The following is a 57,410-nucleotide window of genomic DNA, read 5'->3' on the forward strand; positions in this document are numbered from 1 at the left end:
GCCCGCGCCGGGGCGAAGCAGACCACCGCGACGGCGGCCGACGCGGGGGAGCTGACCCGGCGGGTCAGGTGGGAGGCGAGGAACTGCCGCCCGGTACCGCCGGCGCGGATCGGCCCGGACGCGGCCACGGCAGGCGTGCTGTTCGACTGCGGCGTCACTCCGTGACCTCAACGGGTGCCACGAAGGGACCAGCCCCGCGTGCGCGGGGACGACGGCTCGTGCCCGCCGCACCAGGCCGCTATGACCGGACCAGCCCCGCGTGCGCGAGGACAACATCGAGACATACTGGACATACGTCAAGGCGATGGGACCAGCCCCGCGTGCGCGGGGACAACTTGCCCTTGCCGACGTCGCCGATGACCGCCGCGGGACCAGCCCCGCGTGCGCCGGGACAACCGGATGCCCACGCCGACGCCCGCCGAGTGCGAGGGACCGGCCCCGCGTGCGCGGGGATAGCGGCGGCTGTGGACCACACACCCCGCCTCACGAGGGACGAGCCCCGCATGCGCGGGGACGACTCTTGCTGACCTGGGAATTTACCACCTGAAACGGTGTTTCCTGTTCACTTGTGGCTCGCGCCGTCAGGAGCCTCGCTCAGAGAACCCGCCAACACCTCAGCCTGTTGCTCTACCCAGGATGTCGCAGTTAGCGACATCATTGCGGACATCGCCGATGCTAGGTTGTTCAGTCATCGCCCGGAGAGCCGGGCTCAGACCGCCTTCGCGCACCACGCGGCGCTTCCGGCGTTCCGCGCTCGCCGTCGCGCTCTTGACTGCAAGCTCCTCCCCGCGGTGATCTCAACGGGCGTCGTCTTGTGTGGCCACGACAGTGGCCGGGGCGCTTCCCAGCCGCTCTGCGATCCCCGTCTGGAGGCGAACGATCGTGGCCGGGATGCGGGACCAGCGCCGCGCGCGCGGGGATGACACGATCCACATCTGCACGTTCGCAATGGCAGTGGGCCCAGCCCCGCTTGCGCGGGGACGACCCGATGTTCCTCACCGGCGCTTACGCCGGCGCCGGATCAGCCCCGCGTGCGCGGGGACAACCAGCGGCCGGGGGATGCCGTCGATGACCAGCAGGCGCCAGCCCCGCGTGCGCGGGGACGACAACATCCGTGTCGCTGAGCACCACGGCGATCTGGGACCAACCCCGCATGTGCGGGGACGATGGCGACGACACCATCAGAGTACGGGCGGCGGGGCCAGCTCAGCGTCTGCGGGGATGACTGCCCGAATTGGCCGTCCGCGCCCCAGGTGCCGGACCAGCTCTGCGAGCGCGGAGAACGACCAAGGTCAACGCCGATCGTTGCGCAGGCTCGACGGCAGGCCAGGCTTGCGTGCACTGAGCCGACCGGCGCTGCTCGTGCCGGCACTTACGTACAGGGACCGCCATGCGCGAAAAGACGCGACCGCATCCGAACCGGCTGCGTAAGCCAGGGCCGACCCCGTGTGCGCGGGACGACCACCCAATTCGGAACCGCCCTCGAGGCGCCGGTATCGGCCCGCTTGCGGGGACAACCTGTCCGGTGGGGAGACCTTCATGCGGCCGGAGGAGCCAGTCCCGCGTAGGCAGGGACGTCGACCACGCCTAGCCATTAGCCGGGGGTGCGCTGGCCAGCCCGTGCTCGCGGCAAGGACCTGATGGGCTAAAGGGGTGATCGCCGTTTCCTTCGGACCAGCCCAGCGTTGGGTGCAGTCCCGGCTCGCAGCTGGACGAGGCGCGGGCGGTGAGACCATCCCGTGTGCGGGACGACGCTTACCAGCAGACCCAGACCCTCAGCGCGCCGCGACCAGCCCGCGTGTGCGGGACGCCGGTGCACCTGTATGCGCCCTGGCCCGGAGTCGGGCCAGCCCGTCTGCGTGGAACGACGAACACGAGCCAGCTGAGACGCTCCGAAGCGAGGGACCGGTCCGCGTACGGGGCGACGGCTGGATGATGGCCGACGTCGCCGACGAACTGATCGGACCGGTCTTCGCGCGCGGAGCCGTCATCGGAGGATGGCAATTCGCTATGACGGGATTACGTCGATGGTCTACTGGTGCACCTGCATCGTGGTCTGGTCTGGCAACGGTTCGTGAATTGTCCATACCTCGTTGTGGTTAGCGATTTCAAGGGGAGGTGGTGGAGGAGTGCGTTTGCGGCGGGGTATAGAGTGCCGGGCCTTGGCGGGGCGATTGATGGGGAAGCGCAGTCGAGGGGCATGGTGAGGGGTGCGTGGGGCGGTGTCTGATGTTTGGCTGCCGTGGGGAAAGTCGGCGAAGCAGGCGGGGTGTCATCCGCTGATCTGTCACATGCTGGATACGGCTGCGGTGGCGGAGCGGATGGCGCCGTTGTTGTTGCGGGGGAGGGTGCGGTCCGAGCTGGCAGCAACGTTCGGAGGTCTGGGTGATGCGTGGGGCTGGGTGGTGTTCCTGTGCGCCGTTCATGATCTTGGAAAGTATTCGCCGACGTTTCAAGCGTTGAATTTGCCGTTGTCGTCGGCGCGGCTGGGGCCGTGGGCGATACGGGATCTGAAATTCGTCGCGAAGCCGCATGGGGTGCCGCGGCGGGTCGACACGCCACATGGATTGCTCACCGCGTTGCACCTGCAGGAGCTCCTGGCCTCATGGGGTGCGTCGCAGCGCACAGCGATCATGATTGCCGCGGCTCTGGGCGGGCATCATGGTCATTTCCCAGCCGGTGAGGTCGTCGCACAGGCAAGGCGTGAGATCAACGCCCACGGTGAGCGGGTGTGGGCGGAGCAGCGGACAAGCATGGTGGCCGGGCTGGCTCTGCTCAGAGGCTTGCCGGACCCACGGACGCTGGACTGGGCGCAGGTGGACCTGTCGGTCCCGGCGGCGGTCGGGTTGGCTGCGCTGACGACGGTGAGCGACTGGATCGCCTCGGACACGAGCAACTTCGCCTTCGCCGAGGACGAGGTCGATCTCGTGGCCTACGCCAAGGCCGCGGCTGTGCAAGCTGACGCAGCGGTTGATCGGCTGAAGATGAGCCCGTGGGCGCCTCCTGGCGGTGCTCGCTTCGAGGAGCTTTTCGGCCAGTCGCCGCGCTCGGTGCAGGAAGTGGTCGAGCGGGTGACCGCCGGCCTTGACGGGCCGGCGCTGGTGGTGGTGGAGGCGCCGACGGGGGAGGGGAAGACGAAGGCTGCGCTGCAGGCCACTGCGGCGTTGGTCCCTCGGTTAGGGCTGGCGGGGTCGTATTTCGGGATGCCGACACAGGCGACCAGCAACCAGATGCTCGCTGTGATGCAGGGAATGCTGACACGGCTTGGCGACCCGACCACGGTGAGCTTGGTGCATTCCGCGGCCCGAGAAGTGCTGGCAGAGCCGACCGAGGTTGGTATGGACGAACCGGGCACGCTGGATGCCGAGGCGCAGGCGTGGTTCACGCGCAAGCGGAACCTGTTGTCCGTGCTCGGGTGCGGGACGATCGATCAGGCGTTGAAGGGGGCGTTCCGGTCTGGTCATGTGTTCGTTCGGTTGGCGGGGTTGGCGAACAAGGTGGTCGTGTTCGACGAGGTCCATGCCTACGACACCTACATGTCCACGTTGCTGCAGCGGCTGCTGATGTGGTTGGGCGCGCTGGGAGTGCCGGTGGTGCTGTTGTCGGCGACGTTGCCCGCGAGCCGTCGGGCGGAGCTGATCGCCGCGTGGCAAGCGGGGCACCGCGGTTGCTACCTGCAGGAGATCGACGTCCCGTCGGCGTCGGAGCCGTATCCGCGTGTCACTGTGGCCGACGCTGCTGGGGTTGTCGACCACCCGGTGGAGATCTCAGAACTCAACCGGGACCGCGTCGTCCACCTCGAGCAGGTTCCCGACGAGGGAGTGGTCGACTGGTTGCTGGAGCAGGCCGCGCAGGACCGCTGCGTGGCGGTCGTGCACAACTTGGTCCGGCGCGCGACCGAGACCTACGCCGAGCTGGAACGCCGAATCAAAGAGCTTCCAGCAGAGGACCGGCCACTGCTTCTGGCCATCAACGGCACTTTGCCCACCGGCGCACGGCGACGCGTCGAGCAGGAGCTGCAAGGCTTCTTCGGTGAACACGGTATGAGGCCGCGCCGGGCGATCGTGGTCGGGACACAGGCGATCGAGCAGAGCCTCGACCTCGATTTCGACGGGCTGATCACCGACCTGGCGCCGATCGATCTGGTGTTCCAGCGCGCAGGCCGGGTGCATCGGCACCGCCGTGGCGCCGAGCGGGGCCGGCTGACCGTGGCGATTACCGGGGTCGTCGATACCCCGACCGGGCCGGAGTTCCCGGCGTATCTGCGGACGGTGTATGCGCCGATCGTGCTGATGCGCACCTGGGCCGCGCTCAAGGACCTCGACCGGATCGACTCGTGGACGACAATGGCGCAGCTCGTGGAGGAGGTGTACGGCGATCAGGTCGCGTGCCCGCCGGGCTGGGAAGCAGAGTGGCGCAGGGAAAGTGATCGTCTGACGGTCGTACAGCACAACGACCGGGAGGCTGCGGCGGAGTCGTACCTGCCGCAGCCGCACTTGGTCGAGACGCTGTCCGACCTGACCGAACGTCCTCGCGCGTTGCGAACCCGGAAGTCCACGGGGAGGAAGCGGTGACCGGAAGCGACGACGAACTGGCCGAGCTGTCGGTGCGCGTAGTGCTCTACCACCGCGACCAGAACAGTGAACTGAGCCCGCTGTATCCGGACTCGAATGATCTGCTGGAATCGGCGACGGTGCTGGCCGCGCCGATCAACATGCCCGCGGCGGTGGTGCGGGCGTTGCTGGACTCCGAGGTGCCCGCGGACTTCGCTGCGAATCCATGGCTGAACCGGCATCGTGCACTGGTGTTCACCGACGGCCGGTGTCGCGTCGCAGGGTACGAGCTGCGATATCACGACAAGTTCGGGGTCTACGCGAGCGAGGAGACATGAGCGCGACCTTCGACCTCGCCACCGAATCGTGGATTCCGGTGGTCTACCTCGAGGAACCCGAACCCGACGGTGCCGAGCCGCTGGTGGGGTTGCGGGAGCTGTTCGCGTCGGCGCACCGGATCCGCCGGATCGTGGGGGAGACCCCGCCGATGACCGCGGCGCTGTATCGACTGGTGCTGGCCGTCCTGCACCGCGCCTACGGGCCGGCTCGGCTGAAGGATTGGGAGAAGCTATGGACGACCGAGACGTTCGATCCCGCGCTGCTGGCCCGCTATCTCGACCGGCCGGACTTGTCGTTTGACCTGTTCGATCCGCAGCGGCCGTTCCTGCAGTGCCCGGGGTTGCCGGCGGGCAAGAAGTCGACGGTCGCGAAGCTGATCCCGCACCGGGCTGTCGGGAACCGGGTGACGCTGTTCGACCACACCACCGCGCAAGACCGGGTGGAGCTGACTCCGGCGGCTGCGGCGCGGTGGCTGGTGACCGCGCAGGCGTTCGATCCCGGCGGGATGAAAACCCCGTATAAGGCCGATAAGTCGTCCGAGCGAGCTCTCTGCAACTACTTCGGCGTCGTTCTTGTCGAAGGCGCCACCCTCAAGGAGACGCTGCTGCTGAACGCTGTGCGATACGACGCGCGCGCCTCTGACGATGCACCGGCGTGGGAGGCGCCGTCGCCGTCGCCGGAGCCGGAGAAGCGCCGGTCGCGGGGATGGACCGACGTCCTTACCTGGCCGTCACGCCGTATCCGTCTGTTCCCCGAGGACAGCGGCGGCGCCATGGTCGTCGCGGAGAGCGTTCTGACTCCCGGTGTGCGCTTGGTCGGCGAGTTGCCGGAGATCGAAGGCATGGCCGCCTACCGGACCCCGCGCACGCCGAGCGGGAGACCGAAACCGGGCGCGCCGATGCTGCCGATCCGGCTGCAGCCGGTCCGCGGGGTCTGGCGGCACAGCGTCGAGCTGCTGCTGGTCGATCCCTGGTCCGAAGAGCGCACCCGGCAGCGGCCGCGGGCGCTCAAACAGCTCGCCGCGCTCGCTGAACACGGCCACGTCCCGGCCGACACGGTGTACACGCTGCGGGTGTTCGGCCAGCGGCTCGATGCGAACGCGAGCGTCGTCGAGGCCTACCTCGAAGAGGAAGTCCCGGCGCCGGTCGCCTTGATCCGGGCCGGAGACGACGCATTGACCGGGTTGGTCGGATGTGCGATCGAGCTGGCCGAGGAGGCCGGCGCGGCACTGCGCGCGATGCAGCGGGAGTACCACAAGGACATGCGCGCCGAGCCCGACATCACCTTGGATCTGGCCTACTGGCCCGCGCTGCCGGCCCCGTTCGGTGTGTTCCTGCGCGCTCTGAACGACGCGCGCCTGGCCGGGCAGTCCGAACAGCGCGCCATGGCCGGCTGGCGTCGCGCGGTCACCTCCATCGCGGAGCAGGCCGCGGACAGCTGGGCTGCCGGGATCGCCGCGGATGGACGCAGCCTGAACATGATCGGCAAGCACCTGGGCGCCGTCCTGGATCGGCTGCGCACGATCGCCCGCACGTACGACGCCCAGATCGCGAAGTACCTCACGAAGGACGGCCACGAGTGAGCACACCGGTTGCCCAGCGGCGGGACGCGTTCATCTCCGCCCTGTATGCCTTGAACGCCGGCCTAGAGTCCAACATCCCGAAACGGCGCTCGGAGGCTCGCCAGGTGCTGGCGCGGCTGCGTCGCAGCCTGGTCACCGCGCGCCCGGAACCTGCCGCGTATGAGGTCGTGTTCCGCCATGACCCACCCGAGTCCGAGCAGGATGCGTGGATTCTCGTCGCGGGGTTGTTCGCGCTGCACCCGAAGGCCAGTCGCCGCGGTGACCGTTCGATCGGCACCGCGATGCAGGCGTTACAGGACAAGCGCGGCGACTCGGCCACCCGCCGATTCGAGCAGCTTCTCGGCCGGGACCGGGCCGGGCTGCCGCACCATCTGCGCCAGATCGTCCGCTTGCTGGCGGCCGAGGGCATCCCGGTCAACTACGCCGCCCTGCTCGACGACCTTGTCGTCCTGATGGGCGACAAGTACAGCGAGGACACCGCGCACCGGATCCGGCTGCGCTGGGCCCGCGACTTCCACCGCAAACGCAAGACCACCATCACGGACAACGGCGACCCGGCACCCGCCCCGACCACTGTGGAGAACCCCGCGTGATCATCGAACTTCACCTGCTTCAGTCTTTCCCGGTCAGCAACCTCAACCGCGACGACGTCGGCCAGCCCAAGACGGCCACCTTCGGCGGGAGCACCCGCGGCCGGATCTCCAGCCAGTGTCTCAAACGCTCCGCACGTCAGCTGTTCACCGAGCACGGCCTGACCGACACCGAAACCGGCATCCGTACCAAACGGCTGCGCAACGAGGCGGCGACGCTGCTGGCCAAACGCGGCCGCGACGAGCAAGAGGCAGCCGGCGTGGTCACCGCCGGACTGGAACAGCTCGGCTTCGGCGTCGACCAGGACAAGGGCCTCACCGAATACCTGCTGTTCGTCGGCACTACCGCGATCGAGCACCTCGCCGGCTACTGCGACGACCGGTGGGACACGCTCGCCGCTGTCGCCGCGGCCAAGGACGGGAAGAAAAAGCCGGCCAAGGCCAAACCGGACAAGAACGACCTCGCCGAGGCCAAGCGGATGCTCGACGCCACCCGCGTCGCCGACGTCGCCCTGTTCGGCCGCATGATCGCAGACAACAAGGACTTCAACGTCGACGCCGCCTCCCAGGTCGCCCATGCACTGTCCACCCACGCCGTCGCCACCGAGTTCGACTACTACACCGCCGTCGACGACCTCAAACCCGAAGCGGAATCGGGCGCGGACATGATCGGCACCGTCGACTTCAACGCCGCCTGCTACTACCGCTACGCCAACCTCGACCTCGACCGGCTCCGCCAGAACCTCGCCGGCGACGACGAGCTGGTCGCCCGCGCTGCCCAGGCCTGGCTCGGCGCGTTCATCCACGCCGTTCCCAGCGGGAAGCAGAACTCGATGGCCGCGCGGACCATGCCCGACACCCTCCTCGGCGTCGTCCGCGACGGCGGAGCCTGGAACCTGGCCAACGCCTTCCTCAAGCCGGTCACCGGCGAAGACATCATGGCCGCCTCCACCGCCAGCCTCACCCAGCACTTCCAACAGCTACGCACGTTCTACGGCTCCAGCAGCATCCGAGCCGCCGTCGCCGCATCGGTCACCGGGCAACTGCCCGCCATGGACGGCACCGACACCGCCGCCAGCATCGACGAGTTCACCTCCCGCATCCTCGCCGCCGGGACAACATCGGCATGACCCACACGCTCACGCTGTGCTTCGACGCCCCCATGCAGTCCTGGGGACTGCGCTCCCGCGGCGTCCTGCGCGACACCGCCCGAGAACCCACCAAATCCGGCGTCGTCGGGCTACTGGCCGCCGCCACCGGTGTCGAACGCGACGACGAACCCGCCATCGCAGCGCTGGCCGCGCTGCGCCTGGGTGTCCGCGTCGACCGGGAAGGCCTGCTCGAACGCGACTACCACACCACCCAAAACGTACCCACCACAACCGGATCCGGGCACCGCACGGTCGTCAGCGAACGCTACTACCTCGCCGACGCCCTCTTCCTCGTCGCGATCGAAGGACCCGAAACCCTGCTCCGCGAGCTAGCCGACGCGGTCAGGAACCCCCGCTGGCCGCTGTTCTTCGGCCGCCGCGCCTTCGTACCCGCCCGTCCACTGTTCGACGACGGCCTGCACGACGGCAGCCTCGAGCAGATCCTGCGTGAGCATCGCTGGCTCGAACACCGCGACCGGGCCGGTACGACGATCCGGGACCAGCAGCAGATCGCCTTGCGCACAGTCATCGACTGCCCCACCGGCGCCGTGGGTGCCGAACCGCGGCACGATGTCCCCCGCTCCTTCGCCCACGGCGCACGTCGGTTCGCCACCCGCACCGTCCTCGTCGGCGAAGTCCCGCTGACCGACAACATGATCCCCGCCGGAGACACCACGTGTTCCTGAGCAAACTCACCATCAACGTCCACTCACGCACCTTCCGCCGCGACTACGCCAACGTCCACGACATGCACCGCACCCTGATGTCGGTCTATCCCGACGTCCCCGCCGACACGCCAAAACGGCAAGCCCACGGCGTCCTGTGGCGACTGGACAGCAACCGAGGCAGCTACGTCCAATACGTCCAAAGCCACACCCGCCCCAACTGGGACAAACTCCCCGACGGACACCTGAACGCGCCCGCGGAAGTCCGAACCTTGCAACCGGTTCTCGACGCCATCACCGCCGGCCGGAAACTCGCATTCCGCTTCGTCGCCAACCCCACAAAGTGCGACAACAAGACCCGCCAACGCATCCCACTCCGTCAACCGGCCGACCAGATCGAATGGCTGATCCGCCAAGGCCAAACCCACGGCTTCGTCATCCCCGCCACCGCAGCCGGACCCGACATCGCCATCACCCCCACCGCCGCCATCACCGGACGCAAAAGCGAACCAAGCAAGATCACCATCGAACCCGTCCGGTTCGACGGACACCTCATCGTCACTGACCCAGCCGCCTTCACCGACGCGTTCAGCAACGGCATCGGACGCGCCAAAGCCTACGGCTGTGGCCTGATCAGCCTTGCACCGCCGCAAAGTCCCTGATCTTCAAGGGGAGTGCAGGCCCAGGAGGTAATCGGCCGTGGCCGGCACTCCGCGAGCCGGACGATCGACCGATTGACGGCCGTACCCGGGTGCGGACGTGGTTAGCCGCGCGTCCCATCGCCACCCGCGCACGTGGGATCAGGTCCGCCCGCGGGAACGACCTGGCCAGCCGGGTAAAGATCTTGCGCGTTACGGAATCCGCCGTGCCTGCACGACACAACGGCGAGGAATCGGTCAATTAGCTTGACCCGTCGTTCGGCCGCCCCCAATTCTTCGAGCGTGCGTACAAGTATCTCCTAGTCGAGTCTGTCCGGTCCATGTGGACCGGACAGCACGAGAAGGGCCCGAGCCACCAGAATTCGGACGAGGTCGGCTGGTGGTGAAGCTGCCGAAGGGACCAGCGCCGCGCGTGCGGGATAACGCCGCATTGCTGAGATAGCCGTCGGTCAGCAGCGCACCAACCCCGAGCGTGCGGGGACAACTCCATCGGGTAGTGGATCGGGCCGCCGTCGATGGGACCAGCCCCGTGCGTGGGGGAACAACACAGGGTACTGAAGCGGATCCAGACCCGCCCGGGGAACCAGCCCCGCGCCTGTGGGGGACGATCTCGGTGCCGAGCCGCGCGCTTTTCCGCGGGGGGACCAGCCCCGAGTACGCGGGGACGACATCGCAATCCAGCCATCCGTGGACGCCGCGCCGGGAACAGCCCCGCGTGCGCGGGGACGACCCCGGCGCCTCGAACTGCGTCGACCCCGACCTGGGACCAGCCTCGCGTGCGTGGGGACGACGCTTGCGGCTGGTGAGCATGCTGCCGCGCTTGTGGACCAGCCCGGCGTGCGCGGGGACGACCAAACCGACGAGGACCATGCCGCCGCGGTGTGGGGACCAGCCCCGTGTGCGCGGGGACGACCTTCGGAAGGGCACGGAAGCGCGTTCGGACCAGGGACCAGCCCCGCGTACGCGGGGACGACGACTCAAGCAGGCTGGGTTATGGCCGAGGCCGGAGACCAGCCCCGCCTGCGCGGGGACAACACCCCCGCGCTGCAAACGATCCACATCTGGATGGGACCAGCCCCGCCTGCGCGGGAAACTTCCCAGTGCAGCGGACCGAGCTCGGGGGCGTGGGACCAGCCCCGCGTGCGCGGGGATGACGTAGACAGGGGGGTCAGCAACAGCGATCGCAGATGGGACCAGCCCCGCGTGCGCGGGGACGACATCGACCGCATCGAGCCCGGGACGACCCCGCAGGGACCAGCCCCGCGTACAGGGGGACGACACTTGCTGACCTGGGAATCTACCACCTTAAACAGTGTTTCCTATTCACTTGTGGCTCGGGCGGTCAGGATCCCGCGGTGACCTCGGGCCCGGCGTAGGTGGTCGGCAGGAATGACCTGTTCTACGCCGGTGCGGGCGGCGAGGGCCTTCGCGGGCCCCGTGGTCGAGCGCCGCCCACAGCCGCTCGGAGGGTATCGGCGACCAGTTCGGTGCGCATGTGATCGGCGGCCGACCAGCCGGGCTCCTTCTGCACGGTTCATTGTGATGCGTCGATCCGGCGCAGGAACGCTCGGGTGAGGTCGTGCTCGGGATCGGTGATGAGCTTGCGGGTGGTCCGTCCTCGACGATGACGCCGCCGTCGAACATGATCAGGCGGTCGGCGGCCGTACGCGCGAACCCCATCTCGTGCGTCACGACGATCATCGTCATGCCGTCGGCCACCAGCTCCTTCATTACGGCGATCACCTCGCCGACCATCTTGGGGTCGAGCGCGCTGGTCGGCTTGTCGAACAGCATGAGCTCCAGCTTCATGGCGAGGGCGCGCGCGATCGCGACCCGCTGCTGCTGCCCGCCCGACAGCGCGGACGGGCGGCTGGCCGCCTTGTCGGACAGGCCGACCCGGGCCACCAGGGCGTGCGCCTGCTCGCGCGCCTCCACCTTGGACGTCCCGAGGACGTGCACCGGGCCAGCGGCGACGTTGTCCAGGGCGGTCAGGTGCGAGAAGAGGTTGAACCGCTGGAAGACGAAGCCGATGTTGCGGCGGCGCTCGGCGATGACCCGGGGGCGTGCCTCCACCGGGCGGCAACCGGAGGGTGCTCGCGATCTGGCAGCAGCACGCCCCGACGTTCGAGATTCCGTTCCGGCTCGCCGACACCCTCGACCAGAACCTGGACGTCCGTCGTGCGGCGTCGGATGCTGCTCGACACCGCGCTCGACGGCGATCCGGCCGCGATCGAGCGGCATCTCTCGGACGCCAGGCAACGGATCGCCGATGTGCGGCGGCAGTCCGCGGCCGTCGACTGAGAACTCCTCAGGGGTTGCGGGCGACCCCGCCCCACTGGTCGACGGGCGTCGCCAGTGCGAGCGGCCGCACGTTGCTCGACGCATCGACGGGCGCGACGACGCGGTAGTCGTCGCCGAGCTCGTCGAGCAGCCGACCGTGATCTGCGGGTCGTCCTGGCCAGGCGTGCGGACGAGGCCGTCCGAGCGCCATGTATCGAGCGATGCTCCGTGAGGGCATTCCTGCCGACCGGATCGCCGTTCGTCGGACACTCGGCGGGTGCGACACTAGCGCTGTCGGCCCTCCAGGAGCTCCGCGATCGCGGCGGGCTTCTGCCGGCCGGCGCTGTGGCTCTGTCCCCGATCACGAACTTCACGTTCAGTTCCGAGTCGATGGCGAGCAACCGGTGCCCGCCCGCGCCGACTACCGGCTCGCCCACGTCTGGCGAGTGAGCGTCGACGGCCGCGTCCACTTGGCCACCGCCGGCCTTTCCGACCGCTACGAGCCTCGCACCTTCACCGGATCGGGGTTGCGTTCTGACCTGCCTGACGATGAGCAACCCGCTTCGACTCGTCCACGCTGCCGCCGACGCCCGCATCGTCTCAACGGCTGACCACGACTCCGCTACCGGCGCCGCGGTTCCCGATCACACGTGATCTCGCGGTGGTGGCACGCGGCCTCGCTCACGTGACCAGGCCCCGCGACACCCGTCAAGGCCCGCCCTGCGTGGTCAAGCCCGCCGCAGCGACCGCCTTCGCCGCGCTCCCACGACAACACGCTCCTGCGACAGGAACTCAATTAACACGATGCGACGATCGTTTCCCTCCAAAGCCCTCACCGGCCTGCCCATCACGAAACGATGTGACACTACATAGTCATGATGGTCATTGCCTGGCGGTGCACGTGATGGGACGGTCTCACCCACCATCGTGGTCACCGACCGTCGCCGCATATCTGCCACTGACGTCCGGTTAGGGGCAGATTGACGTGACAGCCATGCTGTTCACTGCGGCCAGTTGGATCATTGACGGATCACGTCTGCTAGGGACAACGAGGTGCAATTGCCCGCGTTCGACAGCTGCGAGCGTTCCGCAGGTGACCTGGCTGCCGTGGATCACGGTGAGGTAGCTCTGCGAGATCGTTTTGGCTGGTGGTGTCCACGATGCGACGGCGATCCCGATGATAAGTGCGGACACGCGACGGCGACGATGCGTTGAGCCCGCTCCAGGCGGTCTGCGCCCGTGCCACGATCCCGCCGTCGACTGGCTCGATGTACCGGGTGGCGGCGTAGGCGAGCAGCCCGGGAACGTCATCGGAGGGGATGAGCAGCCGGTCGGCGAGGTCGTCGACGGGGCGGGGGTGGCCCCACGCGGCGATGAGGGTGAGGTCCGCGGCGACCCAGCAGTATCGGGCGTGGGCCGCGGCCTGCTCGATCTGGGTGGCGAGCCGATCGGGCAGGCCGAGGCGTTCGGCCGCGGACGGTGGCCGCTCGGGCAGCCGGAATCCGGTGCCGTCGGGATCCAGCACGCCAGCTGCGGCGAGCAGATCGATGGCCTCGCGCGTCGACTCCGGCGGCGTGACGCCCAGCTGCGCGCATATCGCCGCGTCCGGCGGGTCCCGCGCAGGGAGGCTCGAGCCACGACTCCGGTTGTGGTGGGCCGTAGCCGGCGGCGAAGTAGGCGACCTCAATCAGCGGGTAGCCTAGCACCAGTCGCCAGCCGGGATCCGGGGCGCCGATTGCCGGCCGGGTCCGCCGCACCCAGCGGGGCAACTCCGGATCGTCGTCGCAGGGCCAGATCTGCAGCAGCCACACGTCGCCTTCGTCGCCAGCCGGGGCGGCGCGCCGCGCCACTCGGGCGTGGAACAGGCCGCGCCGGCCCAGGTCGAGGGCGCCTTCGTGCTCGCTGCCGGTGAAGGTAGCGAAGGCCAGTCGGCCGGAGCGGCTGTGGAACGGAGTCTCGACGACGTCCTCCGACTCGGCGAGGACGATCTGCGGTGGCGTGTCGTGGGCTTCCAGCCGTACCGCCTGGTAGGGGTCGCCGGCATGCCCGTGGCCCCAGCCGTCCCCGGCGGTAGCGATCGTGCCGGACAACGCATCGGTGGCCAGCTCACCCAGCAGTTCGCGACCCCACGGCTCCGCCGCGTCGGGAGCGTGGCGATCGCGGATCACCAGCACGCCGTGGTCGAGCAGGTATTCGTCGTCTTCGAGAACCCCAAGAGCGTCACCGCACCACCGTATGGCAACATCGACAAAATCTGGCCGCACCCGGCTTGCCGGGCCGATGGCCGCGATCCCTTCAAGGCGGAGCACCATGACCGGAGTGGTCGCTTCCGGTGATTGCGACGCCCTACCTTCTCCCAACTGCGCGGCGGTTCCGTTGGTGACCTATCGTCGCTACAAATGCTCGTATGGAACACCTGTGGCACGAGATCGGGTCCTGCGCGGGCGGCGCTCGCTTCGAGCTGACGCTGCGCGGCTGCGCCGCGAGGATCTGCCTGATGGACGCCGAGGACTATCAGGCATACCGTGACGAAGACGAGGACGGTTACCAGTGCTACTACGGCGGCTTCTGGGAGACGAGCCCTGTTGAGCTGGTGTTGCCCTACGACGGCTTCTGGTACCTCGTCATCGACAGTTACCCAGGTCGAATCAAGTATTGGCTCACTGGGCCTTACTGACCCGAGCGAAAGTCCGTTAGGCCGGCATCGTTGAACCGACCGGTCTCCAACCGTCTTCGTCTTCGTGATGGACCAGGCTCTGCCCGGGTGGTATAGCAGCCCGAGACGTTCTTGCTGTCCGTGTCAGTGAAGTCGTCCGAGTCGAAGCCAGCGTTCACGTTCTCGGCACCGCGTGGAACTCCGCATGAAAGACGGTTGTCCTGCGTCGGCGGCGAGGAAGAACTCTCCCCGCCGCCGACGCAGTAACCACGGCGATCTCTCCCCAGCGATTGGCTGTCATGGGCGCTACTTCTTCGCGGCGGCAACCTTCCTGTGCGGTGCCCGCTTGCGGGCCGGGGCCAGTTCGGTGGCCTGCCGGCTCCGGTGCATGGTGATGACCACCGAATGCGACCTTGCCGCCAGACCTTTGTCATCCTGCGAAAAGGGCCCCAGATGATCCGCACGTACAACCATTGCCGCGTCGCCGCCCAGACACCGGAACCGACAAGATGCGGCGAATCGTCCACGAAGGACAAGTCGGATTCCTCCGGCGGCACCCCATGATCGCTCCCGACCCACAAAAGCCCACTGCGCCGCGTTCCTCATGAAATCAAAGCCCGCTTCATCGGTCAGCCACTGGCGTACCGCCCAATTACCGACCAGAGCATGACCCGCACGTCGCCGATCGGGGTCATCCGCCAAGTGCGGGCTCATCCGGAAACCCGCCGGACCGCTCACGATCCGCCAGCACATCAACCTGGCAGACGAAAGCCGGACTCGCCTAACCCACGTCGTGCGTACCAGCCAGCCAACACACTACGGCAGGCAGATCGGTTTCCTCGCCGGGAAGTTCCTGCCCGATACGCGCCTTGACCTGCGGTGAAACCCAACAATCAAGAAGGAGACCGGCAACCGCTGTGGTGTCGTCCAGGTGCTGAAACAACGGCAGCCAGTCGGTAACCACGCCGAACTCATCCCGGACAGACTTCGCCCACGCCACCGCCCCGACAGCATCGTCGACCACCAACAGATCTCCCTCCCAAGCGAAGAGGTCAGCGCTAGCTGCCGAAGTGTTTCGCGATGCAATGTCAGTTCACCTAGACGGAGCAATCACGCTCGCTTCAGGAGCTGCTTCGCTGCCAACGCAGAGAGCAGAGCCCCGCGTGCGTGGGACGGCACGAAGTCCGGGCAGATCCCGCTGCCCAAGACGCGACCAGCCCCGCGTCTGCGGGGACGACAAGCTTGCCGAGGCCGTGGACGGTGACGTCGCAAGACCAGGCCCGCGTGCGCGGGGATGACCCGATCGGGCGACGCTGTATGCGCTGGATACCAGCTCTATCCTCGGGACCAGCCCCGCGTGCGCGGGGACGACGAGCAGATCCTGTACGGCTTTCCCCCGCGGTGAGGGACCAGCCCGCGTGCGCGGGGGACGACGCGGCCGGTCAGAGTTTATCGACAGGCATCCGGGGACCAGCCCCGCGTGCGCGGGGACGACACCGACGGCACCGAGTCCGTCGGCTACCTGCTGGGACCAGCCCCGCGTGCGCGGGGACGACCGTGAAGGTGTGGCCGGCAGCGAGCGGGGAGCCGGGATCAGCCCCGCGTGCGCGGGGACAACCGGCCGCTGGACCTCGACGAGCTGTACGACCAGGGACCAGCCCCGCGTGCACGGGGACGACGTAACCCGCTTCTCGGGGGTGACGTACTCGCCGGGATCAGCCCCGCGTGTGCGGGACGACTCCTCGGTCCGGCACGTCAGACAGTCGTGGAACGGACCAGCCCCGCGTGCGCGGGGACGACCCGGCGGTGAGGTCGCATTCGCCGGGTGTCGTGGGACCAGCCCCGCGTGCGCGGGGACGACGCCACCGCGCTCGGGCTCGGCCGCACCACCGCGGGACCAGCCCCGCGTGCGCGGGGACGACCGCGACCACCCCACACGGAACTCCGGCGCGCTGGGACCAGCCCCGCGTGCGCGGGGACGACCACTACACCCCGTCGGCGAAGAGATCGCCCGGCGACCAGACCCGCGTGTGCGGGACGACCGGGGCCAGGGCGAAGCGGACTTCCCGGACCCGGGACCAGCCCCGCGTGCGCGGGACGACGCGGCGACGCTGTCCTACGAGAGCGACGACCCGGGACCAGCCCCGCGTGCGCGGGGACGACACTTATTGACCTGGGGTTTTATGGGGCGTAACGCTGTTTTTCATTCACTTTGTGTCGAGCCGCGTTGGTACCTCCGTCGTCGGCTGGCGTTGCTCCAGCCGTTTTTGCGGGTTTGGTCGGTGGTGCGCCGTGGGTCGGGGCGGAGCATGAGCTGGATGCCTTCGAAGTCGATCGGCGTCCAGCCGTGGCGGTGGACTTCGAAGGCGAGGCCTTGTTCGTTGTCGGCGTGGTAGACCATGATCGCGCGGCCGGTTTTGACCATGTCGAGGACACGTTCCCACATCAAGACGCGAACACGAGTGGTGACTCTGCCGACGAAGACACGATTACGGGTTCTGGGAGCTGGCGTTCTTCGTGTGGGGACGAGCCCCGCGTGCGCGGGGACGACAACGTCGTCGTCCACCCCAGTACCTGGACAAAGGGACCAGCCCCGCGTGCGCGGGGACGACGATGCCGATCGCGACGTCCTGCACCGCCCGGTGGGACCAGCCCCGCGTGCGCGGGGACGACAGTTACGACGATCTGCGGGTGTACACGTCGGCGGGACCAGCCCCGCGTGCGCGGGGACGACGCGCCGAATCGACACTGCCCAGTTCGGCGCGCCGGACCAGCCCCGCGTGCGCGGGGACGACACGCTGGCGGCCGTGGCGATGGCGATCAGGATGGGACCAGCCCCGCGTGCGCGGGGACGACCAGATCCGCCGTCTGGCCGGGCCGCCGCCGCAGGGACCAGCCCTGCGTGCGCGGGGACGACGACACCATCGCGTTCCCGGTCACCATCTCCGACGGAGCAGCTCCGCGTGCGCGGGACGACGTGAGCCGCACCGTGGCAAAGTGGCCGAGCTCGGGACAAGCCCCGCGTGCGCGGGCACGACGCTCCGGCGTCCAGCCGGCGACCTCATCGGCGGGGAGCAGCCCCGCGTGCGCGGGGACCAAACTTGCTGACCTGGGAATCTACCACCTGAAACAGTGTTTCCTATTCACTTGTGGCTTGGGTCGTTTGGATCCTCGCGCAGAGACCCTGCCACCTGGGCTCCGCGGAGCTGTGGTCGTGACTGAACGACGGATAACGCCGCAGACGGGCGCGAACTGCGCGTGCTGCTGGAAGAACCCTCGGCCCCTCGCTACGGGATCAGACATCGCCCGGCGATCCGGGCTCAGACCGCCTCCGCGCACCCGCGGCGCTTCGGACGTCCCGCGCTCGCCCTCGCGCTCTTGGCTGCAACGGTCGGCACGTATGCCCAGTTCGACACCGGTTCGAGCTTCCGATGGGTTGTCCTGATAAACAGGGCAGATGTGTCCTGGGCGCATTCGGGCAATTCTTCGCTCGCGATGATCAACAATCGTGACTTTGTGCTCGCGAGCGGCTGTGCCGGACATGGGTGTGGCCACCCTGGTGACTATACCCATGTCCGGATTCAAGATCGCCGCACGTCGAGGATTTGTATTTCACAAAAAGAATTAATGTCTTGCAGTGCGGTCGAATACAATAAAGTCCCAGCCGGCTGCGACCATCAATTCGCCGCTCGACCTGATCGCCGCAGCACTGATTGCACGGAAATCGAATATGGCCATCTCGGCGTTGGTGGCGATGTCCCAGACGCGTGCGGTGTTGTCGCGGCCGGTGGTGACGGCGATCGGGCGGCCGTCGAGGTTGGTGCAGGCCACTGTTAGCACGGAGTCGGTATGTCGGGTGAAGGTGGTGATCTGGTTGCCGGTGGCGAGGTCCCAGACGCGAGCGGTGTCATCGTAGCTGGCAGTGACGGCGACAGGATGGTTGCTGAGTCTGGTGCAGGCCACTGCTGCTACCCAGTGTTGGTGGCGGGTGAAGGTGGCGATTTCACCGCCGGTGGCGAGGTCCCAGACGCGAGCTGTTTCGTCGTAGCCCGTGGTGACGGCGATCGGGCGGCCGTCGAGGTTGGTGCAGGCTACTGCCTCGACTGAGTTGGTGTGGCGGGTGAAGGTGGTGATTTCGTTGCCGGTGGCGATGTCCCAGACACGTGCGGTGTTGTCTTGACTGGTGGTGATGGCGACTGGACGGGCGTCAAGGTTCGCGCAGGCTACAGCTGACACCCAGCCGGTGTGGCGGGTGAAGGTGGTGATCTGTTCGCCGGTGGCGAGGTCCCAGACGCGGGCTGTTTCGTCGTAGCTCGTGGTGACGGCGATCGGGCGGCCGTCGAGGCTGGTGCAGGCTACTGCCAGCACCGAGCTGGTGTGGCCGGTGAAGATGGCGGTTTGGTCGCCGGTGGCGAGGTCCCAGACGCGCGCGGTGTTGTCGTGTCCCGTGGTGACGGCGACCGGTAGGCCTTCGAGCACTTCGCTTGTCAGGGCCGCGATCCCTGCTGAATGACTAGGAAGGGAAGGCCGATCAGCCGGTGTAATCGAGAAACGCCAGACCAGCGCGGTATTGGCGAGGCCGGCAGTGACGGCGACAGCATGGCCGTCCAGTTGGGTGCAAGCCACCGCCAGCACCGAATAGGTGTGGCCGGTGAACGTGGTGATTTCGTTGCCGGTTTTGAGGTCCCAGACGCGTGCGGTGTTGTCGCGGCCGGCGGTGACGGCTACTGGGCGGCCGTCGAGTTCGGTACAGGCGACCGCCAGCACCGAGTTGGTGTGACGGGTGAACGTGGTGATTTCGTTGCCGGTTTTGAGGTCCCAGACGCGCGCGGTGTTGTCATGGTCGGTGGTGACGGCTACTGGGCGGCCGTCCAGCTGGGTGCAGGCCGTCGCTGCCACTGCATCGGTGTGACGGGTGAACGTGGTGATTTCGTTGCCGGTTTTGAGGTCCCAGACGCGTGCGGTGTTGTCGCGGCCGGCGGTGACGGCTACTGGGCGGCCGTCCAGCTGGATGCAAGCCACTGCTGCCACCCAGTCGGTGTGGCGGCTGAAGGTGATGATTTGGTCGCCGGTGGCGAGGTCCCAGACGCGTGCGGTTTTGTCATGGCCCGCGGTTACGGCGACCGGGCGGTCGTCGAGGATGCAGCAAGCCACAGCCAGTACAGAGCTGGTGTGGCGGGTAAACGTGGTGATTTCGTTTCCGGTTGCGATGTCCCAGACAATCGCGATGCTGTCATCGCGGGCTGTTACGGCGACCGGCCGGTCGTTGAGACTGGCGCAGGCAACCCCCTGCATCCAGCCGGTGTGACCGATGAAGGTGGTGTGGAGGGCGTGGACGGCTTGCTGCCCGGTTGCCCATCGCGGTCGCCATCTCAGCGATGCCGATAAATCTTGCTGGAGGGCTGCGGCGCGGAAGCGAGCGGCGTCAGCGGCGAGAACCTGACGGCGGCGTGTCGCGGGTAGATGTCGGTGGAGGTCGGCGGAGCAGCGGTACACGGCGGCGGTGAGTGCGCCGTCGTCGGTCCTGGTTTGGTGCAGGGCGAGCAGGAGCCCGTCGGGTTCGGCGTGCACTAGGTAGTCAGCGTCGGTGACCAGCTCGTCGATGAGGCCGGCGCGGGCGGCGTGGGTGGCGACGTGGCGCAGGGTGTAGGGGTGGGCGCAGGTCCAGTCGCGGCGGCCCTCGAGTGTGCGCGGAACACGGGCGACCAGCACGTCGGCAATGGCCCGGTGCACGGCAGCCGTGTCAACGCCGACGTGGAGATGCTCGGCGAGGGCTTGGTGGTAGAGCCGGTAGGTGGAGCGGCCGGATTCGGTGGCTTCGACGACGTAGGAGCCGGCGTGCTCGCGCAGCCAAAGCAGATCATCGTCGGTGTAGCTGGTGCCGGCAGCACGGGAGGCGACGGCCGCCCAGATGTCTTCCCACGGCAGGCCCTGTCCTTCGGCGAACGCGAGCGGACGGAGCAGATCCCGGACTCTGGTGGAGCTCTCGCCGAGGCGGGTATCCAGGTCACGGTGCATTGCCTCGCCGGGAAGCCTAGGAAGAGTCCGGCGCCAGGCGGCGTCCTGGGGATCAGCGACCTGGTCTTGGGCGGCGAGAGTGGCGCTGGTGATCCGTGCGACCAGGAACGACGGGTGCGCGGCCGCGGCGACCGCGTCGGCGACGGCACGCAGCAGCCGGGCTGACCCATCGCGGTAGGGACTGTTCGGGCTGGCCTCTAGCAAGCCGCGGGCGGCGTAGGTGGTCAGCGCCGGGAGGTCGGCGTACCGGTCGGCGTCCAAATCGACCGCGTCCGCGCGGCGGAGGCCAAGACGCTCGAGCAGGAAGTCTCGGGTGCCGACCAGCAGCCGTATTCTCCCGGCTGCGTGGTCGAGGAGGGGCCGGAGCAGGCGGCGGGTGAGGTGGTCGGGGTCGGCGGCTTCGTCGAGGGCGTCGATGAGCACGGTCAGCGGCGCGGTCCTGCCGGACAGCGCCTCGAGCAGCTCTCCGGGCGTGCTGGCGTGCGTGTGCACAACAGCGGCGATGCCTGCCAGTACCTGGTCCGTTGTCAGGCCCTGGGCGTAGATCGCTACGTCCACGGTGGCGGGTCCTGGCACGGCCGCGGCTGGAAGTCCCAGAGTGTGCATGGGAACGGTGGCGCGGCGCTGGGGGTGGGTGAGGGTGGCGATGAGGCCGAGGACGGCGGTCTTCCCGGAGCCGGGGTTGCCGGTGACCACCTGCAGCGGCCGGGCCGGATCGGGGTGATGCAGCCAGGCGGTGATGTCCAGCAGCGCGGTGTGCCGGCCGGCGAACCACCAGCCCTGCGCACTCCGCGCGCCGCTTCCGCCCATCGCACGGACCAGCAGCCGGGTCCGCAGCTCGATGTCGCGGCGTTCGGCTTGGACCTCGAATTCGCTGGCGTGCTGGATGGCCAGGTCAACCTCGGTCATCCGCCGGTCGTGGCGCGGGTTGGGCAGGAACGGTGGAACCTCGCCGGTCAACCCGGTGACGCTGTGCCCAATCGTCTGATAGCCCGGCTTGCTCGCGCTGATGTTCATCGCCTTCACGATCGAGTCCAGCGGCAGCGTCGCCGGGTTGTACCCTGCGGCCGGCAAGGCGCGGACCGCGTCGCGCAGCAGCCGCGGAAAGGCTCCCGCTCCGGCTTGCTCGGACGGCTGCGAGGACGTGATCACGGCCAAGCCGGATCCGTGGTCGTCGCCCCAGTCGCCGGTCATTGTGGTGATCGCGGCGGCGGTAAGTTCGGCGCCGCCATGACCGGAGTAGCAGGTGTCCAGCATCAGCAGCACGCGCCGAACGCGGGTCTTGAGCAGCATCTTGCGGGCCAGTTCCGCCGTGGGCAGTGCGTCGGCGACGTCGGCCGGGTCGGTATCGGCAGTCAGGAGTAGATGTTCGTGGGTGTCGTCGAGGACTTCGCCGTGGCCACCGATGTAGACGGCCACGATGTCGTCGGGTTGCCGGGCGCCGTTCAGGCAAAAGGTGCGCAGCAGCGCGGTCAGCTGGTCTCTGCTGGGATCGAGTCCGAGGGTGCTGATGTGCTGGTAGCCGAGGTCTTCGGTAAACAGGCGGATTATCTGCTCCCGGGCCTCGATGAGCCCGGGCCGGTCCCACTGCGGCGCCTTCGGGTAACGCGCGACGGCGGTCGCGATCAAGTACCGTCGCGGCTGATTGCCTTCATTGTTCACTCAGGCCTCCCGCGATCGCTGCTCCGGTGAGCTGCTCGGTGAGGTAGGCGGTGACAGCGTGGGCGTGGGCGCCGTTGTGCACGACGGCGCTGATCACACGCGGTCCGAATCGCGGTCGCAGGTCCTTCTCGAGCGCGACGACGTCCCCGTAATCGGCCACATTCGTCCACACCAGTCTGTCTGGGCCCGGCCAGGCTCCGAGTCCGTCGCGTGGCGTCGGGTCCAGCCGGTGGAAGATCAGGTTCGGGATCCCGAGCGGCGACCCGAGCGTGACCAGCGCCTGCACCTGATGGTCCGGTATCGCTGCGAGGACCTCGTAGGCGACCAGTGACCCGAGCGAATGCGCCACCACCACCCGGGTCTCTGTCGTGATCAGCTTCCGGACCGCCCGGCGCGCTGCGTCACGCAGCTGCTGGTCCTGCAGGTAGCGGCTGACCTGCTTGAGGTCGAACACCATCGCCCGCAAAGCCAGACCACCGAAGAACCGCGATCGGGACAGCTGCCGCAACGCCGCCTGCACCGACCCCGGCGCCCGCACCAGCGTGTCCGCCTCCGGCGGCGCCACCTTCGGATCCACCAGCGCGGCCTCCCGCCACCACGCCAGCAGCAGATCCTGCTCCAGACCGGCCTCGACGTCGTCCGCGCTGAACATCGGGTCGCCGACAGCCAGTCGGGCCCCGGCTGGCCGGAACAGATGCCCGTAGAAGCCCATCACCACGTCGTCAGTGGTGGCTGCGTCGCTGTGGCCGGCGCGGGCGAGCCCGTCTAGGAGTGAGGGGGTCCAGTCACGTAACAGTGAGTGTTCGCCAGCAACCTGCTGGCCGATGCCGTGCACGCACACGATCCGCCCCATCACGCCTCCCAACGCGAGAGCGCACAAGTTTACGGCGCGCCACGGCCAGAGGTCGCTGGTCGCGCCGCCAGCGTTCCGCTGCCACCTGACGACCACTCGATCGGCGCAGTGTTGCGTCTTGGCGTGCCCGATCTGCAACCTGGGTTGTACCCCGGTGTGCTTGAGGTGCGACCGGACGGAGCCCACCGCGGCGCGGAAGTCGGATGTCTGTAAATACACGCTCCCTGACATCGCGAGGATGAATCGGTTGCCCCCGTCCACGTTCTCCAAGCTGCGTCCATGCAGCAACGGCGCGTGGCAGCCACTCGGATTCGACAGCTACCGGACGATCGATGAGATCACCGGCGGCCAGTACCGGCTTGCTGAGCATCGCCGAGAGCTCGACCACGCAAAACTGCTAGTGAGGCAGGCTTAGTGCTGCAACGGCAGTTAAGTGAGTGGGTAGCCGCGTCGTTTGTAGTGGCTGAGGCGGGCTTGGTGTTGCCGTCGGCGGCGCCAGCGGGACCAGGCCCAGACATGCTCGGCGGCGTCGGTGACACGCACGATCAGCTTGGTGAGCAGGCGCCGGATCTCCGGTAGCGTGAATCCGATCATGCCTGACTCGCCGACACCGCTTCCCCTTTTGCCACAAGGGACCGGGAGACGGCAAGCCAGGCGTGGGCGAGCATCGACAGGGTGATGTGGGCATACCATGCCCGCCAGGACCGGACCTGATACTGATCGAGCCCGGCTTCGTTCTTGGCCTGCTGGAAGCACTCCTCGATCCGCCAGCGTGTCCCGGCGATCCAGGCCAGATCCAGCAGGCTCGAGCGGCGGGGTCCGTAGCAGACGTAGTAGGCGATCTCGGTCGGATCCGAGACTGCGCGGCGGGCCAGCAGCCAGTGCCCACGTCCGGCCTGCCAGCCGATCCGGATCGGCACCCGCGTCCAGTCGTACTCGCGTGGCCCGTGCGCCCCGGCCCCGACCGACAGCCGCCGCCACGCCCGGGCCGGCAGGCCTGCGATCAGTTCGTCGGCTCGGGCTTCGCGGCCGCCGGTGGTGACCAGGGTGTCGTTGACCTTGGTGGCCAGCACGTGCGCGGCGTCGTGGGCTTCCAGCCATAACCGCAGGTACTTGACCTGCCCGTAGGCCTCATCGGCGGTGACCCACGAGAAGGGCACCCTTGCGGCGAACGCTCGCGCCAGCATCGCCATGGCTTGCCGTGGCTTGGTCTCGAACTCGGTGCCCTCCGGGATGCCTGCCCGCCGGCACCGGTCCTGGTCGGCGATCCAGGGCTCGGGCAGATAGAGTTCCCGGTCGATCAGCGCATGCCCGCGAGGCGAGGCATAGGCCAGGAAGGTGCCGATCTGGCAGTTCTCGATCCGGCCGGCGGTCCCCGAATACTGGCGCTGCACCCCGGCCGACATCCTGCCCTTCTTCAGGAACCCGGTGTCGTCGACGATTAGCACGCCACCGGGGTCGCCGAGGTGCTCGATCACGTAGTCGCGCAGGTCGTCGCGGACGCCGTCGATGTCCCAGTCCGCCCAGCGCAGCAACCGCTGCATCCCGTCCGGCGAGATGTCGCCGGCCTGCTCGGCCAGCGTCCACCCGTTCTTCCGCTCCAACCCGGCGACCAGCCCGGACACATACTCCCGCGCCCGAGTCCGCGGCTCCGACCGCACGAAACGCCCCGCGATCCGCTCATGCACCCGATCCAGCTGATCCATCACCACATCGACCACCACAACGGAGATCTACCACAACACCCCTAACTGCCGTTGCAGTATTAGGTCGCAATGTCCCTGGCGGAGGCACGGATCGAAATGCACGCGGCACGTACAACGCCAGGCCCCACGAACGGGGCAGCATGCTGGTAAACGACGTCGTGTTGGTCGATCGGTGGTCGACCGCGTCGTGCTCAACTGCCTCCGACCATCGCACCGAGTGCTCGCAGCATCCCGACCGTTCGCCATCTAGTGTCGCGCGTCGTTAGTTGGTTTACGGGTAAGGACCGCTGTCGTGAGCGATCGGGACCGGTGACTCTGCGCTACACTGAGCGCATGATCTCCCCAAACACGGGAGATATCCCACGTATGGGGGTTCAAGTCCCCCCTCGGACACACGCACTATCTACACCCGGGCTGGTCGTCGCATAGACGGCCAGCTCTTTTGGTTCGTAGCGTAGCTCCAGGTTCAACGCGCGGTACAGGCGGCTCATACCTGCCGTGGTCGCGTTGGCCAGTGTCCCGCAGACGTCGCCGAGTGCATCGATCCTCGCGTAGATCTCGGCGCGGCTTACCGTCGAGTCGGCTGGAACGCTCTCGATCTGTGCTTTTGCGGCGGCTCGTTCGGCTTGTGCCTGGTTGATCGGGTCGACGAGTGCTTCGGGCTCGACGCCGGCCGCGATCGCGGCCTGATACCGCTGAAGCCTTGCCTCCGCGTCCGCCAGCCGGTTCCGGGCGGCTTCCAGTGGACCACCGCTGGCTTGACTGCCGTCCGACCCCAGTAGTGCGGCCGCCGTTCGGTCGCGGTTGTCCGGGTGAAACAGCTCGTGAAGCCATCCGTTGAGCGCCTCGACGACCACGCCTTCACGCAGGTTCACCGTCTTCGGGTGATCCGCCAGCTTCAACGCGCCAGGCGCCATGGTCCGCGAGGTGCAGCGGTAGTAGGCGCCCTTCCTGATCGTCGCGCCTTGCATCTTCCGGCCGCATACTCCACATCGGACCAGCCCGCGCAGCAGGTACGACCGTGCCGTCTTTCGGGCGCCCCGCTCCGCCTTGCGTGCAGTCTTTAACCCGCCTGCCGATTTCGATCGGCGCAGTAGTTGAACCTGCGTGAACGTCTCGACGGACACGATCGCCGGGTGTGCCTGCTCGCGCGACCGTACGATCCGGTCGGGAGCGGCGCGCTTGAAACGCACCACGTGGCCCGCGGCAACGTCCTCCGGGTCAAGCAATGTCTCGTGCTTCGTCCAGCGCCCGAAGATGGCGTAGCCGGTGTATCGCGGGTTGTCGAGGATCGCCCGCACTGAGCTGCCTTGCCAGCCGTCGGCAAGCCGGTGCCGATTCTGGTCCGGCCGGTGCGCAGAGGGACAAGGAATGCCGTCCCGATTGAGCAGGTTGGCGATCGCTCGATCGCCGTTGCCGTCGAGGTACTCGGCGAAGATTCGCCGCACCACGTCCGCCGTCGCCTCGTCGATCGCCAGCACTCGCAGTTTGAACCCTTCCGCAGCTTTCCGCGGGTTTGGATGCGGACCACTGTCGACGACCACATAGCCGTACGGCGCCCGGCCACCCTGGTGCCGTCCTTCGTTGATCACCTGCGCGTCCATTGCCGCGCGGACGCGAGCCTGAACGTGCTGCCGCTCGGACTCGCTCATCCCGCCGAGCACGCTCATCAGCATCTTGTGCGACGGGTTCCGCGCGTCGTACTTGCCGCCCAGCTCTGGGACCCACAGATCAACCCCGTAGGCGGCGAACTTCGGCGCGATAAGCGAGAACTGGTTGCCGAACCAACACCGCGTGCCCTCGCCGACGACAATCGCATCCCATCCGCGGCGCGGATTCTTCAACTCGGCGAGCAGCCGCGCGCCCTCGGTTCGTCGTTCCCACGGGACGGACCGCGACTGCCCGACGTCGAAGAACTCCGCCACGATCTGCCCGCCTAGCGGCTCGACGAACTTGCGCGCGTTCCCGAACTGCCAACCGCGGGAGGTCTCCGGGTCCTGGTTGTCCTCGGTCGAGCACCGGCCGTAGGCCGCCAACGTCCCGATCCCGTCGTCCGCTACGTCGGCGACCTCAAGCCCCAGAAGGTCATCCAGCGTTGCCCACGGGTCGCTAATGATTTCAGCTGCCACCGTTCACCTCCTCCACCGGCACGTCCAGCACCGGCACCTCAGTAACCTCGATCAGAACGGCCAGCAATGCGCGTGCGACGGCGGGCGTCAGCTCAGGCAATCTCGCAGGTAGGATAACCCGGATCTGCGGCTCTTCGGAACGAGCGGCGCTCACGGTCGGCCGTCCTCGTCTGTCACACCGCTCTCGGTGGTTACGCGACCAATGGCGCTCCTAATTTCAGCCGTCAAGTACCCGCGGACCTGCCGAACGTCGCCATCTTCGCCGGTCACACGGTCTCGCGTCGGCCGGCATCCCAGGTCGGTCATCTCTTGCGCGAACGTCTTTCGGTCGATCTCCAGGGCGCCCAGCAGCTCAGCTGTGGGCACGAACTCCCTGCCATCCGGGCCCAGGTCGTCGCCCAGGTACTCGACGAGCGACGCGAGCAGTTCAGGCAGCTCGCCCGGCGACGGAACCGCGTCAACGGGATGACTTGCACCGATTGCCTTGACCGCCGCAGCGCGGTCGAGCACCGGCGTCGCGTCCTGTCCGGCCGCGTGCCCGGTCAGCGTCCCGGCCGCCTCGCGCAGCGCCCGGCCCTGCTCACAGATAGTCCGCCAGTCTTCGTTCGGCATGTAGTAGGTTCGGACCGTCATAGCCAGTACATCCGCCCCGGCCGCTGTGTCGCCATCCGGCCGCAGGATGCCCACGCCCTTGTGCGACGGCAGCAGCCGGGACGAGTCGAACCCGCGCGTGTTCATCTGCTCGCCGAGAACGATGTTCGAGTCGCGCCAGTCCATCACCCGCAGGGCGAACCGCGACCCGAGCACCGCCCGCAGCCCGGACGGGATCGTCTTCGAGTCCGGCCGCTGCGTGGCGAGCACGAGCACGATCCCCGCGGCCGGTCCCTTCTTCGCCAGCCACGTCAGCAGCTCGCCGACGTACTCACCCGCGGGAAGCTTCTTTCCTTGCACGTCAACGGGTGTGCGGTCCTCCAAGGGAACCCGGACCTCATCGATAAAGATCGCCGTAATCGGCATGTCCAGCGCCTTGTCGCGGGACATCTCCGGCGTGACCTTCGACTCCGGGCACGTCAGGTCGTCCAGGTCACGCATCCGCCGGAACCGCGTCTGAACCTCGCCGACCAGCTCAATTAGCCAGTCCACCAGGGCAAGGACGTGTTCGGGTTCGTCTCCGGACATGAACCGATGCGCCACCAGGCCGGCCGCGTCCCAGTCCTTCCCGGCCTTGAAGTCCGCCACATACAACCGCACCCACGCGTCCAAGATGAGTCCAGCCGCTGCGAGCCGTGCAGCAAATGTCTTACCCTGCCGCGGAATCGCACCCACGAGCAGCGACGTCCACACCAGCGGAAGGTCTATCCGCCGGTCTCGCGCGTCTCGTCCGAACGGGATCGGTCGCCACGCGTCCCACTGCGTCACGCCGAGCAGGGCGTCCGCAACGGAGGCGACGCGTACGGGTCCTCGTCGGCCACCCACATTGACACGCGGCCAGCGTGCCCGCCATTGCCCCGGACGCGCTCCACGATGAGCTGCACCTCATCGACGGCAAGCGCCGACGCGAGTGCGTCCCGGTTCTTCACCACATCGGCCGCCTTGCGGGTGGCGGGGAGATCGACGGTGACCGCCCAACCATCGCCGACGCGTGTTGCTCGCTCGACGAGCCGCAACGTCTCGTCCTTGCCGATCAGCTTCGCGTCGCGGAACGCGTCCACCAGGACCTGCGGGTCCATCGTCCACGTCAACGTTCGCGGACCGGCGAGCGCTGGCTTGCGTCCGGGACTGCCATCCTTCCTTCGCCCGAGAACCGCGAGCGCCACCGAGGCAGTGGCGCCGCCGATCCACAGAGGATCGGTGCCGTACACGAGATCGACGATGGCGACCGCCACAGCTGTCACGACCACGACGGCACCGGTGACCTTCCACCGGAACAACGTCAGCGCTCGAATCTCGGTGAACTTGTCGGCCAGCTTCTCCGACTCCTCGGCGGCCGTCCGGTAGTCCCGGACGGTCACCCAACCGCGCCACCACCGCGCGCCGACTACGACACCGCGCACAACCGCACCGAGGAACCGCAACGGCGACAACACGAGCCACACCACGGCATCCTTGAGTGCTTGCCTTGCCTGAGGCTTGCTCTTGAGCCACAACGGCACGCGCGGTGAGTGCAGCCACCACAACACGAAGCGATTCCTCTTCGGTGCGCGCGGACGCGGCTGCGGCAACGTGTCGTCGACCAGCTCGCCGTCGAGCACGGGATCGGCCTTGACCGGCAACGAGTCAGTCATGGCCCACCTCCGCCCGCAGGGCCCGCGCCAGCCGGGGCGACAGGCCACGTGAGCACCCGGTTGCCCGCCGCACCCATGCCGGCGTGATCTCGATGTCCGGCGTCCACATCTCTCGAGCGATGGCGAGGTAGTCGGCGAACAGCACGCGCCGCCCGCCGGTCTCCTGCTGTGCGGGACGCCGTTCAGCGGCTACCAGTACGGCATCGGTCAGCTTGTCCCGCAGGTCGGTGATCGCCTCGACGGCGACGAACACGACCAGCGGCGGCACGGAGTGCAGCACGATCGCCGCGGCTTCTCCGGCCGCGAACGACGTCCAGGTGTTCATGACGTAGGTGGCAGCGAGCGTGAACCACTTCGCCCGCCGCACCCATGCTCCCGTCCGGACCTGGTACCTGGCGGTGACTTGCTCGGCCCGCAGGATCGCCAGCAGAACGAGAGAGACGGTCGGGTCCAGCACCCACGCGGCCAGCCAGGGGAGCGACCCCGGCCGCGTGCCGGATGACGCGAAGCCTTGGACGTTGGTCATCGTGAACGCCAGCCCGAGCACGATCCCGGACCAGCACATCCAGTCGACCTGCCGCCGCACGCGCTCGATCCGCAGCGCGACGACGTCCGGATCGGTCTGGTAAGCGCGCACCTCCGCGGCTTCGGCTGCATCCTGTGCGAGCCGTTGAGCCCGGTTCATCGCCGACCACCCCGCTTCGAGGTGTCGATCGTGGTCACGGTCATGGCGCGGATCAGCGCGTAAGACGCGAACAGCGCGGGCAGCCCGAGCACGGCGAGCAGCAGCCACCGGCTACCCGGGTGAGCGATCACGACCCACTGGACGGCGACGATCAGCCCGGCGTTGAACAGCACCCGCCCGGCCAGCGACACGAGCCGCGCACCACTCCGTGCAGCTTCGGCGGCGGCCTTCGCCCGACGAGCACCGGCCCGCCAGACCCAGAACAGGACGATCAGCACGCCGACACCGGCGAGGATCTGCGTGGGCGTCACGGTGAGTCCGTTCATCGCGCACCTCGCTCGAAACGCTCGCCGCGACGCAGCCAGTGCGGGTGCAGCGCACGCCGGTCGTCGTCGGTCATCGCACCCCAGACGCCAACCGTGTCGGCGCCGGCAGTCCGTAGCTCCAGTTCAAGGCACTCGTCCTGGACCGGGCAGCCGCCGCACAACAGCGTGGCGAACTCGCGGTCATCGCGAGCGTCCGGCGGACCGGCCTCCGACGACGGCGTCATGCAGGCTCCATCGCTGGCCACGACGTCGCGCAGGACATCGGTGGGCACCCACCGCAGGCGATCGAGCCGCCATGCGATGCCGATCAGCCAGAGGTCGTCGGCTTCCATGCCGCACCTCCGTCCAGAAGGGCCCTGGTCAGCTCGGCGGACGAGACGCGCAGCCCGGAGCGGCAGAGGGTGGCGCGGAGCATGCCGGTCCGGATTGCCCGGCTGACGGTGTTGCGGGAGACGCCGAGAATCCACGCGGACTCGGGAATGGTGTGAAAGGTCGTTTTGGCGTTCATGAGAGAACCAATCTGTTGATTTCAAGACTATGTTGTTGATTTCAGCTCTTAGTCGGACGTGTTTGTTCGACGCGCCGCAGGCAATGCGCTATGCGGCGCGGTGAAAGCTCGACGAACCGCTAATCTCGGCGCTGAGGCGGAGCGCGGAGGAATACGTGACGGAGGACTGGGCGGCAGTCGCCAAGGCGATCAACATGCGCGTGAACGAACTCGGCTGGCGGCAACGCGAGCTGGCCGAGCGGTCGCACGTGTCGCAGGCGATCGTGCGCGAGCTCCAGCACCACACCGTGGAGCGCCGCCGAAGTGCGCGGACGCTCGAAGCCCTGTCCACGACCCTCGGCTGGCATCCGCAACATCTGCTGGCCGTGCTGCAGAACCGCACGCCGCCGCACCCGGACGAGCCGGCCGACGACGGCCACGAACTGTGGTCCCGACTGGACGCACTTGAACAGCGACTGGCTGAGATCACCGACCGGCTGGAGGACGTCCAAACGAGCCTTGCGACCGTGGTCGAGCACGTGAAGCCGAAGCGTTAGCGACTGGGTGAGCGAGGTGTTTTCCATGCCTCTAATTCAAGGCCGGAACGGCGTCGCAACCCATGCACAAGCACCGCAGCATCACTGCACAACCACCGCAGATCAGCGACATTCGGGAGCGCGATGAGTCCGGCCGGGGGATGGACGGGGCGAACAGCGGTCGCATTGCAATCGGCATTGCGGCTCAGTCAAGAGCGGTTCGCCGAACACCTCGGAATCAGCGCGCGCACGGTCGCGTCCTGGCACAAGAAACCGGATCTCCGGCCGCAGTCGGAGATGCAACAGGTCCTGGACACCGCCCATGAACGGGCGTCGGAGGCCGAGCGCGCCCGCTTCGCCGAGCTGATCGGCGAAGCGGCGGCCGTCGACACGACGGAGGCCGACCGGCGGCTCGCCGCGGACCCCCACATCGGCGCGGCTCTCGAATGGCTCGACCGGCATGCCCACTGGACGCCCGGCACCGCGCGCCGCGCCGTCGCCGAGCGCGTCGCGAGCATCAACGTCCAGGACCTTCACGACCGTGGCACGCGACGCGGTTGGGTCAGCCAGCGCGACGTCGCGGACACCTTGGTCACGTACTACGGCTTTCGGGTCGACGACCACGGCCTGTACACCGCGCGGTGCGGCGGGCTGACCATGAACACCAGCGTCCTGACCTGCGCAGACTGGCTGGACCTGGACTGCGAACTGCGCCCGCCGCACGACCGGTTCCGCGTTCCGAGCGCGCAGCCTGAAGCCGACTTGGACCTGGACAACCACTCCGCCGGCCGCGCCGTTCAGCGGCTCGCCGAGACACTGTCCATGAACACCCGGCTGACGGACAGCCCGATCTACAGGCTCACGAGTACGGACATCCGTGAACACCAGCTCGGCGGAACGTTCGGCATGTCCCAGTTCGTGCACTACGCGCTGACAGTCGACCTGCTCGAAGGCGAGCTGGTGGACGCCGTGGCCACCGGCTCGACCGCCATGCCGCTCCGAGACCGCTACTTGCCGGATCTCCGGTCAGTGCTCGACGTCGGCGACCGCCTGTGTGCGGGTGGCGTACTGGCGCTCACCGCGATCGCCCGCCCCGCCGACCCGTACCGCGGAGACGCGGACTACCTGCTCCTGGTCCAGGAGCGGTCCGGCCACGTGCTCAACGCCGCGCGCCGGCTCGCGGTGATCCCGAAGGGCTTCCACCAGCCGCTCACCGACGTCCGCCGGGACGCACAGGTCGGCATGACGCTCCGCCGCGAGATGGAAGAGGAGCTGTTCGGCCGCCCGGACATCGACAACACCCTGGGCGACATGCTGGCCGCCGACCCGCTGCACCCGACCAAGCTCACCGAGCCGATGAGCTGGCTCATGGCAGGGTCCGGCCGCCTGCGGATGGAGTGCACCGGGTTCGGCCTGAACCTCGTCAGCGGGAACTACGAGTTTGCCAGCCTGATCGTCATCGACGACGAAGAATTCTGGGCACGCTACGGCGGAGTGGTGGAAGCAAACTGGGAATCCGCGACTCTTCGTCAGTATTCGACTACCGACGCCGAACTCGTCACCGAGTTGCTAGGTGATGTAGCGTGGAGCAACGAAGGATTGTTCGCCATGGCGCAAGGACTCAGACGCCTTGCGCAAATCGGCGGAGAGCGTGTGAAACTGCCCGAGATCGAATGGGAGATCAGCCAGTGAACGACGGTTGGACCGCCGGCAACGCCAACGACGACGCGGCCGACACGCGCGGCTGGCTGGTCGGCCACTTCATCGACCCGTCGCAGGGTGTCCGCGCCTCCAAAGACGTGGAAGTTAAGTGGGCCAACCACCCCGCGGGCGACAAACGTCCTGAGTGGACTTCCGACGACCAGCGGACCACGCTGGTGATGCTCGTCTCCGGGGAATTCCGCGTCGAAGTCACCGGCGGCGGCAAGATCATGAATCGGCAGGGCGACTACGTGATGTGGGGTCCAGGAGTCGACCATTCCTGGGAAGCATTGGCAGATTCAGTAGTCCTCACCGTCCGCTGGCCATCAGCAACCTAATTCGACGGCGGGAATTCTCACTCGATCGCCGCCGATCTCGGCGAGCCGACGCAAGCCCTGGAGAAATGCGAACAACCCCTCATTGCTCCAGGTTTCGTCACCGATCAGCTCGCTGATCAATTCACCGTCAAGCGTCGAGTACTGGCGCAGCCCGGCGGCCTCCCAGTTCGCTTCGACGTCGCCACCAAACCGCGGCCAGAACTCCTCATCCTCGATCACGACCAAGCTGGCGAACTCGTAGTTGCCGCTGACCAGGTTGAACCCGAACGCCGTGCACTCCATCCGCAGCCGACCAGACTGCTCGCTCAACCACCGCATCGGAGCAGACAGCCTGCTCGGGTGCATCGGGTCGGCGGCGCGCTGCGTTCCGGTCGTTCGGTCGACGTCGAGCCGCCCGAATAGCTCTTCTTCCAGTTCGCGCCGCAGCGTGGCACCGATCCGCGCGTCGGCACGGTGGTTGGCAAGGGGTGCGTGGAAGCTCTTCGGGATCACGGCCAGCCTGCGTGCAGTGTTCAGCACGCGTCCCGAGCGCTCCTGGATCAACAGGAGGTAGTCCGCTTCTCCGCGGTACGGGTCGGCCGGCCGGGCGATCGCCGTCAAGGCAAGAACTCCACCGGCGCAAAGGCGTCCCTGAAGGTCGAGCACGGCAGGAAGATCGGGCAGGTACCGGTCCCGGAGCGGCAACCGGTCGCGACCGGCCGCCAGGCTCTCATGTAGCTCGCGTTCGAGAAGGTCAACGCTCAGCGCGTACTCGACGAACGGCACCACGCTGACCTTTCCGCCGACCGTCCCTGGTCGAACCTGCACGTCCATGAGCCGGTAGAGCGGCACGTCGGCGATACGTACGTCGTGGGTCGCGGCTTCGGCTAGCCTGCTAACCGCGGCGGCCGCGTCTACCTGCTCGCGCGATGCCTCGCCGTCGGCTGCCAACGCCAGCTGGTCGCCCTCAAACGTCAAGGGGCAAGCCAAATCCAGCCACTCGGGCCGTGTCAGGACGCTGGTCGCTGTCCGAACCGGACCGCACCGCGCGGCGTACTGCGCATGACCAGGAACCGAATCGTCGTAGTAGCTCGCCAGGGTCTCAGCCACGAGACTTCGCCCGGCCGTAGCTCCACCATGCGACCTCGCTGGCGCGGCCGCTGAGACTCGCGTGCGCGTGGTTCCTGGAGGCCACCCGACGTGCCGATCGAGCCAGCCGAACGCGGGTTCAAGGCTCGACTGGAGCACGGGCGCTTTCTGGGGCAGGCGGAGGCCGATCAGCTCGCGCAGCTCGTCGGCTGAGCGGCCGAGTACCTTGGCCAGCTTCGGCCACTGGTAGGGCAGGGGCGCGTACTCGCCGGCTTCCCACCGGATGACGGTCGATCGGTCGACGCGCATCACCTCGGCGAGCTTCTCTTGAGTCAGCCCGGCCGCCTTGCGAGCTGAAACAAGCTCTTCGCGCCGACGAACGCTGACCATCCGAACACCCCGCTCTGCTGACAGTGATCACAGCCTAGCAGGCATACCACCAGGTAGATCGAGTGACTGCCACATCTCCGCCCCGGAACTCCAACGTTTGCGCTCTGGGTTCAGCCGAGTACTCGGGCTTGGATGATTTCAACACATCCGGCGACCAGGGAGTGAACGTGACCAGCGGCGAACGCGTCTCGCGGCCATCGCGCTTGTACGTGACCTGGCACCGCAGCGTGGCCGACAACCTGGACCACGCCGTCACCGACGAAGACCTCGCCGACAGCATCGCGCTCCAGACGGGTCGCTACGACTCGCTGTGCGGCCGCGAAGTGCCGTTCGACTCCTGTCTGGTGCCTCCGGGCCGTCGGTGCGGCGCGTGCAACGTGCTGGTCCGCCGTCGTTCGACCCCGCCAGCGCCCGAACGCGCATGCCACAGGAAGCCGTCGCGTTGGCGTCGCCTGTTCGGCTGCCTCCAGACTCCGGCCGCCCTGCCGCCGCGCCCGCCTCAACGCGTGCGGCTCATTCCTGAGCAGGGCGGCCGGACCACGCCGTCGGCGGGAACGGGCGGCGCCCCGACCGCGCCCGTTCCCGCCGATCACCACGCCCGGCGAGTCGCCCGATGACGGTTCGCCTGATCATCGCGCGCCCGTTGCCCGGCACGGTTGGCGAGTCTCGCCGCGTCGTTCACGTGTTCCCGGTCCCTGCGGAGGAGAACACGCCGGAGCGACTGACCGCGTACTGTGGCGCTGCGTTCGGGCCCGGCGAGCTTGAGTTGCTCGAGCGTCCGGTCGGAATGCCCTGCATGACCTGCCTCCATCGTGCACCCACCCCGGGAGGCGCCGAACATCCGGCGATCGGCCAATGACGTGGGATCCGCGGCCGATCATGCCGGCCTTTCAACGCGAGCTTGACCCGCTGCTGCTCCTGCCGGTGCGGCTGTTCATCGCGTGCCTGCTGGCCGACATGCGCTGGTGCGAAGACGTCGTTGTCCGGGGCGGGTTGCGTCTGAGCGAGCGGAAGTTCGAGCCACACGTCGAGCGGTTGCGCGCCGCTGGGTACCTGGAGACCCGTACCGAAGGACGCCGCGTAAAGCTCCGCCTTACGGTGCTTGGGCTCGACCGGCTGACCGAGCACGTGAAGGCGCTCGGCAGGGTCGCGAACACAGCTGCCGAGATCGTCACCGCGCATCGCTCGGCACTCCGGCCACCGATGCGTCCGGAGTCATGAGCGTCGCGGTCGTTCTCGCTCTGCAGGCAGTGCTCGGCGGTCGACACGAGCGAGCCAGTGACGTCAGCGTTGCCGCGAACATGGATTCCGTCACGAATCCTTCGGCACCAATAGTCCGCACGGTGACGCGCGAAGACGCCGGATAGTGGGAACGTCGCTCATCGTGCCCGGCGGACCGTAGCACCCGCGTCAAGACGGGCTCGTGGACTTGCCGCTCAACGGTGGCGTCCGCACGGTGGACGGCCGGAAGTCGCGGACATGAGCGCTGGAGACGATGCTGATTGTTCTTCTCCAACGCACATCGCAGTCAACTGGCGAGTGAATTAATTTGATTGATCGTAAACGTTGCATCGCCATCTTGGCTGTTGTCGCCGCGGAGAGGAGGTTATCGGTGTGATTCTCCATGTATTCTCCGCCCCAGTTGTCCTTCCAGATCCTGTGCTACTTTCGCCATTTCGTCAACCCAGCCAGCTGTCTCGGATGAAATGATTGCGCCAAGGTTGTCGGCGTAAAGAGTCAGTAAATCGCTCTGGCTTTCCTTTGGAGGATCCTGCGGCACCCACCACCTTGCCTGCATCTTGAGGAGGTTACTATTTACTTCCATTGCGCTCGCGACACAGCGACTCCATGCCTTGGTGAAGCCGAAATGCCTATCGACGAGCTGCGCGGCGGCCGCTACGCCCAAGAGGATGTATCCCCAGTACGGACTAACGGATTGATAAATGGGAGCAAATAGTGGAATCATTGAACCAGCGGTGAGGAAAACAATTGAGACTCCTCGCAGGAACTTGGCCGCAAAGGCCTTGCGTCGCTTCTCGGCAAGGTACCAACTTATCGTTTCGACATGCACCTTGCATAAGGCTTGAAAGACTTCATGTTGTGAAGTATCACCCGCTGAACCGGGGGTGATGTCGAGCAGAAACGCATCAAGGTCTCGTCGGCTGCCCGCTGTCATTTATCTCGCTCCCACTGGTTGATGTCAAAGATCGTCCTCTGGCACCCGTTGATCGCCTCACGCACTGAGTCCAAATCAATGAAATCGAGTTCAGGATTCACGCGAAGAATTTCCACCACGTTATCCGCGGTCGCTCCAGTCGGGAAGTAATCGCCCCCGTAACCTCTCAGGGAGTTTCGTTCTCCAAGAAGTAGAGAGGCAACAACCGATATCACCCATGCGACGCGATAGGTCTCGTCTTCTTCGGTCTCGCTCACCAAATTTCCCCGAATTTGCATCAACGGGCTATGGGGCAATAGGTAGAGTTCACGTAGGACACTGACTCCATCATAGCCATCGAGGCCGGACGTATGAACAGAATCCAGGTGGGCGGGTACATAGCAAGACTGACGTCTATCTTGGACTAGGCGTGACATTATGTCTTCGGAAACAGAAGGGATAAAGTCCCAAGTTCTAGGGTTGCTAGTGATCCAGATAGGTGTTTTCCCCCGATTTGACCATGAAAGCAGAACCTGTCTTTTGTTTCCATCGGCGCTTATGGTCGTGATCTCGCGACTCTTTCTGAAGGCCAAATTGAAAGGGCCTTCGTGCATCTGCCCGCAAATCAGTGGTGCTGAGCTAAATTCGAAGGTGCCGTTCGAGAATTCCGATAGTATCTTTGTTAGCGCTACATTGGCAGGCAGGGCGTTGAGCACGTACTCCATGTGTTGGACAAGCTTGCTTTCGACGCTTACTAGTTGGGGGTATTCATTCAGTTCGTGGAGAGAGAGGGCCATTCGTTCGCCGGATTCTTCGACAAGAAACGCCGGCACATCCTCTAGTGCTTCACTTAGTTGAGCAAAGCATCGACCGGAAGGAAATCTTGCCTCGCTCGAGATGCGGCCAGAAAGATAACTGGCTTCTCTTACCGCACGGGTAAGCGAGGAAGACCCATCAGACTTAATCCTCTGGATTTCATCCTTGATGTGGTCCACGTACGTCGAGTATATTTTCTTGAAAAGCTCATTGTACTCTAAAGTGACTTCTAGTGCGTCTCTTGCGACATTCGTTCTCGGTGCAGTGTGGCCAGTGGCATTGACTATCGACCATATGGTGTTGGCAGCGAAGCCGGGTGTTTCTTTTGTAACTCGGATGCCTTCGACGCAAATTCCGAGAGCGAATTCATTTGGCTGCCTGCCGGGCGCATCCTGGCGCGGGGTGGGGAGAAATTCCCACTCGGAGAACCATCTATTCCATCTGACTGCATATGCAATAGCGATGCCTGATGAATCTGATTCCCGAATTTGAATCTCGCTGCCAAAGCGGTCGACTAGCTTTCCAGCGGACTCAACTGCGGGACCTGATTCGGTAAGAACTTCTCTGAGTGCTTCTTTTACGCTGGCGTGCCCGATACTCTGCTCGGCGGCCTGTCCGTCTTCCTTGTAGGCGACTTTGCAGCGAGGTATAACAATCCACTTTCGCAAGGTTTCGAACACGTCCACTAGCTTGGCGCTCTGTCTAAGTCTTAGAGAGATATGTGTCCCATGGCGCCGTATTTCATTCGCTACTTGGTCGGACGCTTTCTCTAGGAGTTTTATCAGGTACTGACCGTGGACTGTTCTGAGTGTTAGTTGTCGTGCCTTTGTCTCATCCCTGCTTACGGTGACGACTTGAACATCGTCAGCAACCATGAAAGCCGACAGGACGCCGATTCCGAAACGGCTGATTGCTGAGTAATTAGGATGTTCTTTGACGAACTGAGGGTCGCTATAGCGAGATGAGCCTACTCTCAAAAAGTTGGCCTCAATGACTTCCTGTGTCATGCCGGTGCCATTGTCGGTTACAGAAAGCAGACGATCTTCAGGGTTCCATCTAATGGACACGGCCGGCTCGTATTCATCATCTTGGCCGGTTTCGTTTTCTAATCTAACTGCGTCTATTGCGTTTTGAACTAGTTCTCTTACGACTACACCTGTGTCATTGTATAGAGTATGGCCAGTGAGAAGATCAAGGATCTTGTGCTGGTCTATCTGAAATTCGAACGGATTCGCGACAAATCCGGAAGCCTTCACGTGAGTTGTGTCAATCTTGCGCCAAGGAAACTCGTATCTTGACCCTAGTCGTTTCACCGAATTTGCTGCCCACTTGTTGCATTCTGCCAGCTCCTTGCTTGCGTACTGCAAGTAAGTGGTTAAGCCGAAGAACCCGTCTGAATCATGGAATGTCGCATGTACTTCGATTGTGTCACGGTCGGCTTCGAGGTCGACGTTTCCGTCTTCTCCAAGTGCGGCTCGGGAGCGAACGGAGCGCACTGCATCTTGCTTGGCCCATTCGAGTTGGCTTGTAGGATTACGTGGGCTGATCAGTTGGAAGGCAGTTGAGGGCACGCGTTCACGAGTGATGTGAAGCAGGTCGGCGACACGAAGGAGGATCGCGGAATATTGAACATTGGCCGTTTCTTCCGTGGTCGCTCCGTAAGGATTGCTCACTGGATATTTCTGAGTCTTATAGATATCATCAAGATGATGACTTTCGCATACAAGAGCCAGGTCTTGAACAAAGGTAGAGTTGAGGTTAGCCAAGAGTGCGCTAAGTTTGTTGGTTACGGCGAGGTCGTAACCAAGGTTCTCGTCGACTTCTCCGACTAGCCAACTTCTAATTCGGGCGGCGTGATTCTTTCTGACAAATTCTTGATATAGGAACTGTTCGCTTCGATCGACGTCTAAACTTGCGATGTATGATAGAATGTCAGCGTTTCCAATTGCGTCGCCATGTAGCTCAGATTTATATTCTGGAAACCCTGATCTGGTTCTATTCTCGTATTCGTTTCTGGTGACCAGGAGGCCGAAGTCATGTAGATAGCTGGCTAGTACTATGAGAAGCCAGTCGGCTGGTGTCATTATTTTCTGTGTGCGAGTCGGAATTAGCCAATCGTAAACCCTAAGTAGTCCATCAATGTGTGAAATGTCATGCTTGGTATATTCTTCGAATATGCCAAGTCGGCCGACTAGGCTAAGCGCCTCGGTCAATTCGCCGCGGAGATGAGTGAGGCTGAATCCAGAAAATGCCGGCAACTTCTCCGCTTTGGCGGCATTTTGTTCCGCTGAGGTACTTAGGGCTGCGGTCATGTAGAGCTCCGTCTCGGCCGGTCTGCGATATGGAGAACTTGTCGTTCCGTGTCCTCAAGGTGTTACACCCTGTGATCTCCCGGCATGATGCACTTCGGCAATCGCGGGTCGCGTCAATCGCGGGTAGTGATGACTGTCGAGAGTCGACTAGAGTCTTCTATTGTTGGTTTTTTACTGGCCTGCTCGATCTGGCGGCTCTGTTTATACTTCTTGGCATATCGGAAGACAAAGGTGTCCAGTTGTGCCGCCCCGATCTAGCTGTTTGTGTTAGACGATGCCTAGACCGAAAGCTCCTAGGGCAGATCTCGGATGCTCAATTGCCCCATAGAGCTCGGCCAGGACGACCAATTCGGCGATTGTGGCGCTGGGGGCTGCGCCGGACATTGCGGCGCGACGCGCGGCGGCTGCGGCGCGTCCGACGCGGTCGAGTAGGCGCAGTAGATCGGCGCGGCCGGGGTCGACGGTAAGCCGAGTCCGCTTGCGGCAGGTGGTGCCGTGGTATGTCGCCGGACGGCCGCGTCCGCTTGGGCGAGGCAACGGCTTGCTGCAACCTGCGCACGCTGGGCGGTCCATGTCGTCCCTCCGGTCTTTCGTGAAATTTTTGGTGATATCGCCAGGGTGAGCATGGCTCGGCGTCACGAAAAATGTCACGGAGTTAGCCGTCACGGGCAGTCCTGCGAGCCGTCACGCCGTCACATCGGCTGTGACAGCTAGATAAGCCCTCTGACCTGCGGCAAGGTAATGCGTGACGGCTGTGACGGGGTCGCAGAGGACTCGTCAGAGCCGTCGCAGATGAGCCCTGGGCAGCGGCTCTCGGATCAGGGCTGGACGCCCGTCACATCGATGGCATGAGGACCGGCGCGGACGTTGTGGTTAGCGGCAAGATCGTCTAGGGACACTCAATTGCCCCATGGCGAAGCCCAGTCGACCGCCGCCGTACGTTGCCGACCTGCGGAAATCAGTCCAGGATTAGCCGTGTAGATAGTGAGCAAGATCGTCCTCGGACACACACGTTACTCATACGGGGAGAGGCAGTCACAGTGACTGCCTTTTTTTGTTGTCGTAGGCCACCTGTAGGCCCAGGCCGCGGTAGACCTGCGTGATCCTGTCCGGGCTCCGCGAGTTGAGGTGCCTGGTGACGTCGCCGAGCTGGTCGAGCATCGCGTAGACCTCCGCTATGTCGACCGCCTGCGTGTCCGGCAGGTGCTTCAGCTCCTCTATCGCGGCCTGCCGCTCGGCCTGTGCGCGTTTCATCGGCTCGACGAAGTTGATGGGGTCTACGCCGGCCTCGATGGCTGCCAGGTGTCGCCGTAGCTTCTCCTCGGCGCCTTTCAGCCGCTTCTCTGCGTTGGCTCGACGGCCGTCCATCCGGCCGTCCTGCGAACCGGTGAGCAGCCGTACCGTCTCGTCGCGGTTGTCCGGGGCGAAGATCTGGCACAGCCAGTCGTTGATCGGCGGGACCACGACGTCCTCGCGTAGGTTCACCGTCTTCGGGTGATCGGCCAGCGCCGCTGAGCCCGGCGCCATCGTTCGAGCGATGCACCGGTAGTAGACGCCCTTCCGGATGGCGGCACCTTGCATCTTCCGGGTGCAGATCTCGCAGCGCACCAGCCGCTTCAATAGGTACGTGTGCTTGGTGGCTGCCCGATTCCTTTCGAGCTTGGCAATCCCGGGCAAGCCGCCGGCCGCGCGGGATCGGCGTATCAGCTGTGCCTGCGTGAACGCCTCGACCGAAACAATCTCCGGGTGCGCAGGTCGCCGCGACCGAACAACGCGATCCGGCGCTGCCCGCTTGAACCGCACGACGTGCCCCGCGCCGACGTCATCCGGAGTCAGAAGCGTCTCGTGCTTGGTCCAGCGCCCGAAGATCGCGTACCCGGTGTACCGCGGATTCTCCAGAATGGACCGGACGGTGCTGCCTTGCCAGCCATCGGCGAGCCGGTGCCGGTTCTGGTCGGGCCGGCGTTCGGAAGGGCAGGGCACTCCGTCCTCATTGAGACCCTTCGCGATCGCTCGATCGCCGACCCCTTCCATGTACTCGGTGAATATCCGCTGGACCACCTCGGCTGCGTCGGGATCGATGGCCAGCACACGCAGCCGGAACCCCTTGGCGGCCTTGCGCGGGTTCGGGTGCGGGCCGCCGTCAACGACGACGTACCCGTACGGCGCCCGGCCACCTTGGTGCCGCCCTTCGTTGACAACCTGCGCGTGCCGGGTTCCGGTACGGCACCCCACCGGCAGCGCGCGCGTTCCCGGGCTCGAACGACGCTGTCCCGCAGCGACTCCAAGTCCGGCGGCGAAGGATCGGGCTCGGCGAAAGTGACCTCCCGCAAGAACAGGTCGACGCGGTCGAGCAGCCACAGCGGGATCCAAGCGAGGTAGCGCGTACGCTGCGCCGCGGTGCAGCGGCACCTCTTGGTCCGGACGCTGCCGCAGCGGCAGTCGCGGGCGGTGAACTCGGGGAGGTCTTCGACGGTTAGGACGCCGCAGTGGGCCAGCGTCAGCAGTCCCGGCAGGCTGAGGGACGATCCGGCTACCGTGTCGCCTGGGCGCAGGGGGAAGCGGCAGTTGGCCGGGTGGGCCCTTCGTTGTCGAGTCAGGGGTGATCAGCCAGGAAATGCCACGTGCCGGCCTCGAGTGCCTCAGTGTCAGAGAGGTCGGCCACCAGCGCCCGGACTACCCGCGGCAGCAGCAGGACCGGGGCGCCGGAAGCCGCGACGTGCAGAGTGTGGTGACCGCCGGCTGCGGCGACTGCGGCGGCCCGGACCGCCGTGGGCGACAGCCGCGCCCAGGCTTCAGGCCTCCACGACGCGGTAGCTGATGCTCCTTCGCACGACTCGGGTCGCTGGGCCGGGGCGGGTCCGCCGCGCAGCCAGTTGACCAGGTCGTTGAGGCAGGCGAGGGGGACGGTGGTGAGGCCGGGGATGTCGCGGGCTTCGGCAGCGTTGGCGGCGGGCATGACCAGGTGGGTGTCCGGCCCACCCCGTCCGAACGAGCAGCGGGAAGTCCCTTGTGGTTCAGGTTTATGCGGCCGCGGCCGTTACCCTCCCGAGCAGCATCGCCGCCGACACCGTGCTCAAAGGCTGGCCGACGGCCTGAAAACGTAGATTGAGGGGATACTGGATGCGCATCCTCTTGCCGGGGGCCTGATCTCGACGCCCGGTATCGGCGTCAGGACCGCAGCCCGCATCCTGCTCGAAGTCGGCGAACGCCTCCCACTTCGCCTCCTCTGGGCATTGGGCTGCCTACGCCGGCATCGCCCCGGTCGCCCGCAGCTCCGGCACCAGCATCAACGGCGAACATTCCGCCCGCACCGGCAACCGCCAGCTCAAACGCGCCGAAGGCAAGAAGCACAACGCCGTCCTCACCTGCCTGGCCCGCCGCCGCTGCGGACCCCGCTTTCCGTTCATGCTGACAGGATTTGCGCCTGCGTCCCTTGCCTCCGGCACCTTGCATCGTCGAAGCCTGTTCGGACGCCTGGCTGAGTGACCCGTGACGGTCCGGTGGCGCCGCCAGGGGGTTAGGGACGGTCGACCAACAGGTCGTAGCCGCCACCGGCCGAATCGTTGCAGGCGTAGCCGAGGGCCCCGTTCATGTGCACCTCCAGTTGGCCCGCCCGCTGGCAATGCGCGAGCGTCCCGTACCAGCCGATCCACTCCCAGTACCTGCTGGCGCTCATCTCCGACGACGAGCCGTTTTCCGTCGCACCGGCGACGGATCCGCCGGAGAGTAGCGCAGCTCCGGCCACCATCGCGCCGATCAGGACTCTTCCGCCCAGGTTCTTCATTTTTCTCCCATTCGATGGGAACTCTGTTCGGACGGACGCTACCGGACGCCGCCGCCGAATTCCGACGCCGCCGGCCGGTTTCAAGCAAGGGTTAAACCGGCCAGCGGCAAGCAATCGTCGTATTATCGCACTTCGGCCGACGCCTCCGACCCCAAATGCTATAGATCTAGCCCTGTGGCACTAGCCGTCACGGAACGGACAAGGGCGTCGGCGGTACTTTCTGGAGCCTTCAAGGAACCGCCGGGAGCGGCAGGTCAGGGATAGTACGATTTCACGCATACCGGCGGGGTGGCCCGGTAGTAACCGGAGCCGCCGCCGCCGTCTTTCCAGAAGACCGCGCACCAGAGGTCACCGAACGAGCTGTCCTGGTATCCGGCCCAGGCATGCGTACGGTCTTTCCATTCCCCGTCCAGGCTGTTGCTGATGGTGCCGTGCGGGCCGAACAGCTCCCAGTGGCCGATTCCCGTTCCGCCGGAGGAACGGACGTTCATCCTGATGACGTCGTTGGGGGGAGCGCCGCTCCCGTTCCCCCGGAAGGTCACGCATACCGTGTGGGAGAAGGCGACCGAGGGATAGTCGGCCGACTGGCAACGCTCGTTGTCCGCCGCTGCGGAGGCGGAGGCGGAGCCGGAGGCGATTCCGGCCAGGACGGTTCCTGCGGTCAGGGCCATCGCTGCGGCCATGCGGTGTTTCATGCTGTTGCAATTCCTTTCGGAGGAGGTGTACGGAGTTCTGGGCGGAGGCGTGTTGGGCTCAGGTGTAGACCGGGCTGCAGGCCATGTCCATGTAGCCGCCCCCTTCGAAGAGAGCGGCGCAGACGCGCGATGCGTCGCGGGGCATCAGGACCGTGACTTCGAATTCGGCCCACTCGCTGCGCCGGTTGCCGCCCCACGAGCGTTCCCTTTTGAACATCTCCTTGTTCTGGGCGTCCAGGACCCGGACTTCGATGCGCGGGTTGCCCACGCCCCAGAGGGGGGAATCGAAGTTCCCGCTGATGGTGTTGAGGTACTTGGTCGTCTGAGCGTCCCATCCGACGCACAGCCAACCCGTACTGCTCTGAATGGAGGTGCAGCCCCCGCCAGTCGCGGCGGCGGCGGGTGTGGCGGATGCCAGGGTGGCCAGAACGGCCCCCGCTCCCGCCAGGGCGAGACCGCGTCGGGTCAGTCGGTTCCGCCGCATCTTCCGATTCTGGTTTTCCGGCAAAGACATGCTGCGCCTTTCGGGACTCGGTCAGGAGAAAGACCGTCGGTGAGTTTTGTGCTCTGAGCTCGGTTTCAGCGTATGAGTTACGGATCAGCTTCTCTATCCGTTACCTGCGGAAACCTCGACACGTACTGTATGACGCGTCAAAAGTCGAACGCAACGTTGATCCCCCATCGTGAACCCAATGCGCTCGGCTAATGCGACGTACGTTATCAGGTAGATATCCCTCTCGGTGACGGTTTCAACCTGGGTTGAAACCGGTCGAAATCGAGCTTCGATGTTTGCGCCTCGCCGAGTGTCCGTGCTACCGACCCTGACCTGGCCTGCGCCGCCCAGCTCGCCCACGCCGCAGACGGCGGCAACGCCCTTCGCCGAGCGCCGAGGGCACCCTGCCGTTGTGCGTGCGAGGGGAGGGCATCTGACCTGCTTCAACGGCGGCGACATCGAAGGGCCGGGGCGTCGTGCGGGAAGCCCGCATGGACGCCCCGGCAGCCGCGCCATGCGTCCGTGTATGGCGTCCGCATAGCGCACCTCATGATCGTTCCCGGTCATGGGGGCACACCGGAATACTCTGCGCGTTCATTTCGATACCGACGATCTCGCCCGCACCCGGGTGCTGCACACGCCGGATCCGTTGTGGGAAACCCTGCTCAGCCTGCACCGACTGCAGGGTGTGGCCGGGCAGCCGGTATTCGGTGGCTGGCGGTCGCGGGTCCGGCGGCGGCTGGACCGGTCGGCGGGAATGCTGTTGACCCTGGCGCCGCCGCGGGGCTATTCGGTGGACTTCCTGACTCCGGGGGCGGGCGCGGCGGACCTGGAGACGGGGCTCGACACCGTGCTCAGCACTCCTCGTTCGGTCCTGGCCGCCGATCTCACCGAGCTGGCCGCTTCCCGTCGCCTCCCGTCGTGGGCGCCGTCGCTCGCCGCCGGTGAGGTCGAGGTCCTGCGTGAACTCGGCGATGCCCTCCGTCGGTACTTCTCGGTCGCGGTCGAGCCCTTCTGGCCCGCCATCGTCAGCCAGGCCCGGGCGGACCGGGTGCGGCGCGGCGAGATCGTGCTCGACGGCGGTGTCGAGGCCCTGCTGAGCACGCTCCACCACCAGGCGCGGTGGCGGTCGCCGGTGCTCGAGATCGACTACCCGGTGGACCAGGACCTTCGGCTGGGTGGGCGGGGTCTCCTGCTCGTCCCGTCGCTGTTCTGCTGGCAGTCCCCGGTCACGCTGCTCGACGCGGGCCGGCAGCCGGTGCTTGTCTACCCGATCGACCGGCGCCCCGGCTGGTTCGCCGGTGCCTCATCCGCCCGGAGCGCGATCGCGCTGCTGGGCCGGACCCGGGCGGCGGTGCTGGCCGCCATCTGCGCCAGGCCACTGGTCTCCACGACGGAGCTCGCGGCCGAACTGGGCATCTCTCCGGCTGGGGCGAGTCAGCACGCCACCGTACTGCGTGATTCGGGGCTCATCGTCACCGATCGCGCCGGCGGCACGGCGCGGCACCGGCCTACCGCGTTCGGCTCCACGCTGCTCACCGTGAGCGCGTCCTAGGCGCGCAACCCGGGCAAGAGGCGAGCCTCGGTCGAGAAGAGGGTTCGCACCTCGGCGGCGGTCGGGGCCGGGCCTGCGAGGCCGAGCAGCGTCCCGGCCGCCTGCCAGTCTTCTCGTGCGCGCCGGTGGTCGGCTCGGCGCGAGCGGATGTGTCCCCGGACGACGTGCGCATGCGCCTGGCCGAGCACGTGGCCGCTCGCACCGAGTTCTTCGATAGCCTGCGAAGCGTGGGCGTCGGCCGTGGCCGGGTCGCCGACCGTGAGGAGTGCTTCCGCGAGGTGGACGCGGGCCAGGCCGGCCAGCAGGCCGAAACCGCCTCGTTCGGCGGTCCGGAGCGCGACGGACGCGTAGTCGGCCGCTGCCGTTGGGTCGACGGTGGAGAGCCCGAGTGCCGCCATGATCTCGCCCCGGCGGTACCCGATCTTCTTCGCCAGGCGGAGCGCTTCGAAGTAGTAGCCGTACCCGGATTCCGCCCCGCCCACCTCGAAATGGATGTCGCCGAGTGCGCACAACGCGTCGGCTTCGAACCTGCGGTTGTCCGTGTCTCGTGCGGCACGCAGTGCTTCGTGGGCACAGGAGCGCGCGGTCGCGATGCCACCGGAGGCCAGGTGCACCGCGGCCAAGCGGACCAGCACGTCCGCTTCGTCGTCGCGCGAACCCAGTTCCGCCAGGATCTCGCGGGCCTCGGTGAGGATTTCGCGCGCTCGGTCCAGTGCGCCGGTCACTTGGTAGCCGTAGCCGAGGTTGCACAGGGCGATGGCGGACGCGTGGGGGGAATCGAGCCGACGGCAGACCCCGAGCGCATGCTCGTTGTGCCGGATGCCCTCGGCGATGCGGCCGCGTTCGATGAGGACCGCACCGAGGTTGATCAGGCCGTTGGCGGTGCGGAGCGGGGTGCCCCGTTCCTCGGTCGCGGCGAGCGCGGAAGTGAAGTGTTCGGCGGCCCGGTCGAGCAACCCCATGTCCAGGTGGACGGCGCCGAGTGCGTGCAGCACCGAGTCTTCGCCGTCGCGCGCCCCGCTCAGGTGGTAGGCCTCCTTGGCCCCTTGGAGTTCCGCCAGCGCCACGCTGTAGGCACCCCGGCTCCAGGCCAGCGCGCCCAGGCTGTGCCGCATGGCGCCGATCGCGTGCCGGTCGTGCGCCTGCCTCGCCGCCGTGAGCCCGGTGCTCGCCGCGATCTCCCATTCCGCGTCCAGGCGGTGCGAATGGTAGAAGCCGCGCAGGACGTCCGCCAGCCGCCAGGCGTAGGGGAGCGGTCCGTGCTCGGCGGTCCAGCGGATCGCGGCCAGGATGTTCTCGTGCTCGGCGAGCAGCCACTGCAGTGCCTCGCCTCGGTCGAACGGCTGCTCGTGCGGTTCGCCGGCCGGGAGCCGCAGCAGGTCGGGGTAGAGGGCTGTGGCCGCGCGGTCCGCGGTCCGCAGGTAGTGGTCGAACAGCCTGTGCAGGGCCTCGTCCCGGCACGGTCCGGAAAGCCGTTCCCTGGCGCCTTCGGCTGCGTAGTCGCGGAGCAGGTCGTGCAGCCCGAACCGCTCGGGAGCCCGGGATTGCACGAGGTGACCGGCGACGAGTTCCCGGAGCACCCGCCGGGTCTCCCCGGATTCCTGTCCCGCGAGGGCCGCCGCCGCACTCAGGCTGACGTCAGCGCCTGGCACGAGCCCGAGCAGGGAGAACAGCCGCGCGGCCGGCGCCGTGACGGCGTCGTAGGAAAGGTCGTAAGCGCCGCGAAGACCGAGCCGCTCGTCTCCCGGCACCGTCAGCCGGGCGACCAGGCCGGCACCCGCCAGCTCCGCCACGTAGTCGGCCAGGGGTTGTTCGGGCCACAGCACCAGGTTCGCGGCGACGATCCGCAGGGCCAGCGGCAGGCCCGCGCACAGCTCGGTCAGTTCGCGGGCCGCGGCCACGTCGGCCGAGACCCGGTCCGCGCCGATGACCGTGGTGAGCAGCTCGAGAGAGTCGTCCGCCGACAGCTCGTCCACCACGAGCGAGGTGGCGCCGAGCGCGGTCTCCACCCCGGCCAGCCGGTGCCTGCTGGTGATCAGGACCGCGCATCCAGGGCCCCCGGGCAGCAGGCACCGGACCTGCTCGGCCGAGGCGGCGTTGTCGAGCACGATGAGGACCCGACGATCGGACAGCACCGAGCGGTACAGCGCCGCAGCGTCGGCCGGATCGCCCGGCACCCGGGTGGGTGGGACACCGAGCGCGTGCAGGAACCTGACCAGGACCTCGAACCGGTCGAGGGGCGGCGTGGATGAACGGCCTTGGAGATCGACGAACAGCTGGCCGTCGGGAAACGCCGCCGCGGCGCGGTGGGCCCAGCGCAGGGCCAGCGTGGTCTTGCCCGCCCCGGCCGGCCCGGCGATCAAGGCCACCGGCAGGGGACCGTTCGGCTGGGGCCCGAGCAGCAGGGCGTCCAACGCCGACAGTTGCGGGCCGCGGCCGATGACGGTGGCCGAGTCCGGCGGGAGCTGCCGCGGCCGGATCCAGCCGTGGCCCTGCGGCGCCGGCGCCAGGTCGATGGCGGGGTCGCCGGTGAGGACGGCGCGGTGGGTCCGGCGCAGTGCCGGTCCGGGTTCGAGGCCGAGCTGTTCGACGAGCACCGCGCGGGCTCGCTGGTAGGTGGCCAGGGCCACGTCGGTCCGGCCGCCGCGGTAGTGCGCCAGCATCAGCAGTTCCCACGGCCGTTCCCGCAGCGGTGCCTTGCTGGTCAGCGCGCGGAGATCGGCGGCGGCGATGTCGTTGCACCCCAGTTCGAGCCACGCCTGCGCGCGGTCTTCGGCTACTTGCAGACGCAGCTCTTCGAGCCGTTCGAGATCCGGACGCAGCGGTTCGGGCGGTTCCAGGCCGCCCAGAACCGGCCCGTGCCAAAGTTCGAGCGCGGCGCTGAGATGCTCGACCGCGGTGGCCGCCCCGCACGCGCCGAGCCGACCGGAACCCAGCTCGGCGAGCCGGGTGAACCGCTCGGCGTCGAGCTCGCCGTCGCCGACGTCGAGCTGGTAACCGCCCTGGTGGGTCCGCAGCCGGTCGGTCCGGGCGGTATCCGCGGTGCGGAGCACGCGCCGCAGCTCGGCCACGTAGGACTGCAGGTTGGCCAGCGCGGACTTGGGCGGGCGGTCGCCCCACAGCTGATCCACGAGCGAGTCGGCGGGCACGGTCGAGTTCGCCTTGAACAGCAGTACCGCCAGGAGCGACCGGACCTTGCGTCGCGTGATGGTCAGCGCGTGCCCGCGGTCGTCGAAGACCTCGAGCGGGCCGAGCACGCGAAACCGCAGCGGAGCGTCAAGGGATGACGACAGTGAGTGATCAGGCCCGTTCATCGTTCCCCCCGGGTGTCCGCTCAGCAGTGCTGATCAGGCCATTTGCCGCAAATAGGCGAATCCGCTCACCAGGATGCCAGAGCAGTGGCTTCAGGACGGTAGAAATGCCGACAGCGGTGGGCCTCGGCGGTGGTGTGGTCGTGGTGGGTAACGGCTGGTCGTTCCGCGGGACACCTTCGGGCTGTCGTGAACAGCCGACGTCGAGGCCCTGACGATCAATCGCACGCCGGGCCGGCTGGCGGGTGGCGACCTCGGCTGGCCGCTGATCTCGTACTGGCCGCGGCTCGCGGCCGTTGCCCGTGAACGCACGAAATGCCGGCCGCGGCGATGGAGGAGGAGCCTGCCTTCGGCCACGGCCCCCTTGAAATAAAGGGGAGGCGTGCTTCCGGCGGCCCACGATCTTCCGCACTCAGCCGATATCGTCGATCTCCACGCCGACCGCCCTACCGCCGTCGTGCCCAGCCTTGGCGACGACGGTGCCGGAGACCTGCCCAGATCGGATGCTGCGCGCCCGGACCGCGGCTACCTCGCCCGCGATGTCGTCGATTTCGGCCCGACCGACGACGTACGGGCCCGACGCACGGCGGTGCTCTCCCTTGAACGTCAGCCGCTGACCGTACGAGGCCTCGAGGAGCTTCCGCAGTGCGTCGGTCGTCTCCAACAGCGACGTGTTCGAGACGGTCACTCCCTCGATCTCCTGCGCGTATGGAGCGAGCGATGCCCACAATGCCGTCAGGTCGTACTTGAACTTCTCCGCGACCGCGAAGTCGGCGGGATCCCGCACCGATACCGGTAAATGATCCCCTCCGCCATCGCCCGCGCATCCGAGAACGGACGACCACGCCTACCGGTCCGGACCGGAAGCAAGTCCTCGATCAACGCCCACTGAGCATCGGAGAGCAACTGAAACCGCGACACGACCAGCAGCATCCCAGCAACCAGCCGGAACCTTTGTCAGACACGCCCTAGGGCCTGTTTTGAACGTGCCGACCAGGGCGAGACCGAGATGGGTCAGACCGGCAGCTGGTCGACCGGGCCGCCGACGAGGCCCGCGTTCACCGAGCAGCGTGCCGTTCGTCTCGAAGCGAGTCTGCCGTCGTTGCCGGGCGGTAGGTCCGATGTCGCCGCCCTAAGACCTCGGTCCCATTCCGGCCAGCAGGGCTTCGAATACGCGATCGACATAGTCGTGGGTCACGGGTTCCTGGGTGATCAGGAACGTGAAGTACAGGGGACCGGACAGGATCGCCATCGCCAGGGTGAGGTCGAAGTCGGGCGAGATCTGTCCCTGGTGCTTGGCTGCCTGAAGGCGGGCGATGGTTTTTTCCGTCTGGGGAAGGATGAAGCGCTCGTTGAGGCCGGCGGCGACCGCGGGATCGTGCTGAGCCTCACCCACGAGGGCTCGGTAGAGCGGGCCCCAGGGTGGTGTGCCCAGCAGGTCGACTGCCCCGTGGGTCTGCCGGCGCAGGTCGGCCAGGACGTCGCCGGTGTCGGGAAAGTCGAGCACGGGCTCGTTCACCGTCAGCAGCGAGTCCAGGAATAGCAGGCCTTTCGAGGGCCAGCGACGGTAGATCGTGTGCTTGCCGACGCCGGCACGGGCCGCGACTGCCTCGATGCTCAGCTTGGCGTAGCCGGCTTCCTCGGCCAAGTCCAGCGTGGCTCGCATGATCGTTTCGGATCGGTCATCGGCGCGAGTTGTGCGGTGGTCGGTCATACCATCACCTTACGGCACGGCACGTGCCGTGTTGACAAGTGGCCATCGTCTGTCCATTCTGTTCGAAGAACGGCACGATCCGTGCCGTGCCGCAATGGCGGAGAGGAGCTTGACCATGAACCGGGCCACAGGCGGTCACAGCCGAGCGGGAGGCGGTGTCTGGTGGGCATGACGAACACGGAACAGACCACGGTGCTGATCACCGGAGGCAACAAGGGACTCGGTCTCGAGGCGGCCCGCAGGCTCGGCGAGCTGGGCTGGACGGTCTTCCTCGGCTCGCGCGATGAAGGTCGCGGGCAGGAGGCGGTCGACAAGCTGGCCGCCGGCGGCGCGAAGGCGGTCCTGGTCCCGCTGGACGTGACCTCGGACGAGTCGGTCGCCGACGCCGTACGGCTGGTCCGGAAGCACACCGACCGGCTGGACGTGCTGATCAACAACGCCGGCGCGCCGGGCGGGGCCGTCCACCCCGCGGATGCCACGGCCGAGGAGATCCACTCCGTCTACGACACCAACGTGTACGGGCCCGTCCGGGTCACGCACGCGTTCCTGCCCCTGCTGCAGGCGGCCGATCAGCCGCGGGTGGTGATGGTGTCCAGCGGCGTCGGTTCCTTCGCGGTCGTGACCGACCCGGACCAGACCGCTTCGAAGCTGCACGAGCTCGCCTACAGCTCGTCCAAGGCGGCGTTGAACATGCTCACCGTCCGGTACGCCCAGGCGTTCCCGGACATCAAGTTCAACGCCGTCACACCCGGCGAGGTGGCCAACCGCAAGTTCGCCGCCACGGACATGAACAACCACATGGGCCAGCTGACGGTCACCGAGGGCACCGACCCGTTCATCAAGCTCGCGACGCTCGACGCCGACGGACCGACCGGAATCTTCGTCGACCGCCTCGGCCCCGTGGCGTGGTAACCACCTCCGCTGAAGGAAAGACATGAACAGCAAGATTTGGTTCGTCGCCGGTTCTTCCCGCGGTCTCGGTCGCGAGTTCGTCGAGGCCGCCCTGGCCCGCGGTGACCAGGTGGCCGCGACCACCAGGAAGGCCGGCAGCCTCGACGATCTGGTCGCTGAATACGTCGAGACGGCGTCCTTCCGCGGCAGAAGCGGGCATCGAGAATGAGGAACAAACCCAGCTTTCCGGTCATGGCCGGTGTGCTGCTCAGCGCGGCCAGCATGCTGCTGTTCGGATTGTGGGCGCTGCTCTCGCCCGCCGGCTTCATCGACTACGTGAACTATCGTCCGGTGAACGAGCACCTGGCGCACGACGCCGGTGCGTTCCAGATCGGCCTCGGCGCCGCCCTGATCTTCTCCCTGGTCTGGTCGGACGCGATCGTCGTCGCACTGGCCGGGTTCGTCGTCGCCAGCGGCCTGCACACCATGACGCACTTCATCGACCGGCACCTGGGCGGCCACGGCACCGACGTCCCGATCCTCGGTGTCATCACCCTGGTCGCGCTGGCCACCGTTTTCCTACGTGTACGAAAGAAGGAAACATCATGAGAGTTCTCCTCGCCGGAGCTACCGGCGCCATCGGTGGCCCGCTGGTGGCGGCCTTGCGTGCCGCGGGGCACGAGGTCCTCGCCCTCACCAGGAAATCGACGGTCCAGGTGCCCGGCGCCCGCGTGGTGGTCGCCGACGTGCTCGACCGGGACGCCCTGATGCGCGCGGTGGATGGGATCTCGGCCGACGTGGTGATCCACGAGCTCACCGCGCTCAGCAAGCCGCCCGCCAAGTACGCGGACATGGAGGTGACCAACACGCTGCGCACGACCGGCACCGCTCACCTGATCGAGGTCGCACGAGCGGTCGGCGCCCGCCGCTTCCTCACCCAGTCGATGGTGCCCGGCTACGGGTACATCGACCACGGCCCCCGCCTGCTGACCGAACAGGACCCGTTCGGTCAGCCACGTGGCAACAAGGCCGATCCCGTGGTGGCCGCCATGCACTCGAACGAACAGCGGGCGTTCACTGCCGACGGCATCGAGGGCATTGCCCTGCGCTACGGCGCCTTCTACGGGTTGACCGGCTCGCAGGGCCTCATCGTCGCGCTGCGCGCCGGCAAGCTGCCCGTGCCCAGGGACGGCGGCAGGGTCATGTCGTGGATCCACCTGGCCGACGCCGCCGCGGCCACGGTGGCCGCCATGGAGAAGGGGGTGGCGGGCCAGGCGTACAACATCGTCGACGACGAGCCCGTCACCTGGGGCCAGATGATCACCGAACACGCCAGGGTCGCCGGGACCAAGCCGCCGCGGCGCCTACCCGACTGGGTGATCCGGCTGGCCGCACCGTACTTCGCCGCTCTCATGATCGACACCACCCTGCGGGTGTCGAACGCCAAAGCCAGAACCGAACTGGGCTGGACACCCACGTTCCCCACATATCGCGAAGGTATCGACACCCTTCGCGGCTGACGCACCCAGCGATGCACCCGTCGACGCGCAGCGGCGCCGGGTGCATCGCTCACACTGACGGAGTAAACGCGGAAGGCTGGGGACGTCCGCTCATGCGCACAGCGATCATCGGGAGTTCAGCGTCCGACAGCTTACAGCGCTACTACCAGTTCGGCTCTTGGTTCGGGCAGGTGAACCAGCGTGCTGCCGCCAGAGTCCTGCGGTCATTGCGGCCGGTTCCACAGGATTGCCCTCCAGGAATCCACGAACCTGCGAGGTTCCGTCCAGCTCGTACTCATACGCCCACTCCGGGCCCTCCCGGAGTCGGCCGCCGTCGGCCTTGGCCAGCAACGGGGCGATCCAGTCCGGCACACGGGAGGAGCCGCGCACAGCCATGGCAGCCTCCCTCGGCTGGCCTAACTCTACTGTGTTTGCGCTGGTCAACACCCTGACCGGTGACAGCCGGTACGAGGACGGGCGCTCAGCGCTGCAGGCGCGGTCACCGCAGGGTGACCTTGACGGGCTCGGCTTGACCGGGAGTGCAGGGTCTCGCAGTATACGAACAAGTGTTCGATAAGTTCGGGTTCGTTTGCGGCTTCTCCTCGTGGGGCGCCTCCGGTGCGTGGTGGTGGTGCCGGAAGCGGTCGCGGGACTCGCGGCGATCTCGGGCGTTCGCACGGCTGCGCAGCTCGGCGTGTCGAGCCTCGACGCTTCGGCGTCCGCCGGGTCCCTGCCGGTGGCGCCGGCGCTGGCCAGGTGGGCATCTGTCGCGGCTCGTCCTGCCTTCGAGTTGGCTCCGTGCAGGTCACAAATTGTCGACGATGCTTCAGGCGTTGAAACGCAGCGGCAGGGGAAGGTGACTTGTCGGACGGAGGTGGTGTCGTTGACCAAGGAGTCGGCAGCCGTAGTCGTCGGCGGGGCGGAGCCGCATTGGATCGAAGATGCCGCCGGGGACGAGCCTGTGGTCCCGGCTCCGGTGATGGCGAAATGGCGGTGGTACCGCCTTCACGCGACGCGGGCGTGCCGGTCGTCACACCGCAGCGAGGTGCTCAACCTCGTCCTGGCGGCGCTGACGCCCGCGGTCACCCTCGTCGTGAACCAGCCGGTCGCTGGGGCCACGGTAGGTACTGCGGCGGTCATCGTGGCCGGCATTCGCAGTACGTATCGCTGGCAGGAGAACTGGATCTCTCGCAGCCGGGCCCGCTACGCCATCGAACGCCAGATCGCACACTTCAAGCACCGCGTCGCGCCCTATGACAACGCTGACGCGGAAGCCGTACTGGTCAAGGCGGTGGAAGACATCGCGGAGGCAGAGGGGCACGCTTGGGAAAACAACCGGCGCTCATCTTCACGTCCTTCTGCCAACATCTGAACGACCGGCTCGCGGCACGAGAGTGTGTTCACTGCATCGCGGCGAGCACGCGCGCCGGCAGGTGCGCACTTCGTCAAGTTCACAGCCGCAGGACCGTCAAGATTGTCACAGAAGGTCACGCGATTCTGGACGCCCCTCAGGCTTTCGGCGGGTTCGCGTTTATCGCAACTTCGGCTCTCGCCGCAAGGATCCCGTAGCCATGCAGGGAGCGAGCCGTGTCGCACCAGAGCTGCAGGTGGGGTTGAACGATCGCGTAAAGGTCGTCGCCGATCATTCGTAGGGTTCTGGCGACTGGTTCGAGCTCGGTGCACATCGAGACGGCTCGCTGAAGCGGAACCTCGATCGCATTGCCGAGAGAGTAGCTAGGGTTTTCAGGATCACCTTCAGCGATAATCTTATCCATGATCGCTAAAGGGTCGACCGGGCGAATCGGACGCGGAATGCGCTGCTGTCGATGAAAGTGGGCCATGAAGTAGCCGCGCTCCCATGCGACTTTCGACAAGAACGCGATTGCTTCACGGAGATTCATATTGTCGGGCAATGATTGAATATGCTGTAGATCTGTCCCTTCGAGCAAGATATCTGTGTGCTGGTAGGCAATCGCATCGATGACAGGCCACATGCCTTGAGGGATGAGGGCGAGCTGTGCTTGCATGTTCCCGACCCGCTCGAGATAGAGTTCGAATTCGATGAGAAACGTCTTGACTGGTAGTACTATGTGGTCGAGCAGTCCATCCTGCGGATCGGGCGTGGTCGTCACGTTCAAGTCTCCGCTGATGGTGCCGACCTGTATAGCGGTTGTGAACTGCCCGTACATCTTGTTCAGAGTGAACGGCTGACCGGCTGACTGATCACCCTGCTGAGCTGGACCCTCACAACTGTTCGTAGCGCTGGGGTCGAGCGAGGCTTTGTCCTCGGATTCCCGCTTCGTCATGGTAGACATTAAACCGGAGCCGACAACCTCTCCGCCGCTACTGCTACAAAGAAAACCGAATAGACCGAGTGTTCGGGAGATTTTCGCGCAAATTGCACGAGCCGCGACGATAGGGCAGGTCGCGGTCGTCGATCGACCACATGACCGTGCTCGGTATGCGGGTGGTCCAGGGGGTGTGCTGATGTCGACGCGGTTCCGGCGGGGGTCAAGCGGGAAGAGCCGAGTGGCGTAGGCGACTGCCGAGCACTGTGCGCCGACTCGCCGACACCGAGGCCCAGATGCTCGCGGTTCTCGACCAGCTTGGCCGGGCCGCCTTCCGGTGTGCAGGGTGCGGTGGACAGTGCCACTCTGGGATCATGACGCACCACTTGCTCGTCCACGCCTTGACGATGGCGCAGGAGCTCGAAGCCAAGGGCTTCCTCGGCACTGTCGGCAAGATCGCCGCGGCTACCGTGGTCTTCTTCATCGCGATCGGGTTGGTCATCGGTCTGTTGCTCGGCTACTTCATCGGCCGCTCGGTCGGCCGGCGGCAGGGACCGCGCGCCTGAGGCTCGCCCGGCCGCAGCGGCGAAAGGGCTCAGACGCGCATTGCTCAGCCGGTGCGGCGAGGTGCCTGCGCCCGCAAGCCGCCGTCGCCTCCTGCCGGGGGCCCGGCGCCAACCGGGGCCGCCCGACATCACGGCTCGCAAGGGCGTGAGTCCGCGCCACCGCGGACTCACGCCATTGCCCGCTGCTGCTCCTCGACCCGTTCCGGAGTGGTGGCCGGTAGGGGGTCAGGCCTTGCGTTGCATGCTCGACCGGGCCGGGTTGCCCTGGTCGGCGGCTTTGGGGTCCTTTTCCTCCTGTTTGGTCCGGACGCCGGCTTCGATTCGGTCGCCAAGTTCCTTGTCCACGTTGTGCCAGTAGTCGAACGCGCGCTCCAGGACCGGCTCGGACACGCCGTTGAGCAGGTGGCCGACGATGTTGTCGACCAGCCGGGCACGCTGGTCGTCGTCGAGGACCTCGCGGACCATCGTCCCGGCCTGGCTCCAGTCGTCGTTGTCCTCGCGCAGTATGTACGCCGTGCGGACCATGTCGCCGTCGGTGTGCCAGCCCGCCGGTTGCCCGTACTTGTGCACGGGTGCGACGGGGGCGTTGACCGGCAGCTGCTTGTAGTTCGCGCCGATCCGGTATCGGTGCGCGTCGGGGTAGGAGAACAGGCGGCCGAGCAGCATCTT

The 57,410-nt window shown here is 66.6% G+C and carries 49 protein-coding genes, 3 pseudogenes and 1 CRISPR repeat array; of the genes and pseudogenes, 24 read left to right on the plus strand and 28 right to left on the minus strand.

Annotated features, from left to right (window positions below; all coding sequences use genetic code 11):
- The first annotated feature begins 2,222 nt into the window (after positions 1-2,222).
- Genes cas3 through cas6e form a run of 7 tightly spaced genes read left to right on the plus strand, consistent with a single transcriptional unit; the run spans position 2,223 to position 9,542 of the window.
- Positions 2,223-4,574 carry a CRISPR-associated helicase Cas3' gene (cas3, locus tag ABZX11_RS43335; protein WP_354924419.1) on the plus strand — a complete coding sequence of 784 codons (2,352 nt, stop codon included), beginning with the start codon at positions 2,223-2,225 and terminating at the stop codon, positions 4,572-4,574.
- Positions 4,571-4,891 (plus strand): hypothetical protein, encoded by a 321-nt coding sequence (locus ABZX11_RS43340; RefSeq protein ID WP_354924421.1) that lies wholly within the window; start codon positions 4,571-4,573, stop codon positions 4,889-4,891. The genes cas3 and ABZX11_RS43340 overlap by 4 nt, the downstream gene beginning before the upstream one ends.
- Positions 4,888-6,474: a type I-E CRISPR-associated protein Cse1/CasA gene (gene casA, locus ABZX11_RS43345; RefSeq protein WP_354924423.1), complete on the plus strand. Its 1,587-nt coding sequence runs from the start codon at positions 4,888-4,890 to the stop codon at positions 6,472-6,474. Before ABZX11_RS43340 ends, casA begins: the two co-directional genes overlap by 4 nt.
- Positions 6,471-7,067: a type I-E CRISPR-associated protein Cse2/CasB gene (gene casB / locus ABZX11_RS43350; protein WP_354924425.1), complete on the plus strand. Its 597-nt coding sequence runs from the start codon at positions 6,471-6,473 to the stop codon at positions 7,065-7,067. Before casA ends, casB begins: the two co-directional genes overlap by 4 nt.
- Positions 7,064-8,194 (plus strand): type I-E CRISPR-associated protein Cas7/Cse4/CasC, encoded by a 1,131-nt coding sequence (cas7e, locus tag ABZX11_RS43355; protein ID WP_354924427.1) that lies wholly within the window; start codon positions 7,064-7,066, stop codon positions 8,192-8,194. Before casB ends, cas7e begins: the two co-directional genes overlap by 4 nt.
- Complete coding sequence (gene cas5e / locus ABZX11_RS43360) at positions 8,191-8,901, plus strand: type I-E CRISPR-associated protein Cas5/CasD (protein ID WP_354924429.1); 711 nt, start codon at positions 8,191-8,193, stop codon at positions 8,899-8,901. Before cas7e ends, cas5e begins: the two co-directional genes overlap by 4 nt.
- On the plus strand, positions 8,892-9,542 hold the full coding sequence (cas6e, locus tag ABZX11_RS43365) for a type I-E CRISPR-associated protein Cas6/Cse3/CasE (RefSeq protein ID WP_354924431.1): 651 nt from the start codon (positions 8,892-8,894) through the stop codon (positions 9,540-9,542). Before cas5e ends, cas6e begins: the two co-directional genes overlap by 10 nt.
- Before the next feature lie 1,320 nt (positions 9,543-10,862).
- Here cas6e and ABZX11_RS43370 read toward each other — a convergent pair.
- On the minus strand, positions 10,863-11,612 hold the full coding sequence (locus ABZX11_RS43370; RefSeq protein ID WP_354924433.1) for an ATP-binding cassette domain-containing protein: 750 nt from the start codon (positions 11,610-11,612) through the stop codon (positions 10,863-10,865).
- 235 nt (positions 11,613-11,847) lie between these two features.
- On the minus strand, positions 11,848-12,030 hold the full coding sequence (locus tag ABZX11_RS43375) for a hypothetical protein (protein WP_354924435.1): 183 nt from the start codon (positions 12,028-12,030) through the stop codon (positions 11,848-11,850).
- Between the two features lie 17 nt (positions 12,031-12,047).
- Between ABZX11_RS43375 and ABZX11_RS43380 the strand changes: the two genes are divergently transcribed.
- Positions 12,048-12,269 (plus strand): alpha/beta hydrolase fold domain-containing protein, encoded by a 222-nt coding sequence (locus ABZX11_RS43380; RefSeq protein ID WP_354924437.1) that lies wholly within the window; start codon positions 12,048-12,050, stop codon positions 12,267-12,269.
- A gap of 589 nt (positions 12,270-12,858) precedes the next feature.
- On the opposite strand, the gene ABZX11_RS43385 is transcribed toward ABZX11_RS43380, so the two are convergent.
- Entirely contained in the window at positions 12,859-13,344 is a 486-nt protein-coding gene (locus ABZX11_RS43385) for a hypothetical protein (protein ID WP_354924439.1), read from the minus strand.
- Between the two features lie 331 nt (positions 13,345-13,675).
- On the opposite strand from ABZX11_RS43385, the gene ABZX11_RS43390 reads away from it, so the two are divergent.
- Positions 13,676-14,155 (plus strand): hypothetical protein, encoded by a 480-nt coding sequence (locus tag ABZX11_RS43390; RefSeq protein WP_354924441.1) that lies wholly within the window; start codon positions 13,676-13,678, stop codon positions 14,153-14,155.
- Between the two features lie 71 nt (positions 14,156-14,226).
- The gene (locus ABZX11_RS43395; protein ID WP_354924443.1) at positions 14,227-14,496 is read left to right on the plus strand and encodes a DUF1883 domain-containing protein; all 270 of its coding nucleotides are present in this window, start codon (positions 14,227-14,229) and stop codon (positions 14,494-14,496) included.
- Between the two features lie 760 nt (positions 14,497-15,256).
- Here the strand turns inward: ABZX11_RS43395 and ABZX11_RS43400 are convergent.
- The 10 genes and pseudogenes from ABZX11_RS43400 to ABZX11_RS43445 all read right to left on the minus strand — a co-directional run bounded on the left by ABZX11_RS43400 (position 15,257) and on the right by ABZX11_RS43445 (position 30,471).
- Positions 15,257-15,499 (minus strand): HD domain-containing protein, encoded by a 243-nt coding sequence (locus tag ABZX11_RS43400; RefSeq protein WP_354924511.1) that lies wholly within the window; start codon positions 15,497-15,499, stop codon positions 15,257-15,259.
- A 185-nt stretch (positions 15,500-15,684) separates the two neighbouring features.
- Positions 15,685-16,638: direct repeats of the CRISPR family, unit length 23 nt; unit sequence GGACCAGCCCCGCGTGCGCGGGG.
- A gap of 40 nt (positions 16,639-16,678) precedes the next feature.
- A complete protein-coding gene (locus tag ABZX11_RS43405) occupies positions 16,679-17,041 on the minus strand; it encodes a type I-E CRISPR-associated endoribonuclease Cas2 (RefSeq protein WP_354924445.1) in 363 nt (120 codons plus the stop codon).
- 1,058 nt (positions 17,042-18,099) lie between these two features.
- The gene (locus tag ABZX11_RS43410) at positions 18,100-22,155 is read right to left on the minus strand and encodes a WD40 repeat domain-containing protein (RefSeq protein ID WP_354924447.1); all 4,056 of its coding nucleotides are present in this window, start codon (positions 22,153-22,155) and stop codon (positions 18,100-18,102) included.
- Complete coding sequence (locus ABZX11_RS43415; RefSeq protein ID WP_354924449.1) at positions 22,145-23,008, minus strand: hypothetical protein; 864 nt, start codon at positions 23,006-23,008, stop codon at positions 22,145-22,147. Before ABZX11_RS43415 ends, ABZX11_RS43410 begins: the two co-directional genes overlap by 11 nt.
- A gap of 590 nt (positions 23,009-23,598) precedes the next feature.
- Entirely contained in the window at positions 23,599-24,732 is a 1,134-nt protein-coding gene (locus tag ABZX11_RS43420) for an IS701 family transposase (RefSeq protein WP_354924451.1), read from the minus strand.
- A gap of 356 nt (positions 24,733-25,088) precedes the next feature.
- The gene (locus ABZX11_RS43425; RefSeq protein WP_354924453.1) at positions 25,089-26,843 is read right to left on the minus strand and encodes a recombinase family protein; all 1,755 of its coding nucleotides are present in this window, start codon (positions 26,841-26,843) and stop codon (positions 25,089-25,091) included.
- A 150-nt stretch (positions 26,844-26,993) separates the two neighbouring features.
- Positions 26,994-29,128 (minus strand): annotated as a pseudogene (locus ABZX11_RS43430) (cell division protein FtsK).
- Entirely contained in the window at positions 29,121-29,813 is a 693-nt protein-coding gene (locus ABZX11_RS43435; protein ID WP_354924455.1) for a hypothetical protein, read from the minus strand. Before ABZX11_RS43435 ends, ABZX11_RS43430 begins: the two are co-directional and overlap by 8 nt.
- The gene (locus tag ABZX11_RS43440) at positions 29,810-30,139 is read right to left on the minus strand and encodes a hypothetical protein (protein WP_354924457.1); all 330 of its coding nucleotides are present in this window, start codon (positions 30,137-30,139) and stop codon (positions 29,810-29,812) included. Before ABZX11_RS43440 ends, ABZX11_RS43435 begins: the two co-directional genes overlap by 4 nt.
- Entirely contained in the window at positions 30,136-30,471 is a 336-nt protein-coding gene (locus ABZX11_RS43445) for a WhiB family transcriptional regulator (RefSeq protein ID WP_354924459.1), read from the minus strand. Before ABZX11_RS43445 ends, ABZX11_RS43440 begins: the two co-directional genes overlap by 4 nt.
- Positions 30,472-30,802: 331 nt before the next feature.
- On the opposite strand from ABZX11_RS43445, the gene ABZX11_RS43450 reads away from it, so the two are divergent.
- The 3 genes from ABZX11_RS43450 (at position 30,803) to ABZX11_RS43460 (ending at position 33,201) form a co-directional block, all read left to right on the plus strand.
- Positions 30,803-31,183, plus strand: a complete 381-nt coding sequence (locus ABZX11_RS43450) for a helix-turn-helix transcriptional regulator (RefSeq protein WP_020640049.1) — start codon at positions 30,803-30,805, stop codon at positions 31,181-31,183.
- Between the two features lie 123 nt (positions 31,184-31,306).
- Positions 31,307-32,854, plus strand: a complete 1,548-nt coding sequence (locus ABZX11_RS43455; RefSeq protein ID WP_354924461.1) for a transcriptional regulator — start codon at positions 31,307-31,309, stop codon at positions 32,852-32,854.
- Positions 32,851-33,201 (plus strand): signal peptidase I, encoded by a 351-nt coding sequence (locus tag ABZX11_RS43460; RefSeq protein WP_354924462.1) that lies wholly within the window; start codon positions 32,851-32,853, stop codon positions 33,199-33,201. Before ABZX11_RS43455 ends, ABZX11_RS43460 begins: the two co-directional genes overlap by 4 nt.
- Here the strand turns inward: ABZX11_RS43460 and ABZX11_RS43465 are convergent.
- Positions 33,190-34,659 carry a helix-turn-helix transcriptional regulator gene (locus ABZX11_RS43465; protein ID WP_354924464.1) on the minus strand — a complete coding sequence of 490 codons (1,470 nt, stop codon included), beginning with the start codon at positions 34,657-34,659 and terminating at the stop codon, positions 33,190-33,192. The genes ABZX11_RS43460 and ABZX11_RS43465 overlap by 12 nt on opposite strands.
- Before the next feature lie 167 nt (positions 34,660-34,826).
- Between ABZX11_RS43465 and ABZX11_RS43470 the strand changes: the two genes are divergently transcribed.
- From ABZX11_RS43470 to ABZX11_RS43480, 3 genes are read left to right on the plus strand one after another with little or no spacing between them, the layout of a single operon-like run.
- The gene (locus ABZX11_RS43470; RefSeq protein WP_354924466.1) at positions 34,827-35,276 is read left to right on the plus strand and encodes a hypothetical protein; all 450 of its coding nucleotides are present in this window, start codon (positions 34,827-34,829) and stop codon (positions 35,274-35,276) included.
- A complete protein-coding gene (locus ABZX11_RS43475) occupies positions 35,273-35,518 on the plus strand; it encodes a hypothetical protein (protein WP_354924468.1) in 246 nt (81 codons plus the stop codon). The genes ABZX11_RS43470 and ABZX11_RS43475 overlap by 4 nt, the downstream gene beginning before the upstream one ends.
- Positions 35,515-35,880, plus strand: coding sequence for a MarR family transcriptional regulator (locus tag ABZX11_RS43480; protein WP_354924470.1), 366 nt, complete (start codon positions 35,515-35,517; stop codon positions 35,878-35,880). Before ABZX11_RS43475 ends, ABZX11_RS43480 begins: the two co-directional genes overlap by 4 nt.
- A gap of 385 nt (positions 35,881-36,265) precedes the next feature.
- On the opposite strand, the gene ABZX11_RS43485 is transcribed toward ABZX11_RS43480, so the two are convergent.
- The 5 genes and pseudogenes from ABZX11_RS43485 to ABZX11_RS43505 form a co-directional block, all read right to left on the minus strand.
- A complete protein-coding gene (locus ABZX11_RS43485; RefSeq protein ID WP_354924472.1) occupies positions 36,266-36,835 on the minus strand; it encodes an SLATT domain-containing protein in 570 nt (189 codons plus the stop codon).
- Complete coding sequence (locus ABZX11_RS43490; RefSeq protein WP_354924474.1) at positions 36,832-39,942, minus strand: ATP-binding protein; 3,111 nt, start codon at positions 39,940-39,942, stop codon at positions 36,832-36,834. Before ABZX11_RS43490 ends, ABZX11_RS43485 begins: the two co-directional genes overlap by 4 nt.
- Positions 39,943-40,977: 1,035 nt before the next feature.
- A complete protein-coding gene (locus ABZX11_RS43495; RefSeq protein ID WP_354924476.1) occupies positions 40,978-42,033 on the minus strand; it encodes a recombinase family protein in 1,056 nt (351 codons plus the stop codon).
- 251 nt (positions 42,034-42,284) lie between these two features.
- Positions 42,285-42,542: pseudogene (locus ABZX11_RS43500) on the minus strand (hypothetical protein); the annotation flags it as partial.
- Entirely contained in the window at positions 42,539-42,901 is a 363-nt protein-coding gene (locus ABZX11_RS43505) for an ATP-binding protein (protein ID WP_354924478.1), read from the minus strand. The pseudogene ABZX11_RS43500 and the gene ABZX11_RS43505, both read right to left, overlap by 4 nt.
- Before the next feature lie 80 nt (positions 42,902-42,981).
- On the opposite strand from ABZX11_RS43505, the pseudogene ABZX11_RS43510 reads away from it, so the two are divergent.
- Positions 42,982-43,431: pseudogene (locus ABZX11_RS43510) on the plus strand (transposase); the annotation flags it as partial.
- Between the two features lie 31 nt (positions 43,432-43,462).
- On the opposite strand, the gene ABZX11_RS43515 reads toward ABZX11_RS43510, so the two are convergent.
- The 3 genes from ABZX11_RS43515 to ABZX11_RS43525 all read right to left on the minus strand — a co-directional run bounded on the left by ABZX11_RS43515 (position 43,463) and on the right by ABZX11_RS43525 (position 44,938).
- Entirely contained in the window at positions 43,463-43,729 is a 267-nt protein-coding gene (locus tag ABZX11_RS43515) for a hypothetical protein (RefSeq protein ID WP_354924480.1), read from the minus strand.
- Between the two features lie 254 nt (positions 43,730-43,983).
- The gene (locus tag ABZX11_RS43520; RefSeq protein ID WP_354924482.1) at positions 43,984-44,424 is read right to left on the minus strand and encodes a hypothetical protein; all 441 of its coding nucleotides are present in this window, start codon (positions 44,422-44,424) and stop codon (positions 43,984-43,986) included.
- Positions 44,425-44,482: 58 nt separating this feature from the next.
- Positions 44,483-44,938: a hypothetical protein gene (locus ABZX11_RS43525; RefSeq protein ID WP_354924484.1), complete on the minus strand. Its 456-nt coding sequence runs from the start codon at positions 44,936-44,938 to the stop codon at positions 44,483-44,485.
- Positions 44,939-45,482: 544 nt separating this feature from the next.
- On the opposite strand from ABZX11_RS43525, the gene ABZX11_RS43530 reads away from it, so the two are divergent.
- Positions 45,483-46,472: a winged helix-turn-helix domain-containing protein gene (locus ABZX11_RS43530; protein ID WP_354924486.1), complete on the plus strand. Its 990-nt coding sequence runs from the start codon at positions 45,483-45,485 to the stop codon at positions 46,470-46,472.
- Here the strand turns inward: ABZX11_RS43530 and ABZX11_RS43535 are convergent.
- The 4 genes from ABZX11_RS43535 to ABZX11_RS43550 form a co-directional block, all read right to left on the minus strand.
- Positions 46,469-49,729 (minus strand): BTAD domain-containing putative transcriptional regulator, encoded by a 3,261-nt coding sequence (locus ABZX11_RS43535; protein WP_354924488.1) that lies wholly within the window; start codon positions 49,727-49,729, stop codon positions 46,469-46,471. The genes ABZX11_RS43530 and ABZX11_RS43535 overlap by 4 nt on opposite strands.
- A 466-nt stretch (positions 49,730-50,195) precedes the next feature.
- Positions 50,196-50,570, minus strand: coding sequence for a hypothetical protein (locus ABZX11_RS43540; protein ID WP_354924490.1), 375 nt, complete (start codon positions 50,568-50,570; stop codon positions 50,196-50,198).
- A complete protein-coding gene (locus tag ABZX11_RS43545; protein WP_354924492.1) occupies positions 50,519-50,716 on the minus strand; it encodes a transposase in 198 nt (65 codons plus the stop codon). The genes ABZX11_RS43540 and ABZX11_RS43545 overlap by 52 nt, the downstream gene beginning before the upstream one ends.
- Positions 50,717-50,915: 199 nt before the next feature.
- Positions 50,916-51,497, minus strand: a complete 582-nt coding sequence (locus tag ABZX11_RS43550; RefSeq protein WP_354924494.1) for a TetR/AcrR family transcriptional regulator — start codon at positions 51,495-51,497, stop codon at positions 50,916-50,918.
- Positions 51,498-51,665: 168 nt separating this feature from the next.
- Between ABZX11_RS43550 and ABZX11_RS43555 the strand changes: the two genes are divergently transcribed.
- The 5 genes from ABZX11_RS43555 to ABZX11_RS43575 all read left to right on the plus strand — a co-directional run bounded on the left by ABZX11_RS43555 (position 51,666) and on the right by ABZX11_RS43575 (position 55,259).
- On the plus strand, positions 51,666-52,409 hold the full coding sequence (locus ABZX11_RS43555; protein WP_354924496.1) for an SDR family oxidoreductase: 744 nt from the start codon (positions 51,666-51,668) through the stop codon (positions 52,407-52,409).
- Between the two features lie 22 nt (positions 52,410-52,431).
- A complete protein-coding gene (locus tag ABZX11_RS43560; protein ID WP_354924498.1) occupies positions 52,432-52,617 on the plus strand; it encodes a hypothetical protein in 186 nt (61 codons plus the stop codon).
- A gap of 23 nt (positions 52,618-52,640) precedes the next feature.
- Positions 52,641-52,997 carry a hypothetical protein gene (locus ABZX11_RS43565; RefSeq protein ID WP_354924500.1) on the plus strand — a complete coding sequence of 119 codons (357 nt, stop codon included), beginning with the start codon at positions 52,641-52,643 and terminating at the stop codon, positions 52,995-52,997.
- Entirely contained in the window at positions 52,994-53,908 is a 915-nt protein-coding gene (locus tag ABZX11_RS43570) for an NAD(P)-dependent oxidoreductase (protein WP_354924502.1), read from the plus strand. The genes ABZX11_RS43565 and ABZX11_RS43570 overlap by 4 nt, the downstream gene beginning before the upstream one ends.
- A 601-nt stretch (positions 53,909-54,509) precedes the next feature.
- Positions 54,510-55,259, plus strand: coding sequence for a DUF4231 domain-containing protein (locus tag ABZX11_RS43575; RefSeq protein WP_354924504.1), 750 nt, complete (start codon positions 54,510-54,512; stop codon positions 55,257-55,259).
- Positions 55,260-55,395: 136 nt separating this feature from the next.
- On the opposite strand, the gene ABZX11_RS43580 is transcribed toward ABZX11_RS43575, so the two are convergent.
- Positions 55,396-56,193 carry a hypothetical protein gene (locus tag ABZX11_RS43580; RefSeq protein ID WP_354924506.1) on the minus strand — a complete coding sequence of 266 codons (798 nt, stop codon included), beginning with the start codon at positions 56,191-56,193 and terminating at the stop codon, positions 55,396-55,398.
- A gap of 356 nt (positions 56,194-56,549) precedes the next feature.
- Here ABZX11_RS43580 and ABZX11_RS43585 point away from each other — a divergent pair, with 356 nt between their 5' ends.
- Positions 56,550-56,741, plus strand: a complete 192-nt coding sequence (locus tag ABZX11_RS43585) for a hypothetical protein (protein WP_354924507.1) — start codon at positions 56,550-56,552, stop codon at positions 56,739-56,741.
- A 225-nt stretch (positions 56,742-56,966) separates the two neighbouring features.
- Here ABZX11_RS43585 and ABZX11_RS43590 read toward each other — a convergent pair.
- The coding region (locus tag ABZX11_RS43590) for a catalase-related domain-containing protein (protein WP_354924509.1) at positions 56,967-57,410 on the minus strand (444 nt) is incomplete at its 5' end.

Origin of the sequence: Amycolatopsis sp. NPDC004169 (assembly GCF_040610315.1) — a bacterium.
In the GTDB taxonomy this organism is placed as follows: Bacteria; Actinomycetota; Actinomycetes; order Mycobacteriales; family Pseudonocardiaceae; genus Amycolatopsis.

Bases quoted from the DNA above. Each gene is read 5' to 3' on its own strand.
- casA (WP_354924423.1), top strand. From the start codon at position 4,888: ATGAGCGCGACCTTCGACCTCGCCACCGAATCGTGGATTCCGGTGGTC.
- cas5e (WP_354924429.1), top strand. From the start codon at position 8,191: ATGACCCACACGCTCACGCTGTGCTTCGACGCCCCCATGCAGTCCTGG.
- ABZX11_RS43375 (WP_354924435.1), bottom strand. From the start codon at position 12,030: ATGGCGCTCGGACGGCCTCGTCCGCACGCCTGGCCAGGACGACCCGCA.
- ABZX11_RS43395 (WP_354924443.1), top strand. From the start codon at position 14,227: ATGGAACACCTGTGGCACGAGATCGGGTCCTGCGCGGGCGGCGCTCGC.
- ABZX11_RS43415 (WP_354924449.1), bottom strand. From the start codon at position 23,008: ATGGGGCGGATCGTGTGCGTGCACGGCATCGGCCAGCAGGTTGCTGGC.
- ABZX11_RS43435 (WP_354924455.1), bottom strand. From the start codon at position 29,813: ATGAACCGGGCTCAACGGCTCGCACAGGATGCAGCCGAAGCCGCGGAG.
- ABZX11_RS43440 (WP_354924457.1), bottom strand. From the start codon at position 30,139: ATGAACGGACTCACCGTGACGCCCACGCAGATCCTCGCCGGTGTCGGC.
- ABZX11_RS43445 (WP_354924459.1), bottom strand. From the start codon at position 30,471: ATGGAAGCCGACGACCTCTGGCTGATCGGCATCGCATGGCGGCTCGAT.
- ABZX11_RS43455 (WP_354924461.1), top strand. From the start codon at position 31,307: ATGAGTCCGGCCGGGGGATGGACGGGGCGAACAGCGGTCGCATTGCAA.
- ABZX11_RS43465 (WP_354924464.1), bottom strand. From the start codon at position 34,659: ATGGTCAGCGTTCGTCGGCGCGAAGAGCTTGTTTCAGCTCGCAAGGCG.
- ABZX11_RS43475 (WP_354924468.1), top strand. From the start codon at position 35,273: ATGACGGTTCGCCTGATCATCGCGCGCCCGTTGCCCGGCACGGTTGGC.
- ABZX11_RS43480 (WP_354924470.1), top strand. From the start codon at position 35,515: ATGACGTGGGATCCGCGGCCGATCATGCCGGCCTTTCAACGCGAGCTT.
- ABZX11_RS43485 (WP_354924472.1), bottom strand. From the start codon at position 36,835: ATGACAGCGGGCAGCCGACGAGACCTTGATGCGTTTCTGCTCGACATC.
- ABZX11_RS43490 (WP_354924474.1), bottom strand. From the start codon at position 39,942: ATGACCGCAGCCCTAAGTACCTCAGCGGAACAAAATGCCGCCAAAGCG.
- ABZX11_RS43505 (WP_354924478.1), bottom strand. From the start codon at position 42,901: ATGCCCGCCGCCAACGCTGCCGAAGCCCGCGACATCCCCGGCCTCACC.
- ABZX11_RS43515 (WP_354924480.1), bottom strand. From the start codon at position 43,729: ATGAAGAACCTGGGCGGAAGAGTCCTGATCGGCGCGATGGTGGCCGGA.
- ABZX11_RS43520 (WP_354924482.1), bottom strand. From the start codon at position 44,424: ATGAAACACCGCATGGCCGCAGCGATGGCCCTGACCGCAGGAACCGTC.
- ABZX11_RS43525 (WP_354924484.1), bottom strand. From the start codon at position 44,938: ATGTCTTTGCCGGAAAACCAGAATCGGAAGATGCGGCGGAACCGACTG.
- ABZX11_RS43530 (WP_354924486.1), top strand. From the start codon at position 45,483: ATGGGGGCACACCGGAATACTCTGCGCGTTCATTTCGATACCGACGAT.
- ABZX11_RS43545 (WP_354924492.1), bottom strand. From the start codon at position 50,716: ATGCTGCTGGTCGTGTCGCGGTTTCAGTTGCTCTCCGATGCTCAGTGG.
- ABZX11_RS43550 (WP_354924494.1), bottom strand. From the start codon at position 51,497: ATGACCGACCACCGCACAACTCGCGCCGATGACCGATCCGAAACGATC.
- ABZX11_RS43555 (WP_354924496.1), top strand. From the start codon at position 51,666: ATGACGAACACGGAACAGACCACGGTGCTGATCACCGGAGGCAACAAG.
- ABZX11_RS43560 (WP_354924498.1), top strand. From the start codon at position 52,432: ATGAACAGCAAGATTTGGTTCGTCGCCGGTTCTTCCCGCGGTCTCGGT.
- ABZX11_RS43565 (WP_354924500.1), top strand. From the start codon at position 52,641: ATGGCCGGTGTGCTGCTCAGCGCGGCCAGCATGCTGCTGTTCGGATTG.
- ABZX11_RS43570 (WP_354924502.1), top strand. From the start codon at position 52,994: ATGAGAGTTCTCCTCGCCGGAGCTACCGGCGCCATCGGTGGCCCGCTG.
- ABZX11_RS43580 (WP_354924506.1), bottom strand. From the start codon at position 56,193: ATGACGAAGCGGGAATCCGAGGACAAAGCCTCGCTCGACCCCAGCGCT.
- ABZX11_RS43585 (WP_354924507.1), top strand. From the start codon at position 56,550: ATGACGCACCACTTGCTCGTCCACGCCTTGACGATGGCGCAGGAGCTC.